The following is a 55,863-nucleotide window of genomic DNA, read 5'->3' as shown; positions in this document are numbered from 1 at the left end:
ACGCCCGCCTGGCCGTAGTAGGCGCTGAGTCCGTGCTGCTTCACCGGCAGGCTGAACTTGGGGCGGAGCCGCTCCTTGCGTGCCGCGTCCGCCGCCGCCTTCTTCTGGGCGGCCACCTTCTCGGCCTTGAGGTCGATGCGCTCCTGCGTGCGGCTCGCGCGGTCAGCGAAGTCGCCCGCGTCGGCGGAGAGGTTCGCGAGCTGCGTGTCCAGCTTGTTGTTGGCGGTCGACGGCTTCACGGACGTGACGTCCGGGGCCGAGGCCGCCGTCTCCTTCTGGTCGTCCCCGCCGAAGTCGCCCACCGAGGCCGCGGCCACACCGGCGACACCCATCACACAGGCGGAGGGCACCGCGACGGTGAACAGGGCGGAACGCTTCGCCGGCGTACGACGTCGGGTCCGCGAACGGCCCTGACCGGCTCCGCCGTTCTTCGCGCGGGAGGCACGGGGTGCGGGGCTCGGGACCACGGCGACCTGCTCGTGTTCCGAGGTGTCGTACGGGGCGTCGGCGGAGATCTCGTACTGCTCGGTGAGCTCGTACGGCTGCTCGTCCGCGAGGTTCGTGAGATCCGAGAGTTCCGCGTGGTCGGCGGGGTGCCCGGGGTCTGCGGGGTGCTCGGGGTGCCTTGGTTCGTACGGCTCGTGAGCGCCCTGCGGGGCGTGCGTGTCGTGCGCGTCGTGTGTGTCACCGGCGGAGTTCCACGCCGTGGCGTCGTACGCGCCCGTGTCGAAGGGCTGCGTCTCCCACGGGCCGGCCTGCGGCGTCTGGTTCCAGCCGGTGGTGTCCCACTGGCCGGTGCCGTCGTGGACCGGCTGCGACGGGATCTCCGCGAGATGCTGCACGTCGGCGAGGTGCTGATGGCCGCCGGTCGCCCACGCGGAGGTGGTGTCGAAACTGCCGGTGTCGTACGTGCCGGTGTCGTACGTGGCGGTGTGGTGCTGCCCGGCGTAGGTGTCGTGGCCGAGAGTCTGCTGGGGGCCCGTGGTGGTCGCCCACTGGCCGGTGTCGTACTCACTGCCGGGCATGTCGCCGAAGAGGGGGTCCGCCGCGAAGGTGCCGGTGTCGAGAGCGCCGGTGTCGAAACCGCCGGTGGAGTAGGCGTCGTAGGCGTGGCCACCGTGCTGGGCACTGTGCGTGTCGTACGTCGCGTAGTGGGCGTAGTCGGCGCCGGGTGCCGAGGGCTGGGGAGTCGAGCTCCCCGACGGGTGACGGTCGTTCACCAACTTCTCTTTCGCCTCGGCAGCAGGGGCGGAGCAGTGCGGCGACTGTACCCGGCGGTATACGGGCGCGACAATCTTCGGCAGGTTTCATGCTCTCAGGAAACGGGCATTCGGCCGCCTTTCGGCGGACTGCGGGCACAGCTTTGGCTTTGCGTTCGAGATGCGTTCGATGTTTTGCGCCGACCTCGTGGTCGCGGAGCCGAGTATTTTGCGTTTGATGTCCGGTAGTTGATGGTCAGTTCCTACTTCAGGCGCCTTGACGGCTCGGGTGCGTCTGATGGTGGATTGTGAGCCTCCGCTTCAGGCGACCGTGAGCCCGGTCGGCGCCTCCTCGGCGTCTTCTCCCGGCTCGGCCAGATCGAGAGCCTGGCGTATGCCGTTCGCGACCGCCGGATGGACGGGCAGCGCGAGATGGCCGATCCCGGTCACGCGGACGTTCTGCGCGACCAGGTCGGGATGGTCCACGCAGGCCGTCTCCAGCGGGACCATGATCTGGTCGAGGTCGCTCCAGAAGCTCACGAACTGGGTGCGGCAGCCCGGCGCCGGTTCCTTCAGCTCCTCGATCACGGCGGAGCCGGGCCGCATCTGCCGGACGATGGGGTGCGCGTCCGCCAGGGGTGCGACGCGGGTGCCCCCGTGCGGCGTCCCGAGCGTGACCAGGGTGCGTATACGCGCGTCGCCCCCGAGGCGCTGGACGTAGTAACGCGCGATGAGTCCGCCGAGGCTGTGCCCGACGATGTCGATGCGGGGGCGGCCCGTGCGCTCGCAGAGTTCCTCGACATGGCGGCCCAATAGCCGGGCGGCGGTGGGGATGTCGCAGGTCAGCGGTGAGTAGTTGAGGGACTCCACGCGGCGTCCGCCGTGCTGGGCGAGGGCGCGGCGGAGCAGGACGAAGACCGAGCGGTTGTCGATGAAGCCGTGCAGGAGAAGGACCGGGGGCTTCTCGTCCGCCGGGAGGCGGGGTGCGTCGACCGGCGGCCGCACGGGAGACGCCCTGCGTTCCTGGGCCATGCCCGAGGGATAGAGGAGGAGGTGGCCCGCGAGGATCGCCAGCTCGAGCGCGGTGGACTTGAGGAGGGCCACGGACAGACCCGCCACCCTGGCCGAGAGCGCGGGCAGGCCCGGCAGTGCCGTCAGAAAGGGCGGCGCGGGCAGCGGAAGATCCAGAAGGCGAAAGGGGCGGACCCCTGTGACCGGCATCGTCGACCTCCCGACCGGCGCACGGGAAGACGGCTCTGCACCCCGTGTGCCCTAGGGGGAGTCGTGGGCAAGGAGTCGGCGAGCGACGGCGATGTCCTCCACCGTGCGGCGACCCCGTGCCCCCGTCGCGTCGCCGATGCACCGCACCACCAGCCGTGCCCTGCCGGTGGTGGCCCGGCGATCTCGTCGCGGCTCCCCTCGCGCCTGGTCCGGATGCGGAGGGCGGGCCGGTGAGTGGCCGGTGAGCCCCTGAGTAGCGGACGAGCGCGCAGCGAACGTGTCCCAATGTGTGATTTCCCCCTCCCTGCCCACCGCGAAACTGCCGCTTGCGCGATGCTGGAGATAACGTTCGTTCACTTCCCCGGCCGCGTGGCTCGGGGTATCTGTGCTGGGTCAGACGGATGTCGGTACGGATATTCGGTACATGGAGGCAGTGATGGGTGTGGCAGCCGGGCCTATCCGCGTGGTGGTCGCCAAGCCGGGGCTCGACGGGCACGACCGCGGGGCCAAGGTGATCGCGCGGGCGCTGCGCGACGCGGGCATGGAGGTCATCTACACCGGCCTGCACCAGACGCCCGAGCAGGTGGTGGACACCGCGATCCAGGAGGACGCCGACGCGATCGGTCTCTCCATCCTGTCCGGGGCGCACAACACGCTGTTCGCGCGGGTCCTCGAGCTCCTGAAGGAGCGGGAGGCCGAGGACATCCTGGTGTTCGGCGGCGGCATCATCCCCGAGGCGGACATCGCGCCGCTGAAGGAGAAGGGCGTCGCGGAGATCTTCACGCCGGGCGCCACGACCACCTCGATCGTCGAGTGGGTCCGCGCCAACGTGCAGCAGCCTGCCGGCGCCTGACCCGGCCGGTCTCGTCCGGTGATCGCGGCGGGGCCGGGGCCGGTTCCGTGGCTTCGGCCGCCCCGCGACCCCGGGCCTCAGCCCCAGGCCCCGGGCCCTCGTGGTCTACGTCATCGGCGGCAGCTCGTCCCGTATCGCCGCGCGCAGCCGCAACGTCGTGACCAGGCGTTGGAACGCCTCCGCCCAGTAGCCGCCCGCGCCGGGCGAGGCGTTCTCCGGTTCGTCCGGTATCGCGGTCAGCGCCTCCAGGCGGACGGCCTCCGAGGGGTCGAGGCAGCGCTCCGCCAGGCCCATGACGCCGCTGAAGCTCCAGGGGTAACTGCCCGCGTCGCGTGCGATGTTCAGCGCGTCCACGACCGCGCGGCCCAGCGGACCTGCCCAGGGGACCGCGCAGACGCCGAGCAGCTGGAAGGCTTCCGAGAGGCCGTGCGCCGCGATGAACCCCGCCACCCACTCGCACCGCTCGGCGGCCGGGAGCGCGGCGAGCAGCTTGGAGCGTTCGGCCAGCGACACGGCTCCGGGGCCCGCCGCGTCGGGTGACGCGGGCGTGCCGAGCAGCGCCCTCGACCAGACCGCGTCCCGCTGGCGTACGGCGGCACGGCACCAGGCGGCGTGCAGTTCATCCCGCCAGTCGTCGGCCACCGGAAGCGCCACTATCTCGGCGGGGGTGCGGTTGCCGAGCCGGGCCGGCCAGGCGGCGAGCGGCGCCGCCTCTACCAGCTGACCGAGCCACCAGGAACGCTCGCCCCGGCCGGTGGGCGGCTTCGGGACGACGCCGTCCCGCTCCATGCCCGCGTCGCATTCATGGGGTGCCTCGACCATGAGGGTCGGGACGCTCGACACGTGGTCCACCGCCACGTAGGAGGCGGCTCGGGACGCCATCCGTGCGGCCAGTGCCGACACGGGGAGCGCGGAGAGCAGCTCCGCCGCCGTGGCGCGGACATTGCGGCTGCGGTCGGTGAGGGCCCGCTCGAGGAACGGCTCGTCCTCGGCGGACAGACCGGTCCGCAGGGAATCGAGGAACATCAGCCGGTCCTCGGCGCGCTCCGTCGGCCATGTCGTCGCGAGCAGCTCGCGGGCGGCGTGGGCATCGTGCGCGCGGAGCGCGGTGAGGAGCGCGACCCGCTCGGCGAAGAGGCCCTCCTCCCAGAGCTGCCGGACCTTCGCCGTCTCTTCCGGGGGCGGCAGCGCCATGCCGCCCCCGGGAGTGGAACGGAGTGCGAACTTCCAGTCGGGGTTGAGACGGGCCAGCCACAACGCCCTGGGGCCGGCGAAGGCGAGGGCCTGCGGGCGCAGGTCCGTGCGGCCCCGCGCGGCGTTCAGCAGGGCGGGCAGCAGCTCCGGCGGTGCTCCGTACCCCCGCGCGTTGGCCAGTGCGAGCCACTGGGGCAGCAGCTCCATGAGGTCCGGTGCCGCGCCCCGCCGGCCGCTGCCGCCCGTGCCCGGCTGGTCGGTGAGCAGCGTCGCGAGTCTGCGCCGGGCCGCGGGCGGCACCGGTGGCCTGGGGTCGTCGGCAGCGGGCTCGGGCAGGGCGGCGGCCGGTGCCGGGCACAGTCCGGCCCTGCGGCGCACGGTCTGCTCCGCCGCCGCGCCGAGGAGGGCGACCGGTGCCTCCTCGCCGCGGGTGCGCAGGGCGGCGGGCAGCGCGCGGCGGTCGGTGCCGAGCAGGGCTGTCGTGACCAGCTCGTCCCAGGGCGCCCGCGGGGTCTCGGCCTGCGAAGGTGTGCCGGGCATCTGCTCCTCCTCGTATGTCTGTCCGTCCTGGCGTACGTCTGTCAGCACAGCGGCACCGCCTCTCCCGCGCCCTGCGGCCAGGCGGCCAAGGGGGTGAAGCCCTGGTGGCCGCACTCGCCGAACACCGTCAGCGGGGCGCCGCCGGACAGGGCGACCATCCGCCAGAGACCCGCCCCCGCCGCCTGGGGTGCCACGGGCAGCGCCGACACGCCGTCCGTGTCCGCCAGCTGCCAGGAGTCGCCGTTCCGAGTCGGTATCACCGCGGAGAGCGTCACCGGCCATGAATCCAGCCAGGGGTCGTCGCGCAGCGCCTCGCCGTACCGGGCGGCTGCCTCGTCCGTACGCACGCCGGGTGGGCGCCGCGCGGTGGGTGCCGGAGCCGTGAACTGCTCGCCCAGCTCCGCCCGGAGCTGCCGGGCCCCCGGATACCCGGTCAGCTCGGCGTCGAGCAGCAGGCCCACGGGCAGCGCGAGCGCGGGAACCCGGCCCGCCGCTCCGTAGGCGAGCAGGAGCGCGGTGCGGCCGGAGTCCATCCCGGACAGCCATATGCGGCGCGTGGTGAGCTTGCCGTCCGATGTGTCGTACTGCGCGAGGACCAGCCAGTGGTCCCGCAGCGGCGGCCCCTCCGGCTGCGCGGGCAGCCCGATGCGGGACCGGACCGTGACGGCGAGATCGGCCGGGAGCCCGTCACGGTGCAGCCAGCCCCGGACGAGAAGGTGGAGCAGCGCGCACTCCTCCAGGAGCCGCACGGGCCAGCCGGGCCCCGAGGCCGGAATGGCACCCAACTCCCGAACGCGCGCCGCGAGGCCCGGTGCCTGGGCGTCGACCATGCGGGCCGCGGTCTCCTCCCACATGCCGTACCCCGCCTGCTCGGCGGCGGCCGTGCCCCCGCGCAGCAGGTCACAGAGGCGCTGCTCCAGCTCCGTTGCCCCCGCCGTGATCCGCTCGGCCCGCTTCTCCGCTCTCCTGCGCGCGGCCTCGGGGTCGGCCGGCGCCGCGGCATCCGGGGCCGAACTCCGCTTCTCCTCCACCCTTTTGCGGCGGCCGGCCAGCCACTCCCCGGCCCAGGCCGGCGGCTCGCCGTCCTGCACGGTGCCGTCCGCGCCCGCCCAGAGCAACAGCAGTCCCAGCGCGTGCTTGCACGGGAACTTCCGGCTCGGACAACTGCACTTGTACGCCGGCCCCGCCGTGTCCGCGATGTCCACGACCGTCTGATACGGCTTGCTGCCGCTTCCCTTGCACAGCCCCCACACCGTCCCCTCGCTCGAACTGCCCGCCTCCGACCACGGGCCCGCGACACCGAGTTTGCTCCCCGCCCTGCGTGACGGGGCGTCAGGCGCCAGTGCCAGCACCTGATCCGCCGTCCAGCGCACCCCCTGCTGAGTCATGTCTCGAAGGTAGGTGCCGCCACTGACAATCGACCTTGCCGTCAGTATTTCCGCAGGTCAGCGGCATGTGAGGGTCGATTGTCAGTGGCGTGGTGCACGGTGGAACCACATCCGGGCCAGACGTGTCCGGACGAGCTGGAGGGGGATCGCTCCATGTCCGTATCCGTCGACTCGACGACGTCCGCGACCGCGAATCGGGCCGAGGCCCTGCGGCCCCATGCCGAGCACGCGTTCGCCGCCGAACTGGCCGCGCTCGCCGCGCAGGACGACCGGCCGCGGCCGCGGCGGTGGAATCTGTCGCCGTGGGCCGTCGCCACGTATCTGCTCGGCGGCACGCTGCCCGACGGCACGGTGATCACGCCGAAGTACGTGGGCCCCCGCCGTATCGTCGAGGTCGCCGTCACCACGCTCGCGACCGACCGCGCCCTGCTCCTGCTCGGCGTGCCCGGCACCGCCAAGACCTGGGTGTCGGAGCACCTCGCGGCGGCGGTCAGCGGTGACTCGACGCTGCTCGTGCAGGGCACGGCGGGCACACCGGAGGAAGCGATCCGGTACGGGTGGAACTACGCGCAGCTCCTCGCCCACGGCCCCAGCCGCGACGCGCTCGTGCCCAGCCCCGTCATGCGCGCGATGTCCGAGGGCATGACGGCACGCGTCGAGGAGCTGACCCGCATCCCGGCCGATGTGCAGGACTCGCTGATCACGATCCTGTCCGAGAAGACCCTGCCCATCCCGGAGCTGGGCCAGGAGGTCCAGGCGGTACGGGGGTTCAACGTCATCGCCACCGCCAACAACCGCGACCGCGGGGTCAACGACCTGTCGAGCGCGCTGCGCCGCCGCTTCAACACGGTCGTCCTGCCGCTGCCGGCGACCGCCGACGCCGAGGTCGACATCGTCTCGCGCCGCGTCGACCAGATCGGGCGCTCGCTCGACCTGCCCGCGGGGCCCGAGGGCATCGACGAGATACGGCGTGTCGTCACCGTCTTCCGCGAGCTGCGCGACGGCGTGACCGCCGACGGGCGTACGAAGGTGAAGTCGCCCAGCGGCACGCTGTCGACCGCCGAGGCGATCTCCGTCGTCACCAACGGCCTCGCCCTGGCCGCCCACTTCGGGGACGGTGTCCTGCGCCCCGGCGATGTCGCCGCCGGCATCCTCGGCGCCGTCGTGCGCGATCCGGCGGCGGACCGCGTGATCTGGCAGGAGTATCTGGAGGCGGTCGTGCGCGAGCGCGACGGCTGGAAGGACTTCTACCGCGCCTGCCGTGAGGTGAGCGTATGACCAGGGCGGGGGAAGGGGTGGAGGCCGGGGCGCTGCTGCTCGGGGTGCGGCACCACGGGCCCGGGTCGGCGCGTGCCGTGCGGGCGGCGCTGGATGCGGTACGGCCCGACGCCGTCCTCGTCGAGGGGCCGCCGGAGGCCGACCCGCTGGTCGGGCTCGCCGCAGACGAGGGGATGCGGCCGCCCGTCGCGCTGCTCGCGCACGTGGTGGACGAGCCGGGCCGTTCGGCGTTCTGGCCGCTCGCCGAGTTCTCCCCGGAGTGGGTGGCCATCCGGTGGGCCGTCGGGCGGGGCGTGCCGGTGCGCTTCATCGACCTGCCGGCCGCGCACTCGCTGGCGCGGACCGAGGAGCTTCCGGGCTGCGACGGTGGCGGTGAGGCGGGTTCTGACGGTGGCGGCGGCGGTGAAGCAGCCTCCGACAGGGGCGGTGAGGCGGCCTCCGACAGGGGCGGTGAGGCTCCGGCGAAGGAGGACGCCCTGCGTGTCGATCCGCTGGCCGTGCTCGCCGAGACCGCCGGGTACGACGACCCCGAGCGGTGGTGGGAGGACGTGGTCGAGCACCGCGCGGCGGAGGGCGACGCGTTGGCGCCGTTCGAGGCGCTCGGCGACGCAATGGGGGCTCTGCGCGAGACCTACGGGGACGGCGGGGACGGCCGTGACCTGGCCCGCGAGGCCTACATGCGGCTCCAGACGCGGGCTGCCGTGCGGGAGTTCGGGGAAGGGCGCGTGGCCGTGGTGTGTGGGGCCTGGCATGTGCCTGCCCTGCGGCGCAGGACCACCGTGGCCGCCGACCGGGCGCTGCTCAAGGGGCTGCCCAAGGTGAAGGCCGAGATGACGTGGGTGCCGTGGACCCACCGCAGGCTCTCCCGTGCCAGTGGGTACGGCGCGGGAATCGTGTCCCCCGGCTGGTACGGACACCTGTTCAGCGCCCCCGACCGGCCCGTCGAGCGCTGGATGACCAAGGTCGCGAGGCTGCTGCGCGACGAGGACCGGCTTGTCTCGTCCGCGCACGTCATCGAGGCGGTCCGGCTCGCCGACACGCTCGCCGCGATGCGGGGGCGGCCGCTGGCCGGGCTCACCGAGACGACCGACGCCGTGCGGGCGGTGATGTGCGAGAGGTCGGACGTGCCGCTCGCCCTGGTGCACGACAAGCTGGTCGTCGGCGATGTCCTGGGCGAGGTGCCCGAGGCGGCGCCCGCGGTGCCGTTGCAGCGCGACCTCACGCGGTCGCAGCGCAGACTGCGGCTCAAACCGGAGGCGCTGGACCGGGAGCTGGAGCTGGACCTGCGCAAGGAGACGGACGCGGCGCGCAGCACGCTGCTGCACCGGCTGCGGCTCCTCGGGGTCGGCTGGGGGGAGCCGGCGCGGTCCCGTGGGAGCACGGGGACGTTCCGGGAGACGTGGCGGCTGCGGTGGGAACCGGAGCTTTCCGTGCGGGTCGCGGAGGCGGGCGTCTGGGGGACGACGGTGCTGGGCGCGGCCACCGGCAAGGCCTCTGCCGACGCGGTCGGGACGGTGGCGCTGGCTGACGTCACGGCGCTCGCCGAGCGGTGCCTGCTGGCGGAGCTGCCGGACGCGCTGCCGGTGGTGATGCGGGTCCTCGCCGACCGCGCGGCACTGGACGCGGACGTCGGCCACCTCGCGCAGGCGCTGCCCGCGCTGGTGCGGTCGCTGCGGTACGGGAACGTGCGGGGCACGGACACAGCAGCGCTCGGCGAGGTGGCACTCGGCCTTGCCGAGCGGGTCTTCGTGGGGCTGCCGGGTGCGTGCGCGGGCCTCGACACGGACGCGGCGCTGGAGATGCGGGGCCATGTCGACGCGGTGCATCAAGCCGTGGGCCTGCTCGGCGAGTTCGGGGCGGGGGGTGCCGGGGACGACGCGGCGGGCCCCGGGCCCGCGGCCACGCGGGACGTACGCATCCGGTGGTGGTCCGTGCTGCGGCTGCTGGCGCAGCGGGACGCCGTGGCAGGGATCGTCCGGGGGCGGAGTGTTCGGCTGTTGCTGGACAGCGGGGAACTGGCGGACGAGGAGGCCGCCCGCCTCATGGGCCTGGCACTGTCACGCGGCAGCGAACCCGCCGAGGGGGCCGCCTGGATCGAGGGCTTCGTCGGCGGCGGCTCCGGGGGCGGCATGCTCCTCGTCCACGACCAGCGCCTGCTCGGCCTGGTGGACGCCTGGCTGAGCGGGGTGTCGGGCGACGCCTTCGTCGACGTACTGCCGCTGCTGCGGCGCACGTTCTCGGCGTATGAGCCGGGGGTGCGGAGGACTCTGGGGGAGTTGGTGCGCCGAGGACCCGCCACAGCCGCCCCCGAGCCGACCGGCCACGGCATACCCGGCTTCGCCGAGAAGCTCGACGCGGAGCGCGCGGACGCCGTGGTGCCGACGGTGCGGTTCCTGCTCGGGTTGGCGGGGGCGGAGGCAGAGGCGAATACGGGCCTGGCGGGGGTGGCGAGGTGACCGCCGGGGTGGTGGCGAACCTCGCCGGGCTGTTGGAGGCGGGGCGGTGATGAGCCCCGTGGCGGGACATGGCGCCTCGGTGGGGGCCGCGGGGTCCCAGGACCCGGCGGTCGGTGGTCGTGGTCGTGGTTGGTGGACGGCGGTTGGCGGTCGGCGGTCGTTGTCGTGCTCGGCGGTCGGTGGTCGGCGGTCGTGGTCGGTGTTTGGTGGACGGCGGTCGATGGCCGGTGGCCGGTGGACGGTGGTCGGTGGTCGGGAGGAGTGGTGACGTGACCGGTATGGCGGGGCAGGGCGGTTTGGGAGGGGTGGATGGCGTGGGGGATGAGCGGTTGCGGCGGTGGCGGTTGGTGCTGGGCGGGGGCGGGGCCGATGGCACCGGGTGCGCGCTCGGGGGGCGGGACTCCGCGATGGACGGGGCGCTTCAGGCGCTGTACGGGGCCGGGAGCGAGAAAGGGGACCGGAAGCGGGAGCAGGGGCGGGAGCGGGCCGCGGGGCTCGGGGGGTCCGCGCCGGCCGTGGCGCGGTGGCTCGGGGACATCCGGACGTACTTCCCCTCCTCCGTCGTCCAGGTGATGCAGCGCGACGCCATCGACCGGCTCGGGCTCTCCGCGCTGCTCCTGGAGCCCGAGATGCTGGAGGCCGTAGAGGCGGACGTCCACCTGGTGGGCACGCTGCTGTCGCTCAACAAGGCCATGCCGGAGACGACCAAGGAGACCGCGCGCGCTGTCGTACGCAAGGTCGTCGAGGACCTGGAGAAGCGGCTCGCGACGCGGACCCGCTCCACCCTCACCGGAGCGCTCGACCGCAGCGCGCGCGTCAGCAGGCCGCGCCACCACGACATCGACTGGAACCGCACGATCGCCGTCAACCTGAAGAACTACCTGCCGGAGTACCGGACGGTCGTCCCCGAGCGGCTCATCGGGTACGGGCGGGCCTCGCAGTCCGTGAAGAAGGAGGTCATCCTCTGCATCGACCAGTCGGGTTCGATGGCGGCGTCCGTCGTCTACGCATCGGTGTTCGGGGCGGTGCTGGGTTCCATGCGCGCGCTCAACACGCGGCTCGTCGTCTTCGACACCAACGTCGTCGATCTGACCGAGCAGCTCGACGATCCGGTGGACGTCCTCTTCGGGACGCAGTTGGGTGGCGGTACCGACATCAACCGTGCCCTCGCCTACTGCCAGTCGCAGATCACCCGCCCCGCCGACACCGTCGTCGTCCTCATCAGCGACCTCTACGAAGGGGGCATCCGCGACGAGATGCTGAAGCGGGTCGCGGCGATGAAGGCGTCCGGAGTGCAGTTCGTGACGCTGCTCGCGCTCTCCGACGAGGGGACACCCGCGTACGACCGTGAGCACGCGGCGGCGCTCGCCGCGCTGGACGCGCCGGCCTTCGCCTGCACACCCGACCTCTTCCCGGAGGTGATGGCCGCCGCGATCGAGAAGCGCCCTCTCCCCATACCCGACACGGCCGCGGCCGGGGGAGCGTGACGTACGTCTCGTACGGTGGCCGATTGCCGGAGCAACGGGAGCAAACGGGCGGGCCCGGGCCGCGATCCGAGCCGTTCAGGTGCCCTGCGGCGCACGATCTGTGACCGTCATCACCGCCCAAATGTGATCTGCGATTTAGGGAGGCGCGGCCCACGGCGATAACCTGCGAGACGGACATGCCGCGTACTGGACTCCGTCCTACGCCTCCCTTGTGACAGCGCAGTCACGTTGCCCTCCGCGGCACGCCCACGCAGACAGCTGACACCAAAGCAGCGAGATCGCAGCGAGATCACGGATTAGGGACGGACGCGCGTGGACCTGTTCGAGTACCAGGCGAGGGACCTCTTCGCCAAGCACGGTGTACCGGTGCTGGCCGGTGAAGTCATCGACACGCCTGAGGCGGCGCGCGAGGCCACCGAGCGGCTGGGCGGCAAGTCGGTCGTCAAGGCGCAGGTGAAGGTCGGCGGCCGCGGCAAGGCCGGCGGCGTGAAGCTGGCGGCGACGCCGGACGAGGCCGTCGCTCGCGCGACGGACATCCTCGGGATGGACATCAAGGGCCACACGGTCCACAAGGTGATGATCGCCGAGCTGTCCCCGGAGATCGAGGCGGAGTACTACGTCTCGTACCTCCTCGACCGCACCAACCGCACGTTCCTCGCCATGGCGTCGGTGCAGGGCGGCATGGACATCGAGGAGGTCGCGGAGAAGACCCCCGAGGCCCTCGCGAAGGTCCCGGTCAACGCCGTCGAGGGCGTGAACATCGAGAAGGCCCGCGAGATCGTGGCCCAGGCGAAGTTCCCGGCCGAGGTGGCCGAGGGTGTCGCCGAGGCCATGGTGACCCTGTGGGACACCTTCGTCGCCGAGGACGCGCTCCTCGTCGAGGTCAACCCGCTGGTGAAGACCAAGGACGGTCGCATCCTGGCCCTGGACGGCAAGGTCTCGCTCGACGAGAACGCCGACTTCCGCCAGCCCGAGCACGAGGCGCTCGAGGACAAGGCCGCAGCCAACCCGCTCGAGGCTGCCGCCAAGGCCAAGAACCTCAACTACGTGAAGCTCGAGGGCGAGGTCGGCATCATCGGCAACGGCGCGGGTCTCGTCATGAGCACCCTCGACGTCGTCGCGTACGCCGGTGAGGCGCACGGCGGCGTGAAGCCCGCCAACTTCCTCGACATCGGTGGCGGCGCCTCCGCCGAGGTCATGGCGAACGGCCTGGAGATCATCCTCGGCGACTCGGACGTCAAGTCCGTCTTCGTCAACGTGTTCGGTGGCATCACCGCGTGCGACGAGGTCGCCAACGGCATCGTGCAGGCCCTGGAGCTGCTCGCGTCCAAGGGCGAGAAGGTCGAGAAGCCGCTGGTCGTGCGCCTCGACGGCAACAACGCGGAGCTGGGTCGCAAGATCCTCAGCGATGCCAACCACCCGCTCGTGCAGCGCGTGGACACCATGGACGGCGCGGCCGACAAGGCCGCCGAGCTCGCCGCCGCGAAGTAAGGACCAGGGACCAAACAGCCATGGCTATCTTCCTCAACAAGGACAGCAAGGTCATCGTCCAGGGCATGACCGGTGCCACGGGCATGAAGCACACCAAGCTCATGCTGGGTGACGGCACCAACATCGTCGGTGGCGTGAACCCGCGCAAGGCCGGCCAGTCCGTCGACTTCGACGGCACCGAGGTACCGGTCTTCGGCACCGTCAAGGAGGCCATGGAGAAGACGGGCGCCAACGTCTCCGTCCTCTTCGTGCCGCCGGCCTTCTCCAAGGCCGCCGCCGTCGAGGCCATCGACGCCGAGATCCCCCTCGCGGTCGTCATCACCGAGGGCATCGCCGTCCACGACTCCGCCGCCTTCTGGGCGTACGCGAAGTCGAAGGGCAACAAGACCCGCATCATCGGCCCGAACTGCCCCGGTCTCATCACCCCGGGCCAGTCGAACGCCGGCATCATCCCGGGCGACATCACGAAGCCGGGCCGCATCGGCCTGGTCTCGAAGTCCGGCACGCTGACGTACCAGATGATGTACGAGCTCCGTGACATCGGCTTCTCGTCGGCCGTCGGCATCGGTGGCGACCCGGTCATCGGCACGACGCACATCGACGCCCTCGAGGCGTTCGAGGCCGACCCCGAGACCGACCTGATCGTCATGATCGGTGAGATCGGCGGCGACGCCGAGGAGCGCGCGGCGGACTTCATCAAGGCCAACGTGACGAAGCCGGTCGTCGGCTACGTCGCGGGCTTCACGGCCCCCGAGGGCAAGACGATGGGCCACGCGGGCGCCATCGTCTCCGGCTCCTCCGGCACGGCCGCCGCGAAGAAGGAGGCCCTTGAGGCCGCCGGCGTCAAGGTCGGCAAGACGCCGACCGAGACCGCCAAGCTCGCGCGCGAGATCCTCGCCGGCTGAGCAGGTCCCTGGCCTCTGGCCCAGCGGTTTCAGGAGTGGGCCCGCATCTCACACGAGACGCGGGCACACCTCTGTCATCTCCCCGACCCTTCTGGGGTGGCGTGAAGTGTTCCCCGAAGGCCGGGGGTCAGTGGCACCGGACGTTCGAGAGCTGGGCGTCGAGGTAGGTGTGCAGGGCTCGGGACGTGTCCGTCAGGGGGGAGGGGCCCATGTGCGGGGGGACGCCGTTGATCGCCCTGCCGGGGGAGAGGGGCGCCTCGTAGCGGGTCGGGGCCGTTTGCAGCGTCAGGGTCGTCGCGCCGACGATCAGTGCCGTGAAGGCGATCGCCGTGCGGGTCCCCGCGCGGGTGCGGTGCTCGCCGCGGACGCGGAGTGGTCCGGCCTCGGGGGGCCGGAGGCCCGCGGTGGCGCCCAGTTCGGCGAGGCGGCGGTGAAGTTCCTCGGGGCACGCCAGTTCGGGGAGGGCGGCGGCCACCGCCTCGCGCGCGTGCGTCAGGCGGTACGCGGTGGCCGGAGTGCTCGCCTCCATCTCGGCGGCGGTCTCCGGCAGGTCGAGTCCCACGCCGTCGTAGAGCAGCAGGGCGCGGCGCTGGGCGGGCGGCAGACCCAGGAGTACGTCGAAGAGGGCGCGGTCGGCCGGGTCGGCGGGCGGGGCGTCCGGGTGACGCAGGCCGGGGCGGAAGCGGTGCCAGGGGGACGTCGCGTACTCGTGCACGGCGGCGCGTACCCAGCCCGCGGGGTCGCGGTCCACGGCCACCTCGGGCCACCGCTGCCACGCCTGCTGAAAGGCGCGCTCCACCGACTCCTGGGCCAGACTCCGCCTGCCGGTGAGCAGAAAGGCCTGCCGGACCAGAGCGGGAGCGGTGCGGGCACAGAGGGCGTCGAAGGCCTGGGAGGGGTGGACGGGGGCGGTGGAGTCGGCGGAGTGAGTGGAGCGGGTGGGGTTGTTGCGGCTTCTGGGGTACTTGGGGCTGCCGGGGTTACCGGAGTTGCCGGGGTTCCCAGGGTTGCTGGGGCCCAGGTGGGTACGTGGCTCCGACACTGGCCGGACTCGATCGACTCGCTCGGCTCGCGCCGCCCGCGCCGCCTGCTCAGTAGGGCGGGTCGGTCGCTTTGGGGGGGTGGCCAAGGCGGTCAGGAGTTTTGCGTATGTTCTGCCTTCGTGGCCCTGTGGGTGTACGCGGCCGGACTCCCAGAGGCGGACCGTCTCGGGGGAGACGCCGAGCGTTGCGGCGAGCTCGGCCCGGGTCAGCGACTTCGCCTCGCGCAGCCTGCGTCGTTCCTTGGGGGACGGCAGAGACGTGGCAGGGCTCTGGGTCATGTCGGACTCTCCGCAGCGTGGGCCGACGCACCGCGGACTGCCGGGCGCGGCCGTCCGCAGTACGAATAGTTACATAAACGTATATTGGGCGACACATCCGATATTCGCCTGTTACGCAGAGAAAGCGCGTGTCGTTGGCAGCATGGCGGGGTGACCCTAACGACCGATCACAGCGCAGCGCCGCCGCCGCCCGTGAAACAGTCGCGCGAACGGTTGCGCGACTGTCCCCCCGGCCTGGCCGCCTGCATGGCGCTCGGGGCCATCGCCGCCTGCCTCGGTCTCGGCGCCCTCGCCGTCCTCGTGATGATGCCGTGGATCGCTTCGCCCTACCCGGACAGCGGGCCCGGCGGGGTGCTGCGGGTCGTGGCGAGCCTCTGGTTCCTCGCGCACGGCACCGATCTGATCAGGGCGGACACCACCTCGGGCGTGCCGGCGCCGGTCGGGATCACTCCGCTGCTCCTCGTCGCCCTGCCGGGCTGGCTCGCGCACCGGGCGGCGTGGGGCGCGGCGGCTCCCGAGGCGCGCGGTCACCCCGTACGGACGGCGTGGTACGGGGTGGTGTCGGGGTATCTGCTGGTCGCCCTGTGCGCACTGCTGTACGCATCGGGCGGCGAGCCGAGGCCCGACTGGTTCGGTGCCGTGGTGCACGTGCCGCTGTTGGTGGCGGTGGCCGCCGGGTTCGGGGTGTGGGCCGCGCACGGGCACCCCCGCGGTCCTCTGCCGGTGTCGATGTGGCCCGCCCTGAACGCGCTGCCCGTCTGGGTACGGTCCTGTGTCGTACGGAGGCTCTTCGTACGCCGCAGTGTGCTGGCCGTGGCGCGGGCGGGGGCCGCGGGCGCGCTGGCACTCGTCGGCGGCGGTGCGCTGCTCGTCGCGGTGGCCCTCGTGCTGCACCTCGGGCCGGTCCAGGCGTCGTTCGGCGAGATCACGAACGTGTGGTCGGGCAGCTTCGCGGTGATCCTGCTGGCCCTGGCCCTGGTGCCGAACGCCGCGGTGTGGGGCGCGGCCTACGCCCTCGGTCCCGGCTTCGCCCTCGGCACGGGCACCCTGGTGACTCCCGGGGTGGTGGAGGAGGGGCCGCGGATGCCGCCGTTCCCCCTGCTTGAGGCGGTGCCCGCGGCGGGGCTCGGGGGGCTGCTCGGCACGGTGGTCCTCGTGGTGCCGGTGGCGGCGGGGTGCGTCGTGGCCTGGCTGGTCGTCCAGGCGGCGGCGCCCGCCTTCGGGGAGCGGACAGAGGTCTGGTCGGCGGTGCGTACCGCCGCGGGTGCTGCGGCGTCCGCGGTGCTGTGCGGGGCGGCCATGGCGGCGCTCGCGGCGCTGGCGGGCGGGCCGATGGGCGTGGCGGTCCTGGCCGACTTCGGTCCTGCGTGGTGGCTGGTGGGGGCGGCGGCGCTGGGGTGGACGGCGGTGGTCGCGGTACCCGTGGCCCTCGCCGTACGGGCCTGGCGTCTGCTGGTGGCGGCCGGCAGGCGCCCCCGGTGGGCCACGCGGCTCGGCCTGCCGTTCTCCGGAGCCCTGCCGCGGCCCCGGCTGCCACGTCCGCCGCTGCCGCGCCCCCGCCTGTCCCGGCTGTGGCCCGCACGGGCAGGACAGCCGGCCCCGCCGCTCCAGGACGCCCCCGACCCAACGGCCACGGCTTCGCCCACGGCCATGCCCACGGTTTCGCCCCAGGGGGGCTCGGCCACCACGGTTTCGCCGCAGGCGGGGCCTGCGAGCACGGGTTCGCCCCAGGTGGGGTCCGCGACCTCGGCTTCGTCCCAGGTTGGCTCGGCGGCCATGGTTTCGTCCCAGGCGGGCCCCGCGACCACGGTTTCGCCGCAGGCGGGGTCCGCGACCTCGGCTTCGCCCCAGGCGGGGTCGGCGAGCACGGTTTCGGCCCAGGCGGGGCCCGCGACCTCGGCTTCGCCCCAGGCGGGGTCCGCGACCACGGCTTCGTCCAAGGTCGGCTCGGCGGGCATGGTTTCGCCGCAGGCGGGCCCTGCGAGCACGGGTTCGCCCCTGGCGGGACCCGCGACCTCGGCTTCGTCTCAGGTCGGCTCGGCGGCCACGGTCTCGCCGCAGGCGGGGCCCGCGACCTCGGCTTCGCCCCAGGCCAGCCCCGCGACCACGGCTTCGCCACCGGTCATGGCCATGGCTGGGGCCGCGCCCATGGCTGCGGATTCCCCCGAAGCCGCCATGCCCGCCCCCACGGCTTCGCCGGAGGCCACGGCTACGCCCGAAGCCACGGCCAGGGCCATGGCCGAGCCTGAGGTCAGCCCTGCTGCCACGCCTTGGCCACCGCCTGGGCCCGACGCCACGGTCACGCCCCCATCCACGGCTTCGCCCGAGGCCACGCCCGTATCCGCACCCACGGCTTCGCCGGAGGCCGCACCGGCACCTGCACCGCCCGCGCCCGCACCGCAGGCCGGCCCTTCAGCCGCGCCTGCATCCGAGCCCGCGGTCGCGCCACCGCCCCCGGCCGCGAGCGTCCCCCCGGCCCCGGCGTCGCCCCCTGACACCGGGCCGGACCGGGGCAACCGGCGGTCCAAGCCGGGCAGGTCCAAGCCCGGCCGGCGCGGTTGACCCAAGCCGGACCAGCCCAGGCCGCCGAAGCCGCCAGGCCCTAGTCCTGCTCCCCCAGAAGCGGTCGTAGCTGCTCGGGCAGCAGATCCTCGCAGGCCTGCTGCGAGGTGGTCGTGAGCGCGTCGTCCACGCACGTGTAGTAGTCCTGGTACACGAGCTGCGCCGTGAACGTCCCCGCCACCATGAGCAGCGCGAGCGCCCCCGTCACCAGGCCGCTGATCGCGGCCGTCGTCTGCGGCCTCGTCGTCGAGGCCGCGGGCCGCTGCCCCGCGCCGCCCTGCGCGGGAGCCGGGGCCGTCGGGTCCGGTGTGCGCGGCTTCGCGCGCAGGGACTGGATGGCCCAGCTCAGCGCCAGCGCGCCGAGCAGCAGCGCGACGTACCGCCAGCCGAACAGTGCGAAGAAGAAGGCCCACATGCCGGAGAGCAGGGCGTAGCGCGCTCGCCGCTGCGCGGGGTCCGTCGGGTCCCAGCGCGGCCCACCGCCGCCGGACTTGGCGGCGTCGTCCTGGCCGGAATTGTCCCGTCGGCCGGGGCGCTCGCCGAAGCCGCCCTGGGAGCGGCCCGGCTGGCGGTCGCTCCACTGACTGCCCCACGGCGAGTTCCGCCCGGAGCCGTCGGAGCCGCCGGAGCGGTCGGAATCGTTCCCCGAGGAGTCGCCCGACGAGTCTTCCGAGGGGCGGCGCGGCTGCCACGGCCGGTCCGGAGTCCCCTCCGGCGGCGGCGCGAAGGGGTTGTCGTCGTCCTTGCCCGTTCCCCGGGCACCCGCGTCCTGGGACTCCGGTCCCTGGGAGTCGGGGTCCTGCGGTGGAGACGAAGGGCGGCTACGGTCCGGCATCTGGTGTGCGTCTTCCCTTTGGTAGGGCCGTGGTGGAGCCCATGTGCGGCTCGGCAACTCGGCGTTCGTCGGTATTGGGGCGCTTTCCCGCAGACGCTACCCTCCGCCCGCGCCCCCGTCCCGTGAGGGGCGGTTCCGTGTGCCGGTATCGTTGCTGGCGGTCGGCCGCTTCGTAGGGTTCCCCGTATCGAGGGACGCGAAGCCTTCGTATGACCGTACAAAGCCACGCGCGCGCCGAGTCGCACGTACAAGACACGCGTAACGAGACGCACCTCCCGAGACGCACCTCCCGAGAAAGGGCCCCGCTGTGGCCAAGAACGCTGTGGTCGGGCGCCCCGAACCAGCCGAGCGCCCCGAATCAGTCGGGCGCCCCAAGCGGCTCGTCGTCCTGGTGTCCGGTTCGGGCACGAACCTCCAGGCCCTGCTCGACACGATCCGCGCCGAGGGGGCCGAGGGCTACGGCGCCGAGATCGTCGCCGTCGGCGCCGACCGCGACGGCATCGCGGGCCTGGAGCGCGCGGAGCGTGCCGGGATCCCGACCTTCGTCTGCCGGGTGAGGGACCACGAGACCCGCGGGGCGTGGGACGTGGCCCTGGCCGAGGCGACGGCCGCGTACGGCCCCGACCTGGTGGTCTCCGCCGGGTTCATGAAGATCGTGGGGAAGGAGTTCCTCGCGCGCTTCGGCGGGCGGTTCGTGAACACGCACCCCGCGCTGCTGCCCAGTTTTCCGGGGGCCCACGGTGCGCGCGACGCGCTCGCGTACGGCGTGAAGGTCACCGGTTGCACCGTCCACTTCGTCGACGACGGCGTCGACACCGGCCCGATCATCGCCCAGGGCGTGGTCGAGGTCCGGGACGAGGACGACGAGAGCGCTCTGCACGAGCGCATCAAGGAAGTCGAGCGCACGCTGCTCGTCGATGTCGTGGGGCGTCTGGCCCGGCACGGCTACCGCATTGAGGGACGAAAGGTTCTTATCCCGTGACCGCCGAAGCTAAGAACGCCGCGAACGCGAATGCGAACGTGAACGCAACCGCGAGCACGAACGCAACCGCGAGCACGAACGCGACCGCGACCGCGAACGCACCAGTGACCGCGTCCGCGTCCGCGTCGCCGGACGCCACGCAGCGCCCGATCAAGCGCGCGCTCGTCAGCGTTTACGACAAGACCGGCCTGGAAGAGCTCGCGCGCGGGCTGCACGAGGCGGGCGTCGAGCTGGTCTCCACCGGCTCGACCGCCGCGAAGATCGCCGCCGTCGGGGTGCCCGTCACCAAGGTCGAGGAGCTGACCGGCTTCCCCGAGTGCCTGGACGGCCGCGTCAAGACGCTGCACCCGAAGGTCCACGCGGGCATCCTCGCCGACCTGCGCCTGGAGGACCACCGCGACCAGCTCGCCGAGCTGGGCGTCGAGCCCTTCCAGCTCGTGGTCGTGAACCTCTACCCGTTCAAGGAGACCGTCGCCTCGGGCGCGACGCCCGACGAGTGCGTCGAGCAGATCGACATCGGCGGCCCCTCGATGGTCCGCGCCGCCGCCAAGAACCACCCCTCGGTCGCGGTCGTCACCGACCCCGAGCGGTACGCCGACGTGCTCGCGGCCGTCCAGGCCGGCGGCTTCGACCTGCCCGCGCGCAAGCGCCTCGCGGGCGAGGCCTTCCAGCACACGGCCGCGTACGACGTGGCAGTCGCCGGCTGGTTCGCGGAGGGCTACGCGGCGGCCGACGAGTCCGGCTTCCCCGAGTTCATGGGCGCGACCTACGAGCGCAAGAACGTGCTCCGCTACGGCGAGAACCCCCACCAGGGCGCCGCTCTCTACGTCGACGGCACGGGCGGCCTCGCCGAGGCCGAGCAGCTCCACGGCAAGGAGATGTCGTACAACAACTTCACGGACACGGACGCCGCGCGCCGTGCCGCGTACGACCACGACGAGCCCTGCGTCGCGATCATCAAGCACGCCAACCCGTGCGGCATCGCGGTCGGCGCGGACGTCGCCGAGGCGCACCGCAAGGCACACGCCTGCGACCCGCTGTCCGCGTTCGGCGGTGTGATCGCGGTCAACCGCCCGGTCTCCAAGGAGATGGCCGAGCAGGTCGCCGAGATCTTCACCGAGGTCATCGTCGCGCCGGACTACGAGGACGGCGCCCTCGAAGCCCTCACCAAGAAGAAGAACATCCGTGTGCTGCGCGCCGACCGGGCACCGTCCAACGCGGTCGAGGTCAAGCAGATCGACGGCGGCGCGCTGCTCCAGGTCACCGACCGCCTCCAGGCCGAGGGCGACGACCCCGCCCACTGGACGCTCGCCACGGGTGACGCCCTGAGCGAGAGCGAACTCGCCGAGCTCGCGTTCGCGTGGAAGGCGTCCCGCGCGGTGAAGTCCAACGCGATCCTGCTCGCCAAGGACGGCGCCTCGGTCGGCGTCGGCATGGGCCAGGTCAACCGCGTCGACTCCGCGAAGCTCGCCGTCGAGCGGGCGGGCGAGGAGCGGGCCCGCGGCTCCTACGCGGCCTCCGACGCGTTCTTCCCCTTCCCCGACGGCCTGGAGATCCTGACCGCGGCGGGCGTCAAGGCCGTGGTCCAGCCGGGCGGTTCGGTCCGCGACGAGCTGGTCGTCGAGGCGGCGAAGAAGGCGGGCGTCACGATGTACTTCACGGGGACCCGGCACTTCTTCCACTGAGCCCCGAGCCCGGACTCTGAGCCCTGAGCAGCAGCCGGACATGGCGAAGGCCGCGTCTTTCCTTCCGGAAAGGCGCGGCCTTCGCGCGTACCGCGACGCGGCGGCGGCGCGCTAGTTGTTGGAGCGCTGGACCACCATCGTCTTGCCGGCCTTGTCGTGCCAGCCCTGCTGACGCCCGGTCTTGTCCCAGAACGGGGACAGGTAGACGAGGAGCGCGCCGATGCCGCAGGCCAGGGAGCCGACCATCGGAATGATGTAGCGGATGAAGGCCGCGCCGATGCCGGGCTTGCGGCCGGTCTCGGCGTCGATGACGCGGACGCCGACGGCGAGCTTGCCGAGCGTGCCGCCGACGAGGGCCGTCATCAGCCACTCGTAGAGCAGGCCGACGATCGCGAAGACGGCGATCGCGGCGCCCATGCTGGACGCGAAGTCGGAGCTGGCGTCGTTCACGCAGCTCTGGTAGTTGGTCGAGCCGGGGTCGCAGTCCGAGGCCGCACCCATGACGCCGGCGACGCCTATCGCGCCGAGGATGCCGTAGATGATGCCGAACGCCACGCCGTCGATCACGCGGGCGCCGAAGCGGCGACCCATGGACGCCACGGTGGGACCGCCGCCCTGGTAGCCGTAGCCGCCGCCGGGCTGCTGCGGGTACGCGCCGTACGGGGACGCCGGGGGCTGCTGCTGGTAGCCGTAGCCCTGCTGCGGGACGCCCTGCGGGGCCTGCTGGGGATAGCCGTAGCCGGGCTGGCCCGGCGCCTGGCCGTAGCCGGGCTGTCCCTGCGGCGGCTGCTGACCGTAGGGGTTGTTGGGGTCGCCGTAACTCATGGCGGTCTTCCTCCGTCGGGATGGTGCGGGGACGACGCGGCACATCACGGAGGAAGGCGTTACAGATGCGGTCCGTCCCCCCGACACTGCCCGCGGCACTGTGCCGCACATGGTTCTTTAGCCATGGCTTATTTGTCCAGCCGCGCAACGCATGTGTTGTGCAAGTGCAACCTCGCTGATCAGCGGGCGAGACGCGGTGGCGCCCTGATTGGAACCGGGCGGCCCTCATCCGGGAAGATGGGGTCATGACCGCCCAGATTCTCGATGGCAAGGCCACCGCAGCCGCGATCAAGTCCGAACTGACCGCCCGCGTGGCGGCCCTGAAGGAGAAGGGCGTCACGCCCGGACTCGGTACCGTCCTGGTCGGCGACGACCCGGGCAGCCAGAAGTACGTCGCGGGCAAGCACCGCGACTGCGCGCAGGTCGGCATCGCCTCCATCCAGCGCGAACTGCCCGCCACGGCCTCCCAGGAGGAGATCGAGGCGGTCGTGCGCGAACTCAACGACGACCCCGCCTGCACCGGCTACATCGTCCAACTCCCGCTCCCCAAGGGCATCGACGAGAACCGCGTCCTGGAGCTCATGGACCCGGACAAGGACGCCGACGGCCTGCACCCGATGAACCTCGGCCGCCTCGTCCTGAACGAGCCGGCCCCGCTGCCCTGCACCCCGTACGGCATCATCCGGCTGCTGCGGCAGCACGGCGTGGAGATCAAGGGCGCCGAGGTCGTGGTCGTCGGGCGCGGTGTCACCATCGGCCGGCCGATGCCGCTGCTGCTCACCCGCAAGTCCGAGAACGCCACGGTCACGCAGTGCCACACCGGCACCCGTGACCTCGCCGCGCACCTGAAGCGGGCCGACATCATCGTGGCCGCCGCGGGTGTCCCGCACCTCATCAAGCCCGAGGACGTGAAGCCGGGCGCCGCGATCCTGGACGTCGGCGTCTCGCGCGACGAGAGCGGCAAGATCGTCGGGGACGTCCACCCGGGCGTCGCCGAGGTCGCCGGATGGATCTCGCCGAACCCGGGCGGCGTCGGCCCGATGACCCGCGCCCAGCTCCTGGTGAACGTGGTCGAGGCCGCCGAGCGCAACGCCGCCGCGAGCTGACCCGGGGAAGGGGCGCGCTCATGAACGCAGAGTCCGAGCGGAAATCAGCGGAGTCCGCCGAGGCGGAGCCGGACGGCGCCTCTGGGGCCTCCGGGGCCTCCGGGGCGCACCCGGCCGGTGAGGCGCCGGAACCGGAGCCGGAGAACGTCGCGGCCAGGGGCGCCGTCAGCGCGCCGGGGCCCGACGGCGAGCCGCGGAAGGTCTCACGCCGCTTCCCGCTGTTCACCCGTGACACCGCCCGCCCCGAGGGCGGCGGCCGCGCGGCTCCCGGCGACGCCCCCGCCCCCGCCCGCCAGTGGCCGCTGCTCGGCGTCATCGGCCTGGTCGGGCTCGGACTGCTGCTCACCGCGCTCGACGTGTTCAGGTTGGGCACGGTGCTGGTCGGCCTGGCGCTCATCGGCGGAGCCGTGCTGCGGTGGGCGCTGCCGGACGTCGGCATGCTGGCGGTGCGCTCGCGGTTCACGGACATGGTGACGTACGGGGTGCTCGGCGGGGCCATCGTCCTGCTGGCCCTGATGGCGCAGCCGGAGCCGGTCCTGGAGATCCCGTTCCTGGACGACACGCTCCACTTCACGATCGACAGCTGACCCGACGCCGCACCCCGCACCCGGCTCCGGCATCGGGACCCGGGCCCCGCACCCGGACCCGGCGCCCGGCACCGCCCGGACCCGGCGCCCGCGCCCGCGCTCCCGTGCCCCGAGCAGTGCGTGACGGTGGCCCGTCCTCCCCCGGAGGGACGGGCCACCGTCGTTTCTGACCGCTTCAGGCGCGGACTACCACCAGACGCCGCCGCGCAGCTTGGCCCAGGTGTTCTTGCCGACCTGGCCGTCGACGGAGATCCTGGCCTTCTTCTGGACGGTCTTCACCGCGTTGTACGTCTTGGTGCCGAACTTCCCGTCCACGCCGAGGAGCGTCGGGTAGCTGGTGTTCCGGTTGATCAGGCACTGCACTTCCTTGATCCGCTTCTTCGCGGCGGTGCCCGTCTGACCGGCCTTGGTCAGCGCGGTCCCGGAGTAGTAGCCGCAGGAGTAGGCGGCGTGCACGTCCTGGGCCGCCGGGGCGGTGGCCGCCGGCGCGGCGGTGGCGGCCGGTGCGATGGCCAGGCCTGAGCCGAGGGCGGCCGTCGCGACGGCCAGCCCGATGCGCTTGCGAGTGATCATGTCTCCCTTTCGTGGCCGCGGGCCGGGTCCCCCCGTTGGGTCCCCCGACGGCCCGCGGTCCGAGCCGGTACCGGTGGTCGGCCGGTGCCGTGCTGCTGGTGCAAGAAGTTACGGCGGAGCCCCGGGAGGCGTCGTCACACGCCGGGTTGACGTTCGGGCACGCCGAACGCCGTAGCCGCGCGGTTCCTACAACTTCCGCGGTACCGCGGAAGGTTGACGTGCCGCCGCCAGGACGGGGGTTACGCTGCGGCGATGCGCATCCGCCCCGTCGTCGTCGACGCGCTCATCGCGGTAGCCCTGACCACGGTGGCCGTGCTGCTCGGCCAGGAGTCCGCCCGGCAGGGCTGGCCGGAACTCGACCCCCTCGGTTATGCGCTGGTGGCCCTCGTCAACCTGCCCGCGGTGCTGCGCGGCAGGGCACCGCTGACCGTGCTCCTCGTCGTGCACGCGGTGTGGATCGTGTACGTCACCGCCGGGTACTGGCCCGTTCTGAACACCTTCGCGCCCATGCTCGCCGTCTACACCGTGGCGTCCGCGCGGCCCGCCCGCGTCTCCCTGCCCTGCGCGGTCCTCATGGGCACCGTATGGATCTACGCGGGCCTGCTCGACGAGGGCGCGGCGATGCCCGCGGTCGTCGCCCAGGCCGTCGGTTTCCCCCTGGTGATCTGGCGCTTCGGCAACGCCGCGCGCCGTACGGCCGAACTGGCCCGGCAGCTCAAGAGGGAGCAGGACGAGCGGGCCAGGCGCGAGGTCGCGCAGGAGCGCGGCAGGATCGCGCGGGAGCTGCACGACGTCGTGGCGCACCACATGTCGGTCATATCCGTGCAGGCGGGCCTCGCGACGTTCGTCTTCGGCTCGGACCCGCCCACGGCGCGCGCCGCGCTCGGCACCATCGCGGGCACCAGCGGCGAGGCGCTCGAAGAGCTGCGCCGCATGCTGCGGGTGCTGCGCGCCGAGGACGGCGACGACGAGGACGGCGCGCCGGAGGCGCCCATGCCGGGCCTCGCCCGTCTCGACGAGATGGTCGAGCGGGTACGGGCCGGGGGAATCCCGGTCGAGCTGCGCGTGACGGGAACCCCGCGGCCGCTCGCGCCCGGCGTCGAGCTGTGCGCGTACCGCGTGGTGCAGGAGGCGCTGACCAACGTACTGAAGCACGCGGGCGGCGCGGGCACCGCCGTGGAACTCGCCTACCGGCACCGCCACATCGAGGTCTCCGTCACCAACGATGGTGAGGGGGTGATTCCGGACAAGGTGAGGACAGGCGCGGGGCACGGCTTGATTGGTATGCGGGAGCGGGCCAAGCTCTACGGCGGGACGATCAGCATCGGCCCGCTGAGCGAGGGGGGATTCGCCGTGCGCCTCACCCTGCCGACCTCGGCCGGCGCCGCGCCGCGGGGGGACGACACCACGGGATGACCGGCTCCGTCAAAGTACTTGTGGTGGACGACCAGTTCCTCATCCGCGCGGGACTGGTCGGTCTGCTGCGTGCCGCGCCCGGCATCGAGGTCGTGGGCGAGGCGGGCGACGGCGACGAGGCCGTGGCGCTCGCCGCCCGTACGCGGCCCGACGTCATCCTCATGGACATCCGGATGCCCGGCATGAACGGCATCACGGCCACCGCGAAAATCCTCGCCCAGGCGTCCGAACCCGCGCCGCGGGTCCTGGTCCTGACCACCTTCGACCTCGACGAGTACGTGTACGGGGCGCTGCGCGCCGGGGCCTCGGGGTTTCTGCTCAAGGACTCGGGGCCGGAGCGGCTGCTCGCCGCGGTGGCGGCGGTCGGCGGCGGCGACGCGCTCTTCGCGCCCAGCGTGACGCGCCGCCTCGTCGAGGCGTTCGCGCGGCAGACGGCGGGGCCCGCCGGCGGCGACAAGGGCGATCCGCCACCCGACCTGGCGGCGCTGACCGGGCGCGAGGTGGAGGTCCTGAAGCTGATCGCGCGCGGCCTGACCAACGCGGACATCGCCGAGCGGCTCTACATCAGCGAGGCCACCGTAAAGACGCACCTCAACCGCACCATGAGCAAGCTCGACCTGGACAGCAGGGCCCAGGCGGTGGTCGTGGCCTACGAGTCGGGCCTCGTCACTCCGGGAACACCGTGAGCTCCGGGAACACCGTGAGCTCCGTGAACTCAGTGAGCGCTGTGGGCTCCCCGGGCATCGGGACCGGGGGCCCGAGACGGCCCCCGGCGGCCTCCGTTCAGCAGGTGACGACCTTTCCGTAGGAGCCGCGGCCCCAGTTCCACTCCCACTGCTGGCCCGGCTGGTACGTGAGGCAGGGCGAGTCGCTGCCCCAGTCGATGACGACCTTCAGGTGCATGGCCTCGCGGCAGTTGTTCGTGACCTTGACGTACTTCCGGTGCTTGATCACGTCCCGCTTCACGCAGGCCGGAGCGGTGCCCCGCACCGTGGCCTCGGCCGCGGGGGCCGTGGCGAGACAGGTGCCGAGGATGGCGGAGGCGGCGACGAGGCCGCCCGCGAGACGCTTGCCGTACTTCATGTACGGGTCCCTTCGTGAGTGCGTGTGTTGCCCCTGCACTCTGCCGATCTCCGGGGGCCCGGGGCCGCAGACTTGGCCGAAGTACGCCCTTTCGGGCCAATCGCCACCGGTACTCGTGGAACGCGATGAAGACGGTGCCCGTCCTCTCCCCCGTGGGAGGACGGGCACCGCCGTCGAGAGGAATGATTCCCGGGGGAATCACCCGATGTAAGCGGTGTGTTCCGCTCGTGATCCAGAGTCATGGACGCGCCAACATCGTTCAAGGCCTGCCTGGCCCCTGTGGCACGGAGGTGACCATTCCGCAATCGTGTTCGAAGGCGTGCAACGACCCTGGTCCGATGTACGTGACCGGCCATCACGCGGCGGTGGGACACTGTTGGGCGGACCGCGGGAACTGACATCCTGGCTCCGCGCATCCCTCTCGGTAGGGCGGCGGCCCGGCAGGCGCGGGCGCGGGACAGGTACGTACGGGGGCACGACAGGCACGTACGGGGGGAATAGGGGGAGTAATGCCTCGTTGGAAGGCGCTGCCGGACGAGCTCGACCCTGAGGTCAGGGAGTTCGCCGACCAGCTCCGCAGGCTCGTGGACCGCAGCGGTCTGAGCATCGCGGCGGTCTCGGACCGGACCGGCTACAGCAAGACGTCGTGGGAGCGCTATCTGAACGGGCGGCTGCTCGCGCCCAAGGGTGCGATCGTCGCGCTGGCCGAGGTGACGGGCACGCCGCCCGTGCACCTCATCACCCTGTGGGAGCTGGCGGAGCGCGCGTGGAGCCGCTCCGAGATGCGCCACGACATGACCATGCAGGCGATACGCATATCCCAGGCGCGGGCCGCGCTGAAGGAGGCGGAACAGCGCCAGGCGTCCTCCGCCGCCAAGTCCAGGCCGAAGTCCGGCAAGCCGTCCGCCAAGCCGTCCGCCAAGGACGACGCGGCCCCGGCGCGCAACGGCTCCGCGGGCGTCGGCGGCTTGACGGGCGTGGCGGGTCCCGCGGGCGTGTCTCCCACGGTGCCGCCGCGCACCCCGGCCTCCCACCCCGTCCCGGGCGCCCCGGGCGCCCAGGGCCCCGACTCCGCGTACGGGGCTCCCTCCTCGTACGGCGACGCCTCCGCGTCGGCCTTCGGCGCGGGCGCCGTGGCCGGGGGAGCGGGACAGCCGCCGGGCGGCCCGCGGGCGGCCGGACCGGGCGGTGACCCGTCCGACGGGCAGCGGCGCAAGCGGAAGCTGACGATGTTCCTCGCGGGGGTGGTCGGAGCCCTCGTCGTGATCGCGGCGGCGGTCTTCCTGACCGACCTCGGCGGCGGCGACAAGAAGAACGACAAGGCCGAGCCGTCCAAGTCCCCCACCACCAGCGAGGCGAAGCTGCCCGCGGGCGTCAAGTGCAGCGGCGCCGACTGCGCGGGCAAGGACCCCGAGAACATGGGCTGCGGCGGCGAGCTGGCGGAGACCACCTCGCGGGCCACGGTCGGCAAGACGCTCGTCGAGGTGCGCTACAGCAAGACCTGCGGGGCGGCGTGGGCGCGCATCACCCAGGCCACGCCGGGCGACAAGGTGACGATCACCGGGTCGGGCAAGGGCGCCGACGCCAAGCAGGACAGCACGGTCAACGCGGACTTCGACGCGTATACGCCGATGGTCGCAGTCAAGGCGGGCACCTCCGCGGAGGCCTGCGCGGCGCTGGCCTCGGGCCAGACGGGCTGCACGAAGTAGGCACCGGCAGGCACTCACGGAGCGCCCACGGAGCGGGCCCGAAAAGAATTTTCCGCAATTTCCCGCGGGGAGTGCATGAGCCGTTCATCGCGGGGCAGGCGGACGGTACCCCCACGGGAGTGGTTCACACCCCCACAGCGGCCGCCACCCTCCCCCCCCCCGGGTGGCGGCCGCCCCCCTTTTCCCGGCATCACGGTGAAGCTGTGGGCGGGGCCACAGGGGCCCGGCGGCCGGGGGTGGCCGGGGCGCGATAGCCTGGCGGCGGATCTCTCTTGATGCCAAGAGATCGATCATCGAGAGGCGATCGAGGACTCGAAGAGGCGTCGGCGGGGATCCAGGAATCAGGGGATCCAGTAGAGGGACACGGGACCCCACCGCCAGCTGTCTTACGGAGATCGCCATGACCCGCACTCCCGTGAATGTCACCGTCACCGGCGCGGCCGGCCAGATCGGCTACGCGCTGCTCTTCCGCATCGCCTCGGGCCACCTGCTCGGCGCGGACGTGCCGGTCAACCTGCGCCTTCTGGAGATCACGCCGGCCCTGAAGGCCGCCGAGGGCACCGCCATGGAGCTCGACGACTGTGCCTTCCCGCTGCTGAACTCGATCGAGATCAGCGACGACCCGAACGTCGCCTTCGACGGCGCCAACGTCGCCCTCCTCGTCGGCGCCCGCCCCCGCACCAAGGGCATGGAGCGCGGCGACCTGCTCTCCGCCAACGGCGGCATCTTCAAGCCGCAGGGCAAGGCCATCAACGACAACGCCGCGGACGACATCAAGGTCCTCGTCGTCGGCAACCCGGCCAACACCAACGCGCTCATCGCGCAGGCCGCCGCCCCGGACGTACCGGCCGAGCGCTTCACCGCGATGACCCGCCTCGACCACAACCGCGCGCTGTCGCAGCTGTCGAAGAAGACCGGCGCCCCGGTCTCCGACATCAAGCGCCTCACCATCTGGGGCAACCACTCGGCCACCCAGTACCCCGACATCTTCCACGCGGAGATCGCCGGCAAGAACGCCGCGGACGTCGTGAGCGACCAGGCCTGGCTCGCCGACGAGTTCATCCCGACCGTAGCCAAGCGCGGCGCCGCGATCATCGAGGCCCGTGGCGCGTCCTCGGCCGCCTCCGCCGCCAACGCCGCCATCGACCACGTCCACACGTGGGTCAACGGCACGGCCGCCGGTGACTGGACCTCCATGGGTGTCCCGTCGGATGGTTCGTACGGCGTTCCGGAGGGCCTCATCTCCTCCTTCCCCGTCACCACCCAGGACGGCAAGTACGAGATCGTCCAGGGCCTGGACATCAACGAGTTCTCGCGCACGCGCATCGACGCGTCCGTGCAGGAGCTCACCGAGGAGCGCGAGGCCGTCCGCGGTCTCGGCCTCATCTGAGCGACACCGCACCTGAACGACACCGCCGGGCGTCCGCGCCCGTGCGGTGAACCGCCCCCGGCAGCCGCTCACCGCGGCCCGCCGGGGGCCGTTTCGTTCGCGCCTCCACTGTTTCACCGGTTCGGGGGACCGCGGCGCCCTTCGCCCCACAGGGCCCCGCGAGCTGCCATAACTTGCCCGCATGCACGACGACCCGCCGCGGCGGCAGTACGCGAACACCGAGGCCACCCGGCTGCTCTGCGCCGGCGTATGGCTGAACCCGCCGTTCGGCAGGCGCGTGGTCGAGGAACTCGTCGGACACGCCGAGCGCCCCGTCGCCCCGGCCCTCGGCGCCGACGTCCTCCCGGTGCTCGCCCACGCGCTGCGCGCCCGCCGCGCCGATGTGCGCACCGCCCTGCTGCTGCTCGCCGCCTGGGCCGGGTTCCTCGCCAGCGACTCGCTGATGATCTGGGACACCCTGGAGGACAGGGCGGGCGGCGAGACCGGGCTCTCCGGCGGGGACATCGCGCTGCTCGCCGTCGAATTCGGCGACTACGGCGAGCGCTCCGGGCCCTGGGACGGGTTCGGCGCCCTGCTGCCGGGCGGCTGGGCCCTCTCGTACGCCGTGGTCGTGCTGCTGCTCTGGCTGGCCAGGGTCGTCTCCGGGCGCCCCACGGACGGCGGGCCGCCCCGCGAGCCGCGGCTCTCGCCCGTCCTCGCCTGGCTGCGGCGCCGCGTCGCCCTGCTGCTGAACCTGTTCGCCTGGTCGACGGCGGCCGCGTACGGGGTCGAGGCGCTGGCCGGGATCGGCGGCAGCCCCTACCCCGTGATCTTCCCGCTGCTCATGGGGGCCGTGGTGTGGCGCCACCAGTTCCGTGCCAGGCGGACGCTGCGCGTTGAGCTCGCCCGGCGGAACTTCGACGGGGCCGCCCAGTCGCGTCTGCCGCGCAGGTACAAGCGGATCGCCGCGTGCGTACGCCGCGAGCAGGAGGCCCCGCTCACCCTGTACGACGCCAACCGCCCCTTCATCGGCTCCGGCTCGCCCCGCAAGCCGTGGTCCGTCGTCCTTGAGCTGTGCCGCCGCGAGAGCGAGGAGCCGGAGCAGCCGGGCGGCGGCGTGCCCCGGCAGGGCGCGCACCCGCGGGTTCCGCTCGCCGCGCGTGACGTCATCGAGATGATCCGGCCCCGCCTGGAGGACCTGCGCACGTCCGCCGCGGCCACCGGCAGGGACCGGCTGCGCGACCTGGAGATCGAGGAGTTCGTCTGCCTCCCCGCGGGCCCCGGCCGTGACGAGCCGCTGCTCGCGGGGCCCGGCGAGAAGCCCGCGGCGGTCTACGACCCCGTCCAGGCCCGGCGGCACATCGCCGACGCGGCGGGCGAGGGCGGCGAGGCCAGGCGGCACTTCCTGCGCATCCGGGTCGGCGCCTGGGACGAACAGGTCGTCGTCTCGCTGCTGGTCAGGGTGCACACGCAGGGCGGCATGCTGGTCCTCGAAGTGGTGCCGCACGTGCTCGGGCCGATCATCCCGGAGTTCCGCGCGGTCGACCGGATCGTGGCGGGCGAACCGGGGGGCCCGCTGCGCGACGCCCTGCGTGCCTGCGTCGACGCCCCCGCGTCCGGCTTCGCGATCGGCGTGGCCGCGCTGCGCACGCTGCCGTCCATCGGCGCCTCGCTCCGGTTCTGGCTGGCCGCCGACGACGGGGCCGCCCCCAAGTGGCTGCGGCCCCGGGCCGCCGACGCCCTGCGCGTGCTGCGGCGGCGCTGCTCGGCGCGCTGGCCCGCGCTGCCCGACGGCGTGCCGGCCGACGCCCCGCTCGTCTCGCTGCGCGAACTGGCCGCCACCGACAGCCTCTCCCTCTTCCAGGAGATGGACGTGGCGCGCTACACGAAGACCCTCCAGGACCGCATCGGCGAGGGCGTCCGCGAGGCGCTGCGGCTCGGCGGATACCGCACGGACCGCCTGGAGCAGCACATCACGCAGATCAACAACAGCGGGGTCTACATCGGGGAGATGTCCGGCGGCGCCCTCGCCACCGGCGCCCAGGGCCGGGCCGCGCACAACGAGAGGAGCACGGCATGAGCGGGGAGACGGGCACCGGCGGCGGGGCGCATGTGCAGATCGGGTCCATCAGCGGGGGCTCCCAGGCCTTCGGCGACCACGGCAGGGCCGAGTCCACCAACCAGACGATCGTGACCGGACAGGGGTACGAGCGCCTGCTCGGCTCGGTCCGCGCCCTCCGCGGCGAGCTGGAGCGGGCCGAGGCGCGCACGCCCGAGGACGAGGAGCTCGGCGCCGAACTCGCCGCCGTGGAACGGGAGATCGGCCGCACGGGCCGCAGCGGTCCCCTCGCGAAGCTGCGCACCCTCCTTGAGCGGTACGGCGCCGCCACCGCGACGGCCGCCTCGGTGACGGCCGTCCTCCAGGCGATCGCCCAGATCCCGGGGTGAGCGGTGCGATCCTCCGATCCGACGCGTTCCTCCGATCCGACGCGTTCCTCCGATCCGACGCGATCCCCCGGTCCGGCACGCGCCCGCGGTGAGGTGCGCTCCTTCGACCCCGTCCGCCAGGAGTGGCAGGACCCCGAGGAGGAGCGGCGGATCGCCGGGCTGCACGAGCGGGACGCCGCCCGCCACCGCACGGCGCTGCACGGCGCCCTGGCCGTCCTCGCGGTCTGCTCCCTCTCCTTCGGCGTCTGGGCGCTCGGCTGGAAGGACGAGCCGGAGCCCGTGGCCTACCGGGGCGACTGGGGGACCTCGCGGAACGGTGACACGGGCGGCGGCTCCTCCGCGTCCCCCTCTCCGACGGGCGCCCTGCCCGCCTCGTACGAGGAGGTGACCGACTTCCAGGGCTACCGGCTCGCCCTCCCGCGCGGCTGGGAGCGCGAGCAGGTCTCCCCCGACGAGGGCTACGACGTGGTCAACTACCGCAGCCCCGACAGGACCCGGCGGCTCCAGGTGTATCGAGTGGGGGAGACGACTCCGTACGGCTCGCTGCGGGAGTACCTGAAGGTCTCGTCCGTGCGGAAGGCCGAGGGGTACGAGCAGATCTCCCTGGAGCGCCTCGAACGTGACGGTCTGCCCGCCGCCCGCCTCGAACACGTCACCGACCGGATTCCCGGGGAGCCGGAGAACGGCCTCTGGCACGTCATCGACTACCGGTTCCAGGCGTTCGACGGCCGCCTGTACGCGGTGGCCGCCTACGGCTCGGACGCCGACGGCAGGGCCGACGAGGAGGAGCTCCTCACGACTGCCCTGACCTGGTTCTGCCCGCCGTTCCAGGAGTGCCCGACGCCCGGGACGTAGCCGCTGCGGCTATGTCCCCGGACCTGGCGGCACTGTTGCCCTCCTGCTCTCGAATGTAGTACTTCTTATACATGAGCGAGCAAGTGCACAACAGGTTGGCGATGGTGCGCGCCGAGCGGAAGGTGTCGCGTCAGCGCCTGGCCGAGGCGGTGGGGGTCCACTACCAGACCATCGGCTACATCGAGCGGGGGCAGTACAACCCGAGCCTCGACCTCGCACTGAAGGTCGCCAAGTTCTTCGAGCTGCCGGTCGAGGCGCTGTTCTCCCTCGAACCGTTCCGGCCGCTCACAGATGAGGTCTACGGGAGGAACCACTGATGACGGCCACCGACGAGCGCCCCATGACCGGCTACGACCGGCGGATGTACCGGTTGATGAACCGCCGAGAGGCGGCCCCCCTCCACGCCACCGCCGCCCGCAGGCGTGTCGTGGTCGTGGCCCACGCCGCGTTGACCTGCGTCGCCGTCGCCGCGTGGCTCTTCGCCGTCGTCGGCGACCAGCGCTGGGCGATGTTCACGATGCTCGGCCTGCTGCTGCCCTGGTGCTTCGCGACCGGCGTGATCAACAGCTCCACCCGTGGCCTGCTCGAACTGCGGGCCCGCGCGCTGGACGAGCGCCAGCGGACGGAGAGGCTGCGGGTGGCGGCCCGCTCCCGGGGCGTGATGCTGTGGCTGCTGCTCGCCGTGACCGTCGGCGCGGGTGCGGCCGAGCTGCGCGGCGCGGACACCGAGGGGTACCTCTTCCCCGTCCTGTTCGCCGTCTTCGTCGTCCACTGGATCATGCCGCTGTGGGTGGCCGGTCTCTCCGCCGATGACGAGCCCGACATCGACGACGACAGCGCCGACGCCGTGGACACCTGTCGCCCCACTCAGTGATACAGCGCACTTTCGGCCAGGCCAGGCATGCTTTCTTGCCCCAGGGGAAGGTGCACCCGGCTGCCGTGAGTGACAGGCGGGGCATTTGACAGGAACGGAAGGCATACGGGACGTGTCCGCACAACAGACCATCCATGTGGGCGGAGAGTGGCTGAGCGCCGCCTCCGGTGCCACCCGCGAGATCCTCGACCCGGCGGATGCCAAGCCGTTCGCGTTGATCGCCGAGGGCGGCACCGAGGACGCCGACGCGGCCATCGCCGCCGCGCGCAGGGCCTTCGACGAGGGCCCGTGGCCGGCCACGCCCGTCGCCGAGCGTGCCGCGCTGCTGCGCCGGGTCGCCGACCTCCTCGTACGCGACCGCGAGGAGATAGGCCTCCTGGAGAGCCGGGACGCGGGCAAGACCCTCGAAGAGGGCCGCGTCGACGTCGACTGCGTCGCGGACGCCTTCCGGTACTTCGCCGACCTGGTGATCGGCGAGGGTGCCGGACGCGTCGTGGACGCGGGCTCCGACGACATCCACAGCGTCGTCGTGCACGAGCCCATCGGCGTCTGTTCGATGATCACGCCCTGGAACTACCCGCTCCTCCAGGCGAGCTGGAAGATCGCGCCCGCGCTCGCGGCGGGCAACACGTTCGTCATCAAGCCGAGCGAGATCACGCCGCTGACGACCGTCGCGCTCATCGAGCTGCTCGTCGAGGCCGGTCTTCCCGCCGGCGTCGCCAACATCGTGACCGGCCCCGGCCACACCGTCGGCGCCCGCCTCGCCGACCACCCCGACGTCGACATGGTCTCCTTCACCGGCGGCCTCATCTCCGGCACCAAGGTCGCCCAGGCCGCCGCCGTCGGCGTGAAGAAGGTCGCCCTCGAACTCGGCGGCAAGAACCCCAACGTCGTCTTCGCCGACGCCTGCGCCACCGACGACGACTTCGACACCGCCGTCGACCAGGCGCTGAACGCCGCCTTCATCCACAGCGGGCAGGTCTGCTCCGCCGGCGGCCGCCTGATCATCGAGGAGTCCGTCCGCGAGCGCTTCGTGGCCGAGCTCGCCCGCAGGGCCACGAAGATCAAGCTCGGCCGCGGCACCGAGGACGGCGTCGAGTGCGGCCCCCTCGTCTCGGCGCAGCAGCGCGAGAAGACCGAGATGTACGTGGCCTCCGCCCTTCAGGAGGGGGCGGTGCTCCGCTCCGGCGGCAAGCGCCCCGAGCCGAGCGAAGTGCGGCCCGCCGAGGGCTACTTCTACGAGCCGACCGTGCTCGACCAGTGCCACCGCGAGATGAAGGTCGTACGCGAAGAGGTCTTCGGGCCCGTCCTGAGCGTCGAGACCTTCCGCACCGAGGACGAGGCCGTGGCCCTCGCCAACGACACCGAGTACGGTCTCGCGGGCGCCGTGTGGTCCAGCGACCAGGGCCGCGCGAGCCGCATGGCCCGACGGATGCGCCACGGCACCATCTGGATCAACGACTTCCACCCCTACCTGCCGCAGGCGGAGTGGGGCGGCTTCGGCAAGAGCGGTGTCGGGCGCGAGCTGGGCCCCGCCGGACTCGCCGAGTACCGCGAGTCCAAGCACATCTACCAGAACCTGGCGCCGCGGCCGGTCCGCTGGTTCGCGGGCTGAGGCCCGCCCCGTCCTTACGCGCAAGCACCTTGCACGACCTCGCAGGAAGAGGAGTAGCTACCCCCATGGCTGAAACCCCCCAGGCAGTGACCGAGTCCGGCGCCGTGACCGAGTACGACTACGTCATCGTCGGCGGCGGCACCGCGGGATCGGTGATCGCCTCCCGGCTCACCGAGAACCCCGACGTCACCGTCGCCGTCATCGAGGGCGGGCCCAGCGACATCGACCGTGAGGACGTCCTCACGCTCCGCCGCTGGCTCGGTTTGCTCGGCGGTGACCTCGACTACGGCTACACGACCACGGAGCAGCCGCGCGGCAACTCCCACATCCTGCACAGCCGTGCCAAGGTGCTCGGCGGGTGCTCGTCGCACAACACCCTGATCTCCTTCAAGCCGCTGCCGTCCGACTGGGACGAGTGGGAGGAGGCCGGGGCCACCGGCTGGAACGCCAAGGCGATGGACCCCTACTTCGGCAAGCTGCGCAACAACATCGTGCGCGTCGCCAAGAAGGACCAGAACCAGATCGCCACCGACTGGGTCGAGGCGACGAAGACCGCCCTCGGCGTCCCGGAGGTCGTCGGCTTCAACGACAAGCCCTTCGACGAGGGCGTCGGCTTCTTCGACCTCTCCTACCACCCGGAGAACAACAAGCGCTCCTCCGCCTCGGTCGCCTACCTCCACCCGCACATGGAGGCCGGTGACCGGCCGAACCTCCACCTGTTCCTGGAGACCTGGGCCACCAAGCTGGAGCTGGACGGCAAGACCGCCCGCGGCGTCCACATCCGCACCAAGGACGGCGCGGAGAAGCTGCTCACCGCCCGCCGCGAGGTGCTCGTCTGCGCGGGCGCGGTCGACACGCCCCGGCTGCTCATGCACTCGGGCATCGGCCCGAAGAAGGACCTCGAAGCGCTCGGCATCCCGGTCGTCCACGACCTGCCGGGCGTCGGCGAGAACCTCATCGACCACCCTGAGTCGGTCATCGTCTGGGAGACGAACGGGCCGATCCCCGGCAACTCCGCGATGGACTCCGACGCGGGCCTGTTCGTGAAGCGGGACCCGGACCACAAGGGCCCGGACCTGATGTTCCACTTCTACCAGATCCCCTTCACGGACAACCCGGAGCGCCTGGGGTACGAACGCCCCGAGCACGGCGTGTCGATGACCCCGAACATCCCCAAGTCCCGCGCCCGCGGCCGGCTCTACCTCACGTCGGCGGACCCCGAGGTCAAGCCCGCCCTCGACTTCAGGTACTTCGAGGACGAGGACGACTACGACGGGCGGACCCTCGTGGACGGCATCAAGCTGGCCCGCGAGGTCGCGCAGGCCGAGCCGTTCAAGAAGTGGCTCAAGCGCGAGGTCTTCCCCGGCCCCGACGTCACCGACGACGCCGAGATCAGCGAACTGGTGCGCAAGGCCGCGCACACGGTCTACCACCCGGCCGGAACCTGCCGAATGGGCGCTTCCACTGATGAACTCGCCGTGGTGGACCCGGAACTGAAGATCCGGGGCATGCAAGGAATCCGTATCGCGGACGCATCCGTCTTCCCGACGATGCCCGCCGTGAATCCGATGATCGGAGTGCTCATGGTCGGGGAGAAATGTGCCGAGATGCTGGGTGGTGACGGCCGATGAGCGAGGCCCTCGTGACGACCAAGGACGAGACGGTGGCCCCCGAAGGGCCCGTCTTCGCCGTCGAGAACCTCTGGAAGGTCTTCGGCCCGAAGGCGGAGCGCATACCGGACGACACCGCTCTCCACGACCTCACCCCCGCCGAACTGCGCGAACGCACCGGCTGCACCGCGGCCGTGCGTGATGTGTCCTTCGAGGTCAACAAGGGCGAGGTCTTCGTCGTCATGGGCCTCTCCGGCTCGGGCAAGTCGACACTCGTGCGCTGCCTGACCCGGCTCATCGAGCCCACGTCGGGACGGCTCGCCGTCGACGGCGAGGACGTCCTCGCCATGGACAAGGCGCGCCTGCGCGAACTGCGCCGCCGCCGCGCCGCCATGGTCTTCCAGCACTTCGGCCTCCTGCCGCACCGCTCGGTCATCGACAACGTCGCGTACGGCCTGGAGATCCAGGGCGTCGGCAAGGCCGAGCGGCGCGCGAAGGCCCTTGAGGTCATCGCGAAGGTCGGCCTCGACGGCCTCGAACAGCGCAAGCCGGGCCAGCTCTCCGGCGGGCAGCAGCAGCGCGTGGGCCTGGCCCGCGCCCTCGCCGTCGACCCCGAGGTCCTGCTCTTCGACGAGCCGTTCAGCGCGCTCGACCCGCTGATCCGCCGCGACATGCAGGAGGAGGTCGTCCGCCTGCACCGCGAAGAGGGCCGCACCATGGTCTTCATCACCCACGACCTCAGCGAGGCCCTCAAGCTCGGCGACCGCATCGCCCTGATGCGCGACGGCCGCGTCGTCCAGCTCGGCACGCCCGAGGAGATCGTCGGCTCCCCGGCCGACGACTACGTCCGTGACTTCGTCCGCGACGTGGCGCGCGCCGACGTGATGAGCGTGCGCACCGCCATGCGCCCCGCCGGCACCGACGAGGAGAGCCGCGGCACGGCCCTCGCGCCCGGCGCCAAGGTCTCCGAGGCCATCGAGGCCGTGGCACGCACCGGCTTCCCGGTGCGCGTGATGGACGGCAAGCGCTGCCTCGGCGTGGTCGACCACGCGGGGCTGCTCGCCGTGGTCGCGGGCACCGAGGCGCCCGCGCAGGCGCCCGCGACGGCCCCCGCGAAGGCCTCCGGCAAGGGCGAGGCGGTCGCCTGATGGCCACCGCCACCGCATCGAGCCCCGTACGAGATACGGGCGTCGGCGCGCTCCTGCGCCACCGCGCCCTCGGCAAGCTCCTGCTGCTCGCCGTCGCCGCGGCGGTCCTCGTGCCGATCGTCAGCGCCAAGTGGGCCTCTGGCGCCTGGCCGGACGCGCTCACCGTCGACCTGACCGAGCCGCTGGGCAAGGCCAGCGACTGGATCATCGACAACCGCGACAGCCACCCGCTGTTCACCTACTTCTTCGGGCACGTCAGCAACGCCATCGTGCTCTCCGTGCGCGGCGTCTACCTCGTGCTGCTCGCCGCGGGCTGGGCCGGCGTGACCGCCGCCGCCGGGCTCATCGCCTGGCGCGTGGCGGGCGTGCGGCTCGCCGTCACCGCCTCCGCCGCGTTCGCCGTCTGCGGCCTCCTCGGCATGTGGGTGCCGACCATGCAGACGCTCGCCCTGATGATCGTGGCGGTCCTCGCCTCGATCGTGATCGGCGCGCTGCTCGGCCTCGCGGGCGGCCTCAACGACCGCGTCTTCCGTATCCTGCGGCCCGTCCTCGACACCATGCAGGTGCTGCCCGCGTACGCGTATCTGCTGCCGTTCGCCCTCATCTTCGGCATGGGCGTCCCCGCCGCCGTCATCGCGACGGTCGTGTACGCGGCCCCGCCCATGGCCCGGCTCACCGCGCTCGGCCTGCGCGGCGCCGACGGCGGTGTCCTCGAAGCGGTGACGTCGCTCGGCGCGACCGGGCGGCAGCGGCTGTTCTCCGCGCGCCTGCCCCTGGCCGCCAAGCAGCTCCTGCTCGGCGTCAACCAGACGATCATGATGGCGCTCTCCATGGCCGTCATCGCCTCCGTGATCGGCGCCGGCGGCCTCGGCGACCGCGTCTACCAGGCGCTCTCCACCGTCGACGTCGGCCAGGCACTCGCCGGCGGCATCCCCATCGTGCTGCTCGCCGTCGTCCTCGACCGCGTCACCGCCGCCGCGGGCGAGAAGGCGGGCGCCCACCGCGAGGACACCTCCGCCCTGCGCGGCGGGCGCGGCTGGGCCTTCGCCGCCGTCGTGACGGTCGCGGCGGCGCTCGCCGCCCGCTTCGCGGACCGCCTGGAGTGGCCCACCGGCTGGGTCGTCAACATCGCCCCGTCGGTGAACACCGCCAAGGAGTGGATGGTCGACCACCTCTACACCGGCGTGCCCGTCGTCGGCGGCACCGCCGACTGGGCGTCCCACTTCACCACGTGGGTCCTCAACCCCGTCCGCGACGGTCTCCAGGGCCTGCCCTGGTGGTCCGCGCTGCTGATCGTCGCCGCGCTCGCCTGGCTGATCGGCACCTGGCAGACCGCGCTCACCGCGGTCGCCGCCATGGCCGCCATCGGCGTGTTCGGCGTCTGGGACAAGTCCCTCGACACGCTCGCCCAGGTCCTCGCGGGCGTCGCGGTGACGCTCGTCCTCGGCTTCGCGACCGGCATCGCGGCCTCCCGCAGCCAGCGGTTCGAACGCCTGCTGCGCCCGGTCCTCGACGTCTTCCAGACCCTGCCGCAGTTCGTGTACCTGATCCCGGTCGTCGCCCTCTTCGGCATCGGCCGCGCCCCCGCGGTCGCGGCGGCCGTCGTCTACGCGCTGCCCGCCGTCGTCCGCATCACCACGCAGGGCCTGCGCGAGGTCGACGCCGCCGCGATGGAGTCCTCGCGCTCGCTCGGCGCCACGAGCTGGCAGCAACTGCGGAAGGTCCAGCTCCCGCTGGCCCGGCCCGCGATGCTGCTCGCCCTCAACCAGGGCGTCGTCCTGGTCCTCGCCGTGGTCGTCATCGGCGGCCTGGTCGGCGGTGGCGCGCTCGGCTACGACGTGGTGTTCGGCATCGCGCAGGGCGACCTCGCGACGGGCCTGGTGGCCGGTGTGGCCATCGTCTGCCTCGGCCTGATGCTCGACCGCGTCACGCAGCCCACCGAACGCCGCGTCAAGAAGGGAGCGTGACATGCGCACTCGTACGCGTGTCATGAGTGCCGTCACGGCCGGCGGGGCGCTTCTGGCGCTCTCCGGCTGCGGCGCGGCCGACATGACCAAGCAGGCGTCCCCGTACGCGAACGCCGCGGGCGCCAAGACCGTGACCCTCTCGGTCCAGTCCTGGGTCGGCGCGCAGGCGGACGTCGCCGTCGCGGAGTACCTGCTCAAGAACGAGCTGGGCTACCGCGTCGACAAGGTCCAGATCGACGAGGTCCCCGCCTGGGACGCCCTCAGCCAGGGCCGCGTCGACGCGATCCTGGAGGACTGGGGCCACCCGGAGCAGGAACAGCGGTACGTCAAGGAGAAGAAGACGATCGTCCCCGGCGGCGACGTCGGCGTGACCGGGCACATCGGCTGGTACGTCCCCACGTACTTCGCGAAGAAGCACCCGGACGTCACCGACTGGAAGAACCTCAACAAGTACGCGGACCAGTTCAAGACGTCCGAGAGCGGCAGCAAGGGCCAGCTCATGGACGGCTCCCCGTCGTACGTGACGAACGACAAGGCCCTGGTGCAGAACCTGGACCTGGACTACGAGGTCGTCTTCGCCGGCTCCGAGGCCGCTCAGATCACCCAGATCGAGCAGTTCGCCAAGCAGAAGAAGCCGTTCCTCACCTACTGGTACAAGCCGCAGTGGCTGTTCGAGAAGGTGCCGATGACGGAGGTGAAGCTGCCCGAGTACAAGGAGGGCTGCGACGCCGACCCCGCCAAGATCAAGTGCGCCTACCCGCACACGCCGCTGCAGAAGTACTTCAACGCGGACTTCGCGAAGAAGGGCGGCAAGGCCGCGGAGTTCCTGAAGAACTTCCAGTGGTCGGAGGAGGACCAGAACGAGGTCTCCCTGATGATCGCGGACAAGAAGATGTCACCGGACGCAGCGGCGAAGTCCTGGATCAAGAAGAACGAGTCCAAGTGGCGGGCCTGGCTGCCCAAGTGACCCTGCGGGTGGGTGGGCGTTTTCCTGATCCGCCGCTTCGCGGCGGACATCTCCCACCCACCCGTCCGTTCAGGGCAGCTTCGCCACGATCGTCGTCAGCGCGTCCATCGTGGCGTGCAGCAATCCCGGGCCGAACGTGATCCTCGTGGCGCCAAGATCGCCCAGTTCCCGTGGCGTCGGACCGCTGCCCGGCCGGGCGACCACGTTGAGCGGCCCCTCGATGCCCGCCCGCAGCGCGGGGATCGCCTCGGTGGGCGCCAGGATCGGGTAGACGCAGTCCGCGCCCGCGGCCACGTAGAGCCGGGCCCTTTCGATCGCGGGGCCGGGCTCGGGGACGCCCCGCAGGAACGTGTCCACCCGGGCGTTCACGAAGATCCGGTCGCCCGCGGCCTTCCGTACCGCCGCGAGGAAGTCGGCCTGCTCGTCGGGGTCCTTGAGGGCGTCGCCGCGGGAGTCCTCCAGGTTGCAGCCGACCGCCCCGGCCGCCAGGAGCCGCTCGACCAGTTCCTCGGGCGCGAGGCCGTACCCGTCCTCGATGTCCGCGCTCACGGGCACGGAGACGGACCGCGTGATCCGCGCGACCGCCGCGAACATCTCGTCCGGCGGCACCTGTCCGTCCTCGTACCCGAGGGAGAGCGCGATCCCCGCGCTGGGCGTCGCGAGCGCGGGGCTGCCCGCCGCCTCGAACGTACGGGCGCTCGCCGCGTCCCACGGACCCGGCAGGACCAGCGGGTCACCGGGCGCCCGCCCGTGGTGCAGGGCGCGCAGCGTCTCGACGGGACTCACCATGCCGGGCCTCCGGGTTCGATGCGGCGGCTGACCATCAGCCGGTTCCAGCTGTTGATGACGGTGATCAGGGCGATCAGGTGGGCGAGTTCCGCGTCGCCGAAGTGCTCGGCGGCCCTCTCGTACGTCTCGTCCGGGACGAATCCTCCCCCGGAGCCGGAAGCCTGTGAAGTGCCCCCCGTGAGGACCGTGACCGCCTCGGTGAGCGCGAGGGCCGCGCGCTCCCGCCCGGTGAAGAGGTCCCCGGCCTCCGACCAGGCGTCGAGGAGCGCGATCCGCTTGGGGGTCTCGCCGTTCTCCAGGGCGCTGCCGACGTGCATGTCGAGGCAGAACGCGCACGCGTTGATCTGCGAGGCCCGCACCATCACCAGCTCGGCGAGCACGGGGTCGTCGAGCCCCCGCTTGGCGGCGGCGCTCAGCGCGCTCATCGCGCCCGCGACGCCCTGGTCCAAGTGCGTGGTCCGTGCGGTCACTTGTGGTCGCCCGGCCGGTAGTGGCCCGGCGCCAGGCGCGCCGTCACGCCGAAGCGGTTCCAGGCGTTGATGACCGTGATCGCGGCGATGAGCTGCGTCAGCTCGGCCTCCTCGAAGTGCTTCGCGGCCTTGTCGTAGACCTCGTCCGGCACGAAACCGTCGGTGAGGACCGTGATCGCCTCGGTCAGTTCGAGCGCGGCGATCTCCTTGGCCGTGTAGAAGTGCTGCGACTCCTCCCACGCGCTGAGCTGGATGATCCGCTCGACGCTCTCGCCCGCCGCGAGCGCGTCCTTGCTGTGCATGTCGAGGCAGAGCGCGCAGTGGTTGATCTGCGAGGCGCGGATCTTGACCAGCTCGTAGACCACCGGGTCGAGGCCCTGACGGGCCGCCGCGTCGAGCCTGATCATGGCCTTGTAGACCTCGGGGGCGTGGGTGGTCCAGGCGAGGCGGGGGGAGCGCTCGGGGAGGTACTCCCCGGCGGTGCCGGTTTCGGTGCTGTTCTCGTTCGTGCTCGTCATGCGGTCGAGCCTAGGAGCGAGGCAGCCCAACGGTATGGTCCATTTCCATGGGAGAATCTTGGGCCAATCTGGGCGTGGACCTGCACCTGGACACCGGTGGCGGCGCGTCCCGCCACGGGGTCCGCAAGGGCCTCACGGACGCGCTGCGGGAGGCGGTGCGCGGCGGCAGGCTCGCGCCGGGCACGCGGCTGCCGTCCTCCCGCTCCCTCGCCCTTGACCTCGGCATCGCCCGGAACACCGTCGCCGACGCGTACGCGGACCTGGTCGCCGAGGGCTGGCTCACGGCCCGGCAGGGCTCGGGGACTCGGGTGGCGACGGGGGTCTCCCCTGCGGGGGCGGAGCCGAGAGCCCGGGGGAGGGCCGATGTGCCGCCGGGGCGGGCCGCCGCGCCCCGCAGGAAGGGCGGGGCGCCGACGTACGACCTCACCCCCGGCAGGCCCGACCTCTCCGCCTTCCCTCGCGCGCAGTGGCTCAAGGCGGCCCGGCGCGCGCTGGCGAAGGCGCCGAGCGACGCCCTCGGGTACGGCGATCCGCGGGGCCGGGTGGAGCTGCGCGAGGCCCTCGCCGGGTACCTCGCGCGGGCCCGCGGCGTGCACGCGGACCCCGACCGTGTCGTGGTGACCGCCGGGTTCGCGCACGCCCTGTCGATCCTCGGCCGGGTGCTGCGGAGCCGGGGGCAGCGGCAGGTGACCGTCGAGTCGTACGGCCTGGACATCCACTGGCGACTGCTGCGCAAGGCCGGGCTGCGGACGGTGCCGCTCGGCTTCGACGGGCTCGGCACGGAGGTCTCCGGCCTCGGCGGCGGGACGGGGGCGTCCAGGGCGGTGCTGCTCACCCCCGCGCACCAGTTCCCGATGGGGGTGCCGCTGCACCCCGACCGGCGGGCGGCGGCCGTCGACTGGGCCCGGCGCGAGGACGGGCTGATCCTGGAGGACGACTACGACGGGGAGTTCCGCTACGACCGCCAGCCGGTCGGCGCGCTCCAGGGCCTCGACCCCGAACGTGTCGTCTACCTCGGCACGGCCAGCAAGTCCCTCGCGCCGGGGCTGCGCATCGGGTGGATGGTGCTGCCGTCCGGGGTCCGCGACGAGGTGCTCGGCGAGAAGGACGCGGCGGGCTGGTCCTGCGGGGTGCTCGACCAGCTCACGCTGGCGGAGTTCATCACCTCGGGCGCGTACGACCGCCATGTGCGCGCCGCCAGGCTCCGCTACCGGCGCCGCAGGGACCAGCTCGTGGCCGCCCTCGCCGAGCGGGCCCCCGAGACCCGCGCCACGGGCATCGCGGCGGGCCTCCACGCGGTCCTCGAACTCCCCGCGGGCACGGAGAACTCCGTGGTCGAGGCGGCCAACTGGGAGCGCCTCGCGGTCCAGGGCCTCTCCCGCTTCCGCCATCCCCTCGCGACGGCCCGGCAGGGCGACGCGCTGGTCCTGGGCTACGGGACCCCCGCGGAGCACGCGTGGAACGGTGCGCTGGATGCCCTGTGCCGGGTCCTCCCGTGACGGCCGAAGCGAGCCAAAGGCGGCTCAACGTGCACACGGCGGACACCGGGGGTGGGCGGCCGGCGGGGAGCGCGCCGCCTTCCCTACGCTGATCGTCGGCCGCGTACGAATTCAGGCCACCGTCCGGCCACGCGCGGGGCGGAGACGTTGACAACGGGGGAGCGGTACAGATGGCGGAGAAACAACCACGGCGGCTGCGGTCCAGCACGGTCGTGCTCGGCGGCATGGGCGTCCTCGCGGCGACCCTGACCTCCTGCGGCTCGGACCCGGACCGGCGGTGCGTGGACCGGGACAGCTACGACACGTTCCTCGGCTACAAGGTCGTCGCCGACAAGAACTGCACGACCTCGTCGGGGCGTTCGCCGGGCAAGGGCCGCACGGGGGGCTCCGGCTCCTACGGCACGGGCAAGACCTCGGGCCGCACCGACCCGGCCTGGTACTACGACGCGGACGTCGAGGGACGCCACGCCGACAACGGCACGTTCAGCCGCAGCGAGGCCGTGGACCGCGACGGCTTCGGCTGCTCGGGCAGCGGCAGCGGCGGCGGCTGACGGAAGGCACGGAAGCGTAGGCCATGGAACGCCGCACCATCGATCCCCGCCCCGGCTGGCAGCAGACCGTCGAGGACCAGGGGCTCATCTACCCGCTCACCCGCTACCCCGACGGCACCCTGCGCCCCTACTGGGACGAGAGCGCGTACTACGTCTTCTCGCTCCCCGAGGTGGAGGCGCTGGAGGAGGTCGTCGAGGAGCTCCACGCGATGTGCCTGGCCGCCGCCGCGCACATCGTCGACCACGACCGCCTCGCCGACCTCGGCATCACGGACCCGGGGGTGGCCGCCGCCGTCACCGAGGCCTGGCACCGCCGCGCCGAACTCCCCTCGCTCTACGGCCGCTTCGACCTGCGCCACGACGGCACGGGCCCGGCCAAGATGCTGGAGTACAACGCCGACACGCCCACCTCGCTGGTCGAGGCCGCGAGCCCGCAGTGGTTCTGGATGGAGGAGCGCTTCCCCGGCGCCGACCAGTGGAACTCCCTGCACGAACGCCTCGTCGACGCCTGGCGGAAGCAGGCCGCGCTCCTGCCGCCCGGCGGCCCGCTGTACTTCGCCCACTCCGCCGCCGACGAGCTCGGCGAGGACCTGATGACGGTCGCGTACCTGCGCGAGACGGCCGAACAGGCGGGCCTCGCCACCGAGTCCATCTCCATGGAGGACATCGGCTGGGACCGCCTCTCGCGCCGATTCGTCGACAAGAAGCTCCGCTTCATGCGCGGCTGCTTCAAGCTGTACCCGTGGGAGTGGCTGACCACGGACCGCTTCGCCCCGCACGTCCTGGAGACCCTCGACAACGGCGGCGGCACCGGATCGACGCTCTGGATCGAGCCCGCCTGGAAGATGCTGCTCTCCAACAAGGCGCTGCTCGCCGTCCTCTGGGAGCTGTACCCCGGCCACCCGAACCTGCTCCCCGCCTACCTGGACGGCCCGCGGGAGCTGGCAGGACGCGGCTACGTCGCCAAGCCCCTCCTCGGCCGCGAGGGAGCGGGCGTCACGGTGCACGAGCCCGGCGCCCCCGCGGCCGTCCGCGACGAGCCCTGCTGCTACCAGGAGCTTGCGCCGCTGCCCGACTTCGACGGCAACCGCGTCGTCCTCGGCGCGTGGGTCGTCGAGGACGAGGCGGCCGGGCTCGGCATCAGGGAGTCGGCGGGGCTGATCACGGACGAGTACGCGCGGTTCGTCCCGCACGTGATCCTGCCGGGCTAGGCGGTACGGCTAGGCCAGCACGGCCCGGAGCTGGTCCAGCCCCCAGTCCAGGTCCTCCTTGCTGATCGTCAGCGGGGGAGCGATGCGGATCGTCGCGCCGTGCGTGTCCTTGACCAGCACCCCGCGGTCCATCAGCCGCTCCGAGACATCGCGGCCCGTGCCGTGCGCGGGAGCGATGTCGACGCCCGCCCACAGGCCGCGCCCGCGCACCTGGGTCACCGCGCCGGAACCGGCAAGGAGCTGGAGCTCGGCGTGCAGGTGGTCGCCCAGCTCCGTGGCGCGGGCCTGGAACTCGCCCGTGGAGAGCATCGCGACCACTTCGAGGCCCACGGCGCACGCGAGGGGGTTGCCGCCGAACGTCGACCCGTGCTCGCCCGGCTTGAAGACCCCGAGCACATCGGCGTCGGCGACCACCGCCGACACGGGCACGACCCCGCCGCCGAGCGCCTTGCCCAGCAGGTACACGTCCGGCACGACGCCCTCGTGCTCACACGCGAACGTACGGCCCGTCCTGCCGAGCCCCGACTGGATCTCGTCCGCGATGAAGAGGACGTGCCGCTCCCGGGTCAGCTCCCTGACCCCCGCCAGATAGCCGGCCGGCGGCACGAGCACCCCGGCCTCGCCCTGGATCGGTTCGAGCAGCACCGCCACCGTGTCGTCGGTGACCGCGGCCCGCAGCGCCGCCAGATCGCCGTACGGCACGATCTCGAACCCCGGCGTGTACGGACCGTAGTCGGCCCGCGCGTCCTCGTCCGTGGAGAAGCTGACGATGGTCGTCGTCCTGCCGTGGAAGTTCTCGGCGGCCACGACGATCTTCGCCTGGCCGTCCGGCACCCCCTTGACCCGGTAGCCCCACTTCCGCGCGGTCTTCACGGCCGTCTCGACGGCCTCCGCGCCGGTGTTCATCGGCAGCACCATGTCCTTGCCGCACAGCTCGGCAAGGCGCGTGCAGAACTCGGCGAAGCGGTCGTGGTGGAAGGCCCGCGACGTCAGCGTCACCCGCTCCAGCTGGGCCTTGGCCGCGTCGATCAGCCGGCGGTTGCCGTGCCCGAAGTTGAGCGCCGAGTACCCGGCGAGCATGTCGAGGTAGCGGCGCCCCTCCACATCGGTCATCCACGCGCCCTCGGCGGAGGCGACCACGATCGGCAGCGGATGGTAGTTGTGCGCGCTGTGCGCCTCGGCCGACGCGATGTACTCCGCCGTGGCCGAGCCCACGGGCGACGACGACGGCGAAGGCCTCGCCGGCTGCTCCGACGAGGATGACGCGAACGGTGATGACATGCTCGACACGGGTTCTCCGATCGTCCTGCGGTGTGGCGTGAAGATGGCGGCCACGTTCTATCGTCGCTCACATCCCGGACGGGGAAACGTGCCTTACCGGCGTGGCCGCTAAGGTGGGCTCGACAGCACGGCGACTGGCGTACGGGGAACGGACCCCGAGGAAGCCGTGCGGAGGCCAGACCTTCGAGGTGCCGCCCGCCTGGGCACCCCGGGACCACGACCGGACACTGACCGCTCGCCCCGGAGGACGCCATGACGCCCCCTTCCTCTTCCCCCACGCGGCACACGGCCGCCGCGCACCACCCGGCCCTCACCGCCGAGGACCCGGAGCTCGCCGCCCTCGTCGGCGCCGAGGAGCAGCTCCAGGCCGACACGCTGCGCATGATCCCCAGCGAGAACTACGTCTCCTCCGCCGTGCTCGAAGCCTCGGGCACCGTCCTCCAGAACAAGTACAGCGAGGGCTACCCGGGCCGCCGGTACTACGAGGGCCAGCAGAACATCGACCCCGTCGAGCGCCTGGCCGTCGCCCGCGCCAAGGCCGTCTTCGGCGTCGAGCACGCCAACGTCCAGCCCTACTCCGGCTCACCCGCCAACCTCGCCGTCTACCTAGCCTTCGCCGAGCCCGGCGACACCGTGATGGGCATGGCGCTGCCCATGGGCGGCCACCTCACCCACGGCTGGGGCGTCTCCGCCACGGGCAAGTGGTTCCGGGGCGTGCAGTACGGCGTGCGCCAGGACACGGGCCGCATCGACTTCGACGAGGTCCGCGACCTCGCCCTGAAGGAGCGCCCGAAGCTGATCTTCTGCGGCGGCACCGCCCTGCCCCGCACCATCGACTTCGCCGCCTTCGCCGAGATCGCCCGCGAGGCCGGCTCCGTCCTGGTCGCCGACATCGCGCACATCGCCGGCCTGATCGCGGGCGGCGCCCACCCCTCGCCGGTCCCGCACGCCGACGTGATCTCCACGACCACCCACAAGACCCTGCGCGGCCCGCGCGGGGCGATGCTGATGTCCCGCGAGGAGCACGCCAAGGCCATCGACAAGGCGGTCTTCCCCGGCCTTCAGGGCGGCCCGCACAACCAGACCACCGCCGCCATCGCGGTCGCGCTCCACGAGGCGTCCAGGGACTCCTTCCGCGACTACGCCCACGCGGTCGTCGCCAACGCTCAGGCCCTCGCCGAGGCCCTGCTCACCCGCGGTTTCGACCTGGTCTCCGGCGGCACCGACAACCATCTGATCCTGATGGACCTCACCCCCAAGGACGTCCCCGGCAAGATCGCCGCGAAGGCCCTCGACCGGGCCGGGATCGTCGTCAACCACAACACCGTGCCGTTCGACCCGCGCAAGCCCTTCGACCCCTCGGGCGTCCGCATCGGCACCCCCTCCCTCACCTCCCGCGGGCTCGGCACGGAACACATGGAGACCGTCGCCGGCTGGATCGACCGCGGTGTCGCCGCGGGCCGTACCGGGGACGAGGAGGCGCTGACGAAGATCAGGGCCGAGGTCGCCGACCTGATGTCCGCCCACCCCGCGCCGGGCCTGCCGACGTAACCGACGCCCGCCCCCGTCCCGTACGCCGGCTCCTGCCGGGAGCCTCCCCTCCGGGGGCTCCCGGCGCCGGAACGGCGGGACTGTGTTCCTCGTCACCCCGGATGCACCGGTCGGGTCGAATCGGCCCCCACCCGCCGCACACCTGTTTCCGAGTTATGAGAGTCACCTGAGAGAATGGGCCTCATGGCCTCTGAACGTCCTCGTGTGCTCTCCGGGATCCAGCCCACCGCCGGCTCGTTCCACCTCGGCAACTACCTCGGCGCCGTGCGCCAGTGGGTCGCACTCCAGGAGACCCACGACGCCTTCTACATGGTGGTGGACCTGCACGCCATCACGGTCCCGCAGGACCCCGCGGAGCTGCGCGCCAACACCCGCCTCGCCGTGGCCCAGCTGCTCGCCGCGGGAGTCGACCCCGAGCGCTGCACGCTCTTCGTCCAGAGCCACGTCCCCGAGCACGCCCAGCTCGCCTGGGTCATGAACTGCCTCACCGGCTTCGGCGAGGCCTCCCGGATGACGCAGTTCAAGGACAAGTCGGCCAAGCAGGGCGCCGACCGGGCCTCGGTGGGCCTCTTCACGTACCCGGTCCTCCAGGTCGCGGACATCCTGCTCTACCAGGCGAACGAGGTCCCGGTCGGCGAGGACCAGCGCCAGCACATCGAACTGACCCGCGATCTGGCCGAGCGCTTCAACAGCCGCCTCGGTCAGACGTTCACCGTGCCGTCGGCGTACATCCTCAAGGAGACGGCGAAGATCTACGATCTCCAGGACCCGTCGATCAAGATGAGCAAGTCGGCGTCCACGCCGAAGGGCCTGATCAACCTCCTGGACGAGCCCAAGGCGACCGCCAAGAAGGTCAAGAGCGCCGTCACCGACACGGACACCGTCATCCGCTACGACGTGGCCGAGAAGCCGGGCATCAGCAACCTCCTCAGCATCTACTCCACCCTCACCGGCGCCGGTATCGCGGAACTTGAGCAGAAGTACGCCGGCAAGGGCTACGGTGCGCTCAAGACCGACCTCGCCGAGGTCATGGTCGAGTTCGTGACCCCGTTCCGGAACCGCACGCAGGAGTACCTTGGCGACCCGGAGACGCTCGACTCGATACTGGCCAAGGGAGCGGAGAAGGCCCGTGCCGTCGCCGCCGAGACTCTCGCGCAGGCGTACGACCGGGTGGGTTTCCTGCCCGCCAAGCACTGAGTCCCGACAGACACCGAGCACGACAACCGCACCCGCGCTGCACGGCGAGCAGCGCCCCCTGCCCATCGACACGACGACAGGAGTACGACGTGGGGACCGTAACGATCGGTGTTTCGATCGCGGTCCCGGAGCCACACGGCAGCCTGCTCCAGGAGCGGCGCGCGGGCTTCGGGGACCCCGCGGCGCACGGCATTCCCACGCATGTGACCCTGCTGCCTCCCACCGAGGTGGACGCGTCCGCGCTGCCCGCGGTTGAGTCGCATCTGATGTCGGTCGCCGCGGCCGGGCGGCCCTTCCCGATGCGCCTCTCGGGGACGGGCACGTTCCGGCCGCTGTCGCCCGTCGTCTTCGTGCAGGTGGTGGAGGGCGGCGCGGCCTGCTCCTGGCTCCAGAAGCGGGTGCGGGACGCGTCGGGGCCGATGGCCCGCGAACTGCAGTTCCCGTACCACCCGCACGTCACGGTGGCCCACGGCATCTCCGAGGAGGCCATGGACCGGGCGTACGCGGAGCTCTCGGAGTACGAGGCCGCCTGGCCCTGCACCGGCTTCGCGCTCTACGAACAGGGCCAGGACGGCATCTGGCGCAAGCTGCGCGAGTTCGACTTCGGCGGCCCCCTGGTGCCTCACCAGACCCCGTCCCCGGCGGCCCGGGACACGCTGCCCACTCGCTGACCCCGGTGGCCGGCCCGGCCGCGCCGGTGGCGTCCCCGTGGGACCGTCAGATCGGCAGGCGCCGGAACAGCGGCCTCGGCAGGTGCCGGAGCGCCGACATGACCACCCGCAGCATGCCGGGCACCCACACCGTCTCCGAGCGCCGTCGCAGCCCCGTCTCGATGGCCGCCGCGACCGCGTCGGGCGTGGTCGACATGGGGGCCTCCTCAAGGCCCGCCGTCATCTTCGAGCGGACGAAGCCGGGGCGCACCACCATGACGTGCACCCCGGTGCCGTGCAGCGCGTCGCCGAGGCCCTGGGTGAAGGCGTCGAGACCGGCCTTGCTCGAGCCGTAGATGAAGTTGGAGCGGCGCGCCCGCTCGCCCGCCACCGAGGACAGCACCACCAGGGAGCCGTGGCCCTGGGACTGGAGGGCCCGCGCGCAGACCAGGCCCGAGGAGACGGCTCCGGTGTAGTTGGTCCGGGCGACGCGCACCGCCGAGAGGGGCTCGTCCTCGTCGCGCGCCTGGTCGCCGAGGACGCCGAAGGCGAGCAGCACCATGTCGATGTCGCCCTCGGCGAAGACCTTGCCGAGGGCCTCCTCGTGGGACTCGGGGTCGAGCGCGTCGAAGGCGACGGTACGCACGTCGGCGCCCATGTCGCGCAGCCCGGCCGCGGCCTCCTCCAGGGCCGGTGACGGGCGTCCCGCCAGCCAGACGGTGCGGGTGCGGCGGACGACGAGGCGCCGCGCGGTGGCGAGACCGATCTCGGAGGTGCCGCCGAGGACGAGCAGGGACTGGGGGGTGCCGAAGGCGTCTTTCATGAGTACCGATCTCCTAGCGGGCGGGGTCTCCTAGAGGGCGAGGCGGCGCGAGAGGTCCGAGCGGAACACGCCGCGCGGATCGAGCTCGGCCCGCAGGGCGCGGAAGTCGTCGAGGCGTGGGTACATCGCGGCGAGCATCTCGGGCCGCAGCCGCGAGTCCTTGGCGAGGTAGACGCGTCCGCCGGCGGCGGCCACCTCCTCGTCGAGCTCGTCGAGGAAGGCGCCGAGCCCCGGCAGGTTCGCCGGGATGTCGAGCGCGAGCGTCCAGCCGGGCACCGGGAAGGACAGCCACCCCGGGTCGCTCTCGCCGAAGCGCTTCAGGACGGCGAGGAAGGACGGGCAGCCGCGCTCGGAGATGCGGCGCGCGATGCGGCGCAGGGCCTCTTCCTGGCCGTGTCCGACGACGAACTGGTACTGCACGAAGCCGCCGCGGCCGTAGACGCGGTTCCAGTGCGGGACGCCGTCCAGGGGGTGGAAGAAGGTGGAGATCTTCTGTAGCTCTCCGGTGCGCCAGCGGGGCGCCTTGCGGTACCAGAGTTCGTTGAAGAGGCCCACCGAAGTCCTGCCGAGGAGCCCTTCGGGGACGAAGGAGGGCGCGGCGGGGAGCTGCCCCGGGCGGAACGCGAGGGGTGCCCTGCGCGCGCGTGCCCGGGCCGGGAGGGCGTCGAGGGGGGCGTGGTCGCCGCGGGTGAGGACCGCCCGGCCCATGGCCGCGCCGCGGGCGAGGAGGTCGATCCAGGCCACCGAGTAGCGGTAGCGGTCGTCGGTGGCGGTGAGACGGGCCATCAGGTCGTCGAGGTCCGTGGCGCGTTCGGTGTCGACGCTCATCAGGGACGTCTCGACCGGCTGGAGCCGCACGGTCGCCGAGAGGATCACACCGGTCAGGCCCATGCCGCCCGCCGTGGCGTCGAAGAGGGGGGTGCCGGGTGTGACGGTGCGGACCGTGCCGTCGGCCGTCAGCAGGTCCATCGCGAGGACGTGGCGGGCGAAGGCGCCGGAGACGTGGTGGTTCTTGCCGTGGATGTCGGCGCCGATGGCCCCGCCGACCGTGACGTAGCGCGTGCCTGGCGTCACGGGCACGAACCAGCCGAGGGGGAGCAGGACTTCCATCAGGCGGTGCAGCGAGACGCCCGCGTCGCAGACGACGGTGCCCGCGTCGGCGTCGATGGTGTGGACCCGGTCGAGGCCCGTCATGTCGAAGACGTCGCCGCCCGCGTTCTGCGCGGCGTCCCCATAGGCCCGGCCGAGGCCCCTGGCGATGCCGCCGCGCTCCCCGCAGTCGCGCACGGCGGCCGCCGCCTCCTCCTGCGTACGGGGTCTCACCAGCCGCGCGGTGGTCGGGGCCGTACGCCCCCAGCCGGAGACGGAGACGGCTTCGAAGGGCGCCAGGGCGGGGGAGTCGGCAGGCATGACCACGACGGTAGCGCCCGACTAGAGGGGATTTGCTAAGAATCGTCCGCGCTCTCACCGAAATGGGTGATTAGGGGAGTGTCACCCCGTATTGACCTAATAATCGGGCTGACGCCTTGGAGAGTTGAACAGCCCAGATGAAGAGATGCCCAGCCCTCGGACATCGTCGCTCGAACGTCGTCGAACGTCTTCGAAAATGAGGCCACATGCACGACATGGACCACCGGTTGCTGTCGGCCCTGCGCGACTGCGGCACCGACCCGCGCGTGGCGGCCGCCGCACGCGCCCTGTCCCGGGGCGGTGAACACGGCGCCCTGTGGATCGCCGCCGGGCTCATGGGCGCCGCCGTGGACGGCGAGCGGCGCGGTGCCTGGCTGCGCGGCACGGTGCTGACCGCCGCAGCCCATGTGGCGAGCATGGGCCTCAAGAGGATCGTCCGCAGGCCGCGCCCGGACAGCCCGGGCGGCGTACCGCCCCTCGTGCGCACCGCGGGCCGGCACTCCTTCCCCAGCTCCCACGCCACGTCCTCGGCCGCCGCCGTCGTCGCGTACGGCGCGCTGCGCCCCGCGGGGGCCCGGCTCGTGCCGCCGCTGGCCGCCGCCGTGTGCGTCTCCCGGATGGTCGTCGGCGTCCACTACCCCTCGGACGTGGCCGCGGGCGCTGCCCTCGGCGCGCTCACCGCCCGCCTGGGAGCCACCTGGATGAACGGAGGCCGCAGCCGTGCCTGAGCGTTCCGCAGCCGTGCCCGAGCGTTCCACGGGCGTCCTCGAGGGGCCGAGCCCGCCCCAGCCGGGCGCCGGCAGCCTGCCGCTGGGGCTCCTGAGGACCGCGCGGCCCCGCCAGTGGGTGAAGAACGTCCTGGTCGTCGCCGCCCCCGCGGCGGCGGGCGAGCTGTTCTCGCGCCACGCGGCCGTCCAACTCGTCATCGTCTTCACGCTGTTCACCGCCGCCGCGTCCGCCGTCTACCTGATCAACGACGCGCGGGACGCGGAAGCCGACCGCGCCCACCCCACCAAATGCCGCAGACCGGTGGCCGCGGGACAGGTGCCGGTGCCCGTCGCGTACGCGGTGGGAGGTCTCCTCGCCGTCCTCGCGCCCACCGCCGCCGCCGTCCTGTGCACCCCGCTGACCGCGGCGCTCCTGGCCGCGTACGTCGTCATGCAGCTCGCCTACTGCGTCAGCCTCAAGCACGTCCTCGTCGTCGACCTCACGATCGTCACGACGGGCTTCCTGATGCGCGCCATGATCGGCGGCCTCGCGCTCGACATCCCGCTCTCGCGGTGGTTCCTGATCACCACGGGCTTCGGCGCGCTCTTCATGGTCTCCGCCAAGCGCTACTCCGAAGCCGTCCAGATGTCGGCGGCCTCCGGGAAACCGGGCGCCACGCGCGCGTTGCTCACCGAATACACCACCGGCTACCTGCGCTTCGTATGGCAGCTCGCCGCCGGGGTCGCCGTCCTCGCGTACTGCCTGTGGGCCATGGAGGAGGGCGGCACCGCCGACGGCGGCACGCTGCCCTGGCGCCAGCTGTCCGTGACGGCCTTCATCCTCGCGGTCCTGCGCTACGCCGTCTTCGCCGACCGGGGCACCGCGGGCGAACCGGAGGACGTCGTCCTGCGCGACAGGGCGCTGGCCGTGATCGGCCTCGTGTGGGCGGCCATGTACGGCCTCGCGGTCGCGGACTGGTGACACCGCCCAACCCGCCGCCGGAACCCGGCCGGAAGCGGGCCAGGCCCTCACGGCGCGAGCGGCTGCGGGCGATGGGACCCGAACTCCTCGGCTTCGCCGCCGCCGGTGCCTGCGCCTACGCGGCCGACCTCGGCCTCTTCATCTGGCTGCGCGGCCCCGTGGGCCTCGACCCGCTGACCGCCAAGGCCCTCTCCTTCGTCGCGGGCTGCTCCGTGGCGTACGCGGGCAACGCGCTCGGCACCTACCGGCGCAAGGCCGCCCGGGCGTCACGGCTGCGCCAGTACGTCGTCTTCTTCGCCGTCAACATCGCGGGCGCCCTCGTCCAACTGCTCTGCATCGCCGTGTCGCACTACGGCCTCGGCCTCACCTCGCAGCGCGCCGACACCGTCTCCGGGGCGGGGGTCGGCATGGTCCTCGCCACCGCCCTGCGATTCTGGGGTACACGCACCCTGGTCTTCCGGGTGCCCCATGAGACGTCGGGGACCCCGGGCGCGAAAGCAGGCAGGGAGGCGTCATGGACTGGCTGAAGAGACTGCCCGGCATCGGGCCGCTGGTGGAGAAGGGCATGCGCACGCACGCGTGGCACGCGTACGAACGGCTCGACGAGGTCCACTGGACACGCCTCGCCGCCGCGATGACCTTCATCAGCTTCCTGGCACTGTTCCCCCTGCTCAC

Annotated in this window: 50 protein-coding genes and 1 riboswitch (2 of these 51 running past the window's edge); of the genes, 35 read left to right on the top strand and 15 right to left on the bottom strand. The window is 72.4% G+C overall.

The window, feature by feature from the left end; genetic code table 11:
- Nucleotides 1-1,220 carry the 5' portion of a M23 family metallopeptidase gene (locus ACZ6JY_RS28595; protein ID WP_469200322.1) on the bottom strand. 334 nt of this gene lie to the left of the window's left edge, so only the first 1,220 of its 1,554 coding nucleotides appear in the window; its start codon is at nucleotides 1,218-1,220; its stop codon lies beyond the left edge, outside the window.
- Nucleotides 1,221-1,520: 300 nt separating this feature from the next.
- Entirely contained in the window at nucleotides 1,521-2,420 is a 900-nt protein-coding gene (locus ACZ6JY_RS28590; protein ID WP_469200320.1) for an esterase/lipase family protein, read from the bottom strand.
- Between the two features lie 436 nt (nucleotides 2,421-2,856).
- Between ACZ6JY_RS28590 and ACZ6JY_RS28585 the strand changes: the two genes are divergently transcribed.
- Nucleotides 2,857-3,273: a cobalamin B12-binding domain-containing protein gene (locus tag ACZ6JY_RS28585; RefSeq protein ID WP_469200811.1), complete on the top strand. Its 417-nt coding sequence runs from the start codon at nucleotides 2,857-2,859 to the stop codon at nucleotides 3,271-3,273.
- Between the two features lie 105 nt (nucleotides 3,274-3,378).
- On the opposite strand, the gene ACZ6JY_RS28580 is transcribed toward ACZ6JY_RS28585, so the two are convergent.
- Entirely contained in the window at nucleotides 3,379-5,007 is a 1,629-nt protein-coding gene (locus ACZ6JY_RS28580; protein WP_469200318.1) for a DUF5691 domain-containing protein, read from the bottom strand.
- A 41-nt stretch (nucleotides 5,008-5,048) separates the two neighbouring features.
- Nucleotides 5,049-6,395: an SWIM zinc finger family protein gene (locus ACZ6JY_RS28575; RefSeq protein WP_469200316.1), complete on the bottom strand. Its 1,347-nt coding sequence runs from the start codon at nucleotides 6,393-6,395 to the stop codon at nucleotides 5,049-5,051.
- A 153-nt stretch (nucleotides 6,396-6,548) separates the two neighbouring features.
- On the opposite strand from ACZ6JY_RS28575, the gene ACZ6JY_RS28570 reads away from it, so the two are divergent.
- The 5 genes from ACZ6JY_RS28570 (at nucleotide 6,549) to sucD (ending at nucleotide 14,012) form a co-directional block, all read left to right on the top strand.
- Nucleotides 6,549-7,673, top strand: coding sequence for an ATP-binding protein (locus ACZ6JY_RS28570; RefSeq protein WP_469200314.1), 1,125 nt, complete (start codon nucleotides 6,549-6,551; stop codon nucleotides 7,671-7,673).
- Nucleotides 7,670-10,129 (top strand): DUF5682 family protein, encoded by a 2,460-nt coding sequence (locus ACZ6JY_RS28565; protein ID WP_469200311.1) that lies wholly within the window; start codon nucleotides 7,670-7,672, stop codon nucleotides 10,127-10,129. The genes ACZ6JY_RS28570 and ACZ6JY_RS28565 overlap by 4 nt, the downstream gene beginning before the upstream one ends.
- 278 nt (nucleotides 10,130-10,407) lie before the next feature.
- On the top strand, nucleotides 10,408-11,616 hold the full coding sequence (locus tag ACZ6JY_RS28560) for a VWA domain-containing protein (RefSeq protein WP_469200808.1): 1,209 nt from the start codon (nucleotides 10,408-10,410) through the stop codon (nucleotides 11,614-11,616).
- Nucleotides 11,617-11,928: 312 nt separating this feature from the next.
- Entirely contained in the window at nucleotides 11,929-13,107 is a 1,179-nt protein-coding gene (gene sucC / locus ACZ6JY_RS28555) for an ADP-forming succinate--CoA ligase subunit beta (protein ID WP_469200309.1), read from the top strand.
- 20 nt (nucleotides 13,108-13,127) lie between these two features.
- A complete protein-coding gene (gene sucD, locus ACZ6JY_RS28550) occupies nucleotides 13,128-14,012 on the top strand; it encodes a succinate--CoA ligase subunit alpha (protein ID WP_469200307.1) in 885 nt (294 codons plus the stop codon).
- Between the two features lie 127 nt (nucleotides 14,013-14,139).
- Here the strand turns inward: sucD and ACZ6JY_RS28545 are convergent, their stop codons facing one another.
- A complete protein-coding gene (locus ACZ6JY_RS28545) occupies nucleotides 14,140-15,333 on the bottom strand; it encodes a sigma factor-like helix-turn-helix DNA-binding protein (protein WP_469200305.1) in 1,194 nt (397 codons plus the stop codon).
- Between the two features lie 150 nt (nucleotides 15,334-15,483).
- Here ACZ6JY_RS28545 and ACZ6JY_RS28540 point away from each other — a divergent pair, with 150 nt between their 5' ends.
- Complete coding sequence (locus ACZ6JY_RS28540) at nucleotides 15,484-17,895, top strand: cell division protein PerM (RefSeq protein WP_469200303.1); 2,412 nt, start codon at nucleotides 15,484-15,486, stop codon at nucleotides 17,893-17,895.
- A 40-nt stretch (nucleotides 17,896-17,935) separates the two neighbouring features.
- On the opposite strand, the gene ACZ6JY_RS28535 is transcribed toward ACZ6JY_RS28540, so the two are convergent.
- Nucleotides 17,936-18,730, bottom strand: a complete 795-nt coding sequence (locus ACZ6JY_RS28535; RefSeq protein WP_469200301.1) for a hypothetical protein — start codon at nucleotides 18,728-18,730, stop codon at nucleotides 17,936-17,938.
- A 322-nt stretch (nucleotides 18,731-19,052) separates the two neighbouring features.
- On the opposite strand from ACZ6JY_RS28535, the gene purN reads away from it, so the two are divergent.
- Together purN and purH are read left to right on the top strand one after the other, a co-directional pair.
- Nucleotides 19,053-19,712 carry a phosphoribosylglycinamide formyltransferase gene (gene purN / locus ACZ6JY_RS28530; RefSeq protein WP_469200806.1) on the top strand — a complete coding sequence of 220 codons (660 nt, stop codon included), beginning with the start codon at nucleotides 19,053-19,055 and terminating at the stop codon, nucleotides 19,710-19,712.
- A 104-nt stretch (nucleotides 19,713-19,816) separates the two neighbouring features.
- A complete protein-coding gene (gene purH / locus ACZ6JY_RS28525) occupies nucleotides 19,817-21,397 on the top strand; it encodes a bifunctional phosphoribosylaminoimidazolecarboxamide formyltransferase/IMP cyclohydrolase (protein ID WP_469200804.1) in 1,581 nt (526 codons plus the stop codon).
- Between the two features lie 111 nt (nucleotides 21,398-21,508).
- Here the strand turns inward: purH and ACZ6JY_RS28520 are convergent, their stop codons facing one another.
- Nucleotides 21,509-22,222, bottom strand: coding sequence for an RDD family protein (locus ACZ6JY_RS28520; RefSeq protein WP_469200299.1), 714 nt, complete (start codon nucleotides 22,220-22,222; stop codon nucleotides 21,509-21,511).
- Nucleotides 22,223-22,467: 245 nt separating this feature from the next.
- Here ACZ6JY_RS28520 and ACZ6JY_RS28515 point away from each other — a divergent pair, with 245 nt between their 5' ends.
- Entirely contained in the window at nucleotides 22,468-23,328 is an 861-nt protein-coding gene (locus ACZ6JY_RS28515; protein WP_469200297.1) for a bifunctional methylenetetrahydrofolate dehydrogenase/methenyltetrahydrofolate cyclohydrolase, read from the top strand.
- A 20-nt stretch (nucleotides 23,329-23,348) separates the two neighbouring features.
- On the top strand, nucleotides 23,349-23,915 hold the full coding sequence (locus ACZ6JY_RS28510; protein WP_469200295.1) for a DUF3017 domain-containing protein: 567 nt from the start codon (nucleotides 23,349-23,351) through the stop codon (nucleotides 23,913-23,915).
- A 186-nt stretch (nucleotides 23,916-24,101) separates the two neighbouring features.
- Here ACZ6JY_RS28510 and ACZ6JY_RS28505 read toward each other — a convergent pair whose 3' ends face one another.
- Entirely contained in the window at nucleotides 24,102-24,488 is a 387-nt protein-coding gene (locus ACZ6JY_RS28505; protein WP_469200293.1) for a peptidoglycan-binding domain-containing protein, read from the bottom strand.
- A gap of 252 nt (nucleotides 24,489-24,740) precedes the next feature.
- Here ACZ6JY_RS28505 and ACZ6JY_RS28500 point away from each other — a divergent pair, with 252 nt between their 5' ends.
- Together ACZ6JY_RS28500 and ACZ6JY_RS28495 are read left to right on the top strand one after the other, a co-directional pair.
- A complete protein-coding gene (locus ACZ6JY_RS28500) occupies nucleotides 24,741-25,904 on the top strand; it encodes a sensor histidine kinase (protein ID WP_469200291.1) in 1,164 nt (387 codons plus the stop codon).
- A complete protein-coding gene (locus ACZ6JY_RS28495; RefSeq protein ID WP_469200289.1) occupies nucleotides 25,901-26,590 on the top strand; it encodes a response regulator in 690 nt (229 codons plus the stop codon). The genes ACZ6JY_RS28500 and ACZ6JY_RS28495 overlap by 4 nt, the downstream gene beginning before the upstream one ends.
- 97 nt (nucleotides 26,591-26,687) lie before the next feature.
- Here the strand turns inward: ACZ6JY_RS28495 and ACZ6JY_RS28490 are convergent, their stop codons facing one another.
- Nucleotides 26,688-26,987: a hypothetical protein gene (locus ACZ6JY_RS28490; protein WP_469200287.1), complete on the bottom strand. Its 300-nt coding sequence runs from the start codon at nucleotides 26,985-26,987 to the stop codon at nucleotides 26,688-26,690.
- 509 nt (nucleotides 26,988-27,496) lie between these two features.
- Between ACZ6JY_RS28490 and ACZ6JY_RS28485 the strand changes: the two genes are divergently transcribed.
- The 12 genes from ACZ6JY_RS28485 to ACZ6JY_RS28430 all read left to right on the top strand — a co-directional run bounded on the left by ACZ6JY_RS28485 (nucleotide 27,497) and on the right by ACZ6JY_RS28430 (nucleotide 41,549).
- Entirely contained in the window at nucleotides 27,497-28,696 is a 1,200-nt protein-coding gene (locus ACZ6JY_RS28485) for an XRE family transcriptional regulator (protein ID WP_469200285.1), read from the top strand.
- A 400-nt stretch (nucleotides 28,697-29,096) separates the two neighbouring features.
- Entirely contained in the window at nucleotides 29,097-30,086 is a 990-nt protein-coding gene (locus tag ACZ6JY_RS28480; RefSeq protein ID WP_447037883.1) for a malate dehydrogenase, read from the top strand.
- A gap of 181 nt (nucleotides 30,087-30,267) precedes the next feature.
- Nucleotides 30,268-32,145: a hypothetical protein gene (locus ACZ6JY_RS28475; protein ID WP_469200282.1), complete on the top strand. Its 1,878-nt coding sequence runs from the start codon at nucleotides 30,268-30,270 to the stop codon at nucleotides 32,143-32,145.
- Nucleotides 32,142-32,513 carry a hypothetical protein gene (locus ACZ6JY_RS28470; RefSeq protein WP_469200280.1) on the top strand — a complete coding sequence of 124 codons (372 nt, stop codon included), beginning with the start codon at nucleotides 32,142-32,144 and terminating at the stop codon, nucleotides 32,511-32,513. Before ACZ6JY_RS28475 ends, ACZ6JY_RS28470 begins: the two co-directional genes overlap by 4 nt.
- 93 nt (nucleotides 32,514-32,606) lie before the next feature.
- Nucleotides 32,607-33,368, top strand: a complete 762-nt coding sequence (locus tag ACZ6JY_RS28465; RefSeq protein WP_469200278.1) for a hypothetical protein — start codon at nucleotides 32,607-32,609, stop codon at nucleotides 33,366-33,368.
- A 71-nt stretch (nucleotides 33,369-33,439) separates the two neighbouring features.
- On the top strand, nucleotides 33,440-33,685 hold the full coding sequence (locus ACZ6JY_RS28460) for a helix-turn-helix transcriptional regulator (RefSeq protein WP_469200276.1): 246 nt from the start codon (nucleotides 33,440-33,442) through the stop codon (nucleotides 33,683-33,685).
- A complete protein-coding gene (locus ACZ6JY_RS28455; protein WP_469200274.1) occupies nucleotides 33,685-34,242 on the top strand; it encodes a hypothetical protein in 558 nt (185 codons plus the stop codon). The genes ACZ6JY_RS28460 and ACZ6JY_RS28455 overlap by 1 nt, the downstream gene beginning before the upstream one ends.
- A 112-nt stretch (nucleotides 34,243-34,354) precedes the next feature.
- The gene (locus ACZ6JY_RS28450; RefSeq protein ID WP_469200272.1) at nucleotides 34,355-35,857 is read left to right on the top strand and encodes an aldehyde dehydrogenase family protein; all 1,503 of its coding nucleotides are present in this window, start codon (nucleotides 34,355-34,357) and stop codon (nucleotides 35,855-35,857) included.
- A gap of 65 nt (nucleotides 35,858-35,922) precedes the next feature.
- The gene (locus ACZ6JY_RS28445) at nucleotides 35,923-37,488 is read left to right on the top strand and encodes a GMC family oxidoreductase (RefSeq protein WP_469200270.1); all 1,566 of its coding nucleotides are present in this window, start codon (nucleotides 35,923-35,925) and stop codon (nucleotides 37,486-37,488) included.
- On the top strand, nucleotides 37,485-38,615 hold the full coding sequence (locus ACZ6JY_RS28440; RefSeq protein ID WP_469200268.1) for a quaternary amine ABC transporter ATP-binding protein: 1,131 nt from the start codon (nucleotides 37,485-37,487) through the stop codon (nucleotides 38,613-38,615). The genes ACZ6JY_RS28445 and ACZ6JY_RS28440 overlap by 4 nt, the downstream gene beginning before the upstream one ends.
- The gene (locus ACZ6JY_RS28435; RefSeq protein WP_469200266.1) at nucleotides 38,615-40,582 is read left to right on the top strand and encodes an ABC transporter permease; all 1,968 of its coding nucleotides are present in this window, start codon (nucleotides 38,615-38,617) and stop codon (nucleotides 40,580-40,582) included. Before ACZ6JY_RS28440 ends, ACZ6JY_RS28435 begins: the two co-directional genes overlap by 1 nt.
- A 1-nt stretch (nucleotide 40,583) precedes the next feature.
- Nucleotides 40,584-41,549 (top strand): ABC transporter substrate-binding protein, encoded by a 966-nt coding sequence (locus tag ACZ6JY_RS28430; protein ID WP_469200264.1) that lies wholly within the window; start codon nucleotides 40,584-40,586, stop codon nucleotides 41,547-41,549.
- Between the two features lie 69 nt (nucleotides 41,550-41,618).
- On the opposite strand, the gene ACZ6JY_RS28425 is transcribed toward ACZ6JY_RS28430, so the two are convergent.
- Genes ACZ6JY_RS28425 through ACZ6JY_RS28415 form a run of 3 tightly spaced genes read right to left on the bottom strand, consistent with a single transcriptional unit; the run spans nucleotide 41,619 to nucleotide 43,326 of the window.
- Nucleotides 41,619-42,338 carry an isocitrate lyase/PEP mutase family protein gene (locus ACZ6JY_RS28425; protein WP_469200262.1) on the bottom strand — a complete coding sequence of 240 codons (720 nt, stop codon included), beginning with the start codon at nucleotides 42,336-42,338 and terminating at the stop codon, nucleotides 41,619-41,621.
- Nucleotides 42,332-42,808: a carboxymuconolactone decarboxylase family protein gene (locus ACZ6JY_RS28420; protein ID WP_469200260.1), complete on the bottom strand. Its 477-nt coding sequence runs from the start codon at nucleotides 42,806-42,808 to the stop codon at nucleotides 42,332-42,334. Before ACZ6JY_RS28420 ends, ACZ6JY_RS28425 begins: the two co-directional genes overlap by 7 nt.
- Nucleotides 42,805-43,326, bottom strand: a complete 522-nt coding sequence (locus ACZ6JY_RS28415; protein WP_469200258.1) for a carboxymuconolactone decarboxylase family protein — start codon at nucleotides 43,324-43,326, stop codon at nucleotides 42,805-42,807. The genes ACZ6JY_RS28420 and ACZ6JY_RS28415 overlap by 4 nt, the downstream gene beginning before the upstream one ends.
- Nucleotides 43,327-43,373: 47 nt before the next feature.
- Here ACZ6JY_RS28415 and pdxR point away from each other — a divergent pair, with 47 nt between their 5' ends.
- The 3 genes from pdxR (at nucleotide 43,374) to ACZ6JY_RS28400 (ending at nucleotide 46,587) form a co-directional block, all read left to right on the top strand.
- Entirely contained in the window at nucleotides 43,374-44,825 is a 1,452-nt protein-coding gene (gene pdxR, locus ACZ6JY_RS28410) for a MocR-like pyridoxine biosynthesis transcription factor PdxR (protein ID WP_469200255.1), read from the top strand.
- Between the two features lie 170 nt (nucleotides 44,826-44,995).
- Nucleotides 44,996-45,376: a hypothetical protein gene (locus tag ACZ6JY_RS28405; protein ID WP_469200253.1), complete on the top strand. Its 381-nt coding sequence runs from the start codon at nucleotides 44,996-44,998 to the stop codon at nucleotides 45,374-45,376.
- 23 nt (nucleotides 45,377-45,399) lie between these two features.
- A complete protein-coding gene (locus ACZ6JY_RS28400; protein WP_469200251.1) occupies nucleotides 45,400-46,587 on the top strand; it encodes a glutathionylspermidine synthase family protein in 1,188 nt (395 codons plus the stop codon).
- A gap of 9 nt (nucleotides 46,588-46,596) precedes the next feature.
- Here ACZ6JY_RS28400 and rocD read toward each other — a convergent pair whose 3' ends face one another.
- Nucleotides 46,597-47,802, bottom strand: coding sequence for an ornithine--oxo-acid transaminase (gene rocD / locus ACZ6JY_RS28395; RefSeq protein ID WP_469200249.1), 1,206 nt, complete (start codon nucleotides 47,800-47,802; stop codon nucleotides 46,597-46,599).
- 186 nt (nucleotides 47,803-47,988) lie between these two features.
- A riboswitch (ZMP/ZTP riboswitch) is annotated at nucleotides 47,989-48,080 on the top strand.
- 40 nt (nucleotides 48,081-48,120) lie between these two features.
- Between rocD and ACZ6JY_RS28390 the strand changes: the two genes are divergently transcribed.
- The 3 genes from ACZ6JY_RS28390 to ACZ6JY_RS28380 all read left to right on the top strand — a co-directional run bounded on the left by ACZ6JY_RS28390 (nucleotide 48,121) and on the right by ACZ6JY_RS28380 (nucleotide 51,287).
- Nucleotides 48,121-49,419, top strand: a complete 1,299-nt coding sequence (locus ACZ6JY_RS28390) for a serine hydroxymethyltransferase (protein ID WP_469200247.1) — start codon at nucleotides 48,121-48,123, stop codon at nucleotides 49,417-49,419.
- 204 nt (nucleotides 49,420-49,623) lie between these two features.
- A complete protein-coding gene (trpS, locus tag ACZ6JY_RS28385; RefSeq protein WP_469200802.1) occupies nucleotides 49,624-50,616 on the top strand; it encodes a tryptophan--tRNA ligase in 993 nt (330 codons plus the stop codon).
- An 89-nt stretch (nucleotides 50,617-50,705) separates the two neighbouring features.
- Nucleotides 50,706-51,287 (top strand): 2'-5' RNA ligase family protein, encoded by a 582-nt coding sequence (locus ACZ6JY_RS28380; protein ID WP_469200245.1) that lies wholly within the window; start codon nucleotides 50,706-50,708, stop codon nucleotides 51,285-51,287.
- Between the two features lie 46 nt (nucleotides 51,288-51,333).
- Here ACZ6JY_RS28380 and ACZ6JY_RS28375 read toward each other — a convergent pair whose 3' ends face one another.
- The gene (locus tag ACZ6JY_RS28375) at nucleotides 51,334-52,089 is read right to left on the bottom strand and encodes a decaprenylphospho-beta-D-erythro-pentofuranosid-2-ulose 2-reductase (RefSeq protein WP_469200243.1); all 756 of its coding nucleotides are present in this window, start codon (nucleotides 52,087-52,089) and stop codon (nucleotides 51,334-51,336) included.
- 30 nt (nucleotides 52,090-52,119) lie between these two features.
- The gene (locus tag ACZ6JY_RS28370; protein ID WP_469200241.1) at nucleotides 52,120-53,499 is read right to left on the bottom strand and encodes an FAD-binding oxidoreductase; all 1,380 of its coding nucleotides are present in this window, start codon (nucleotides 53,497-53,499) and stop codon (nucleotides 52,120-52,122) included.
- A gap of 206 nt (nucleotides 53,500-53,705) precedes the next feature.
- Here ACZ6JY_RS28370 and ACZ6JY_RS28365 point away from each other — a divergent pair, with 206 nt between their 5' ends.
- The 4 genes from ACZ6JY_RS28365 to ACZ6JY_RS28350 form a co-directional block, all read left to right on the top strand.
- A complete protein-coding gene (locus tag ACZ6JY_RS28365) occupies nucleotides 53,706-54,227 on the top strand; it encodes a phosphatase PAP2 family protein (protein WP_469200239.1) in 522 nt (173 codons plus the stop codon).
- Nucleotides 54,220-55,188 (top strand): decaprenyl-phosphate phosphoribosyltransferase, encoded by a 969-nt coding sequence (locus tag ACZ6JY_RS28360; protein ID WP_469200237.1) that lies wholly within the window; start codon nucleotides 54,220-54,222, stop codon nucleotides 55,186-55,188. Before ACZ6JY_RS28365 ends, ACZ6JY_RS28360 begins: the two co-directional genes overlap by 8 nt.
- Nucleotides 55,189-55,259: 71 nt before the next feature.
- A complete protein-coding gene (locus tag ACZ6JY_RS28355; RefSeq protein ID WP_469200800.1) occupies nucleotides 55,260-55,715 on the top strand; it encodes a GtrA family protein in 456 nt (151 codons plus the stop codon).
- Nucleotides 55,703-55,863, top strand: the beginning of a protein-coding gene (locus ACZ6JY_RS28350; protein ID WP_469200235.1) for a YihY/virulence factor BrkB family protein. It continues 739 nt past the right edge of the window; only the first 161 of its 900 coding nucleotides appear in the window; the start codon lies at nucleotides 55,703-55,705; its stop codon lies beyond the right edge, outside the window. Before ACZ6JY_RS28355 ends, ACZ6JY_RS28350 begins: the two co-directional genes overlap by 13 nt.

It is taken from the genome of Streptomyces sp. NPDC046335, assembly GCF_055587985.1.
Note: the sequence above shows the minus strand (reverse complement) of the source record. Positions and strands in the feature narration are given on the sequence as shown.

Bases quoted from the DNA above. Each gene is read 5' to 3' on its own strand.
- ACZ6JY_RS28425 (WP_469200262.1), bottom strand. From the start codon at position 42,338: ATGGTGAGTCCCGTCGAGACGCTGCGCGCCCTGCACCACGGGCGGGCG.
- ACZ6JY_RS28495 (WP_469200289.1), top strand. From the start codon at position 25,901: ATGACCGGCTCCGTCAAAGTACTTGTGGTGGACGACCAGTTCCTCATC.
- ACZ6JY_RS28570 (WP_469200314.1), top strand. From the start codon at position 6,549: ATGTCCGTATCCGTCGACTCGACGACGTCCGCGACCGCGAATCGGGCC.
- ACZ6JY_RS28355 (WP_469200800.1), top strand. From the start codon at position 55,260: ATGGGACCCGAACTCCTCGGCTTCGCCGCCGCCGGTGCCTGCGCCTAC.
- sucD (WP_469200307.1), top strand. From the start codon at position 13,128: ATGGCTATCTTCCTCAACAAGGACAGCAAGGTCATCGTCCAGGGCATG.
- pdxR (WP_469200255.1), top strand. From the start codon at position 43,374: ATGGGAGAATCTTGGGCCAATCTGGGCGTGGACCTGCACCTGGACACC.
- ACZ6JY_RS28415 (WP_469200258.1), bottom strand. From the start codon at position 43,326: ATGACGAGCACGAACGAGAACAGCACCGAAACCGGCACCGCCGGGGAG.
- ACZ6JY_RS28580 (WP_469200318.1), bottom strand. From the start codon at position 5,007: ATGCCCGGCACACCTTCGCAGGCCGAGACCCCGCGGGCGCCCTGGGAC.
- ACZ6JY_RS28585 (WP_469200811.1), top strand. From the start codon at position 2,857: ATGGGTGTGGCAGCCGGGCCTATCCGCGTGGTGGTCGCCAAGCCGGGG.
- ACZ6JY_RS28475 (WP_469200282.1), top strand. From the start codon at position 30,268: ATGCACGACGACCCGCCGCGGCGGCAGTACGCGAACACCGAGGCCACC.
- ACZ6JY_RS28480 (WP_447037883.1), top strand. From the start codon at position 29,097: ATGACCCGCACTCCCGTGAATGTCACCGTCACCGGCGCGGCCGGCCAG.
- ACZ6JY_RS28565 (WP_469200311.1), top strand. From the start codon at position 7,670: ATGACCAGGGCGGGGGAAGGGGTGGAGGCCGGGGCGCTGCTGCTCGGG.
- ACZ6JY_RS28560 (WP_469200808.1), top strand. From the start codon at position 10,408: ATGGCGGGGCAGGGCGGTTTGGGAGGGGTGGATGGCGTGGGGGATGAG.
- ACZ6JY_RS28575 (WP_469200316.1), bottom strand. From the start codon at position 6,395: ATGACTCAGCAGGGGGTGCGCTGGACGGCGGATCAGGTGCTGGCACTG.
- ACZ6JY_RS28440 (WP_469200268.1), top strand. From the start codon at position 37,485: ATGAGCGAGGCCCTCGTGACGACCAAGGACGAGACGGTGGCCCCCGAA.
- ACZ6JY_RS28500 (WP_469200291.1), top strand. From the start codon at position 24,741: ATGCGCATCCGCCCCGTCGTCGTCGACGCGCTCATCGCGGTAGCCCTG.
- ACZ6JY_RS28460 (WP_469200276.1), top strand. From the start codon at position 33,440: ATGAGCGAGCAAGTGCACAACAGGTTGGCGATGGTGCGCGCCGAGCGG.
- ACZ6JY_RS28375 (WP_469200243.1), bottom strand. From the start codon at position 52,089: ATGAAAGACGCCTTCGGCACCCCCCAGTCCCTGCTCGTCCTCGGCGGC.
- ACZ6JY_RS28390 (WP_469200247.1), top strand. From the start codon at position 48,121: ATGACGCCCCCTTCCTCTTCCCCCACGCGGCACACGGCCGCCGCGCAC.
- ACZ6JY_RS28435 (WP_469200266.1), top strand. From the start codon at position 38,615: ATGGCCACCGCCACCGCATCGAGCCCCGTACGAGATACGGGCGTCGGC.
- ACZ6JY_RS28515 (WP_469200297.1), top strand. From the start codon at position 22,468: ATGACCGCCCAGATTCTCGATGGCAAGGCCACCGCAGCCGCGATCAAG.
- ACZ6JY_RS28535 (WP_469200301.1), bottom strand. From the start codon at position 18,730: ATGCCGGACCGTAGCCGCCCTTCGTCTCCACCGCAGGACCCCGACTCC.
- ACZ6JY_RS28365 (WP_469200239.1), top strand. From the start codon at position 53,706: ATGCACGACATGGACCACCGGTTGCTGTCGGCCCTGCGCGACTGCGGC.
- ACZ6JY_RS28510 (WP_469200295.1), top strand. From the start codon at position 23,349: ATGAACGCAGAGTCCGAGCGGAAATCAGCGGAGTCCGCCGAGGCGGAG.
- ACZ6JY_RS28455 (WP_469200274.1), top strand. From the start codon at position 33,685: ATGACGGCCACCGACGAGCGCCCCATGACCGGCTACGACCGGCGGATG.
- ACZ6JY_RS28545 (WP_469200305.1), bottom strand. From the start codon at position 15,333: ATGACCCAGAGCCCTGCCACGTCTCTGCCGTCCCCCAAGGAACGACGC.
- ACZ6JY_RS28400 (WP_469200251.1), top strand. From the start codon at position 45,400: ATGGAACGCCGCACCATCGATCCCCGCCCCGGCTGGCAGCAGACCGTC.
- ACZ6JY_RS28405 (WP_469200253.1), top strand. From the start codon at position 44,996: ATGGCGGAGAAACAACCACGGCGGCTGCGGTCCAGCACGGTCGTGCTC.
- ACZ6JY_RS28470 (WP_469200280.1), top strand. From the start codon at position 32,142: ATGAGCGGGGAGACGGGCACCGGCGGCGGGGCGCATGTGCAGATCGGG.
- ACZ6JY_RS28430 (WP_469200264.1), top strand. From the start codon at position 40,584: ATGCGCACTCGTACGCGTGTCATGAGTGCCGTCACGGCCGGCGGGGCG.
- ACZ6JY_RS28370 (WP_469200241.1), bottom strand. From the start codon at position 53,499: ATGCCTGCCGACTCCCCCGCCCTGGCGCCCTTCGAAGCCGTCTCCGTC.
- ACZ6JY_RS28485 (WP_469200285.1), top strand. From the start codon at position 27,497: ATGCCTCGTTGGAAGGCGCTGCCGGACGAGCTCGACCCTGAGGTCAGG.
- ACZ6JY_RS28445 (WP_469200270.1), top strand. From the start codon at position 35,923: ATGGCTGAAACCCCCCAGGCAGTGACCGAGTCCGGCGCCGTGACCGAG.
- ACZ6JY_RS28590 (WP_469200320.1), bottom strand. From the start codon at position 2,420: ATGCCGGTCACAGGGGTCCGCCCCTTTCGCCTTCTGGATCTTCCGCTG.
- ACZ6JY_RS28505 (WP_469200293.1), bottom strand. From the start codon at position 24,488: ATGATCACTCGCAAGCGCATCGGGCTGGCCGTCGCGACGGCCGCCCTC.
- ACZ6JY_RS28490 (WP_469200287.1), bottom strand. From the start codon at position 26,987: ATGAAGTACGGCAAGCGTCTCGCGGGCGGCCTCGTCGCCGCCTCCGCC.
- ACZ6JY_RS28520 (WP_469200299.1), bottom strand. From the start codon at position 22,222: ATGAGTTACGGCGACCCCAACAACCCCTACGGTCAGCAGCCGCCGCAG.